Genomic DNA, 49,678 nt, shown 5'->3' on the forward strand with positions numbered 1-49,678 from the left:
CCTTTTCCCACACGCCCTTGTCGCGCCAGCGGGCAAAGCGCACGTACACCCGGTGCCAGTGGCCAAACTGCGCCGGCAGGTCCCGCCAGGGAGCTCCCGTGCGGCCCAGCCAAAGCACCGCTTCGACAAATCCGCGCGTGTCGGCAGCGGTGACCCCGCAACTCCCGGCTTGCCCCGGTAACAAAGGAGATAACTCGGCCCACATCTTGTCCGTCAATAGCGTGCGGTCTGCATTCATAGTCGATCAACAACTCCGTAATTGAGAACAGTTCCTAGCGCGCAACGTGGCCTTTCTGGCCACGCTCATGGAGAGCCACGTGCGCTTCAAAGCCGTCGACCTGCCCGCGGCCGATGAGTTTACGCTCCACATCCTGGCCGCCGTGGCCCAGAAAGAGGCTACGGCTATTTCCACCCGGACCCGCGATGCGCTGGCGGCCAAGAAGGCGCGAGGCTTCCAGCTCGGCACGCCCGCCAATCTAACTCAGGTGTCACGTGATAAGGCGTTGGATTCCCTACAGCGCAATGCCCAGCAAAGCCTAGCCAACCGGCAGGCCGCACAGTTGGCGGGGCTGCTGCGGGCCAATGGAATGAGTTTGCGGGCTATTGCCGCCCGGCTTAATGAGTCGGGATATCGGACTAGAAGAGGCAAAACCTTTCATCCCATGGGCGTCCAGCGACTATTACCGGAGGCGGGTAGAGCCTTTTTCTGAGGGGCAGGTGTTGAGGCAGGCAGGCAGGTGCATTCACAACTAGCAGCTTCTGCTGCCACTCCGTCTTGAACTACCGTTGGTCCTATCTACTTGAACAGAACCTCAAAACTAGCCTAGCTTAGCGTACTGCCCGTTTTTATTGGACCACCCCAGTAGATGCGTTTAGGATCAATATTGAGGGCGCGAGCAGCGGCCTGCGTCGAGCGGCTTTGCTCGTCCAGGCGCAAGGCTTCGGCACGGAAGGCGGCATCGTAGCGCCGACGTTTGCTAGGTTGGGGGTTGTCTTTCATGACGTTGGAAAGATAAGACCCTATTCTGTCCAGATTTATCCGACCACCTCAGAGCTCCTTTCACAGACCTAGTTAGCTAGGGCAGGAGTTTCGTAAACAATGTCCTCACAGCGACTCCTTGAACGCGCTGAACTAGTAAATTGCCTCTTATATTCTTACCTACTGCCTCAAATATCTTCATTTCATGCCTAAACCATTGGTAGCATCTCCATTACAACAAGATTACGCTACTTTGACTGCTACGGGGAACATAGCTTTTTATGAGAGCTGCGAAGTGACGCAACTGTTTCTGTGTGACAAAGAGAAGAGAGTATACAATCTTTTTACGCTGGCCAGTTTCGAAGAGAAGCCATTCGTAGCTACAGACAAACAGTTTCTTACAGAAGGGATGCTGAGGGTGACTAACACGCTTAGCATTGGTATTCAGCGCTACTGGCTCACGTTGCCGGAAGCTTTAATTACGTTCGACACTTTATTGCATACAAACAAATGGGATTGCCAGGGAAACACTTCCCTAATACTCCCAACGCTTACGCCGCTGCCAAAGCAATTCATTCCTGCCAGTGATAGCAGCAGTGTCAGGGCCAATGCGGTACTTAAGAATAATTTCGATAATGGCGCCTATCTACTAGAGTTCTTTGATGAAAGTAAGGAGTACGTAGATTCCCTATTTGCTGTAGAAAATGTTGATACGCTTAATAAACTTGCCGCCCAAGTAAAGGCTATCTTGCCGATTGACTTGGCAGTAGCTAGGGACCGATTAGGAAATATCCTGTTCGAGTTCCCTATCCACCTGTTGGCTAGCACTTCTCAGGCTTTGAAGCAGTGGAACGGCGTCAATGTGCAGTTAGGCTGGCATTCTAAATTAACGTCGCTTCCCGATTGCTTACTTCAAGTAGAAGCTAAGCTAGACCACGTATACACTGGTAGTACCATCGACGTGTATGGGGGGCAAGCCAGTCAGCCTGTGATTATTGGAAATATCACGGGGCTGACAAACATCAAAATATGGCGAAAGAACCCCCTGCTGCTTCTGTCCGTGTTTGACGGAACCTACGTACGAGATATTGGTTTTGATATAGGAATTATAAATCATGAACCGCGGACTTTTCTCTCGCAAGGACAGAAGTACGAGGTGCAAGTGCAAAGTGCCGAGCGCGAGCGCTCCCTTCAAAGTCGTACCTATAACCAGCACGTTCAGAATGCACTTTATACGGCAGAGCGTGAAGCCCTAGCGCAGCAGTTAGCCTTTAAGCAATACTTTGTTGGGTCGAGAACAGAGGCGCTCACAGATTTGCGCACGCTGCTAAATCGGCATGGCAAGCGGGGAGCCTACCTATGGGACCCTTTTTTGACGGCGGCCGATATTTTAGCTACCTTATTTTTCTGCAGGTATGACGGCGTACCACTCCGAGCAATTGGTTCGGACAATAAGGCAACGAAAACAGTAAATAGCAACAAAGGAAAATCGCCCGCGGCTGTTATTCAAGGCGAGGCCGCAGTTTTTGCCAGTAATGTGCTCAGTAAAGTGAATCTGCTGCTTGAGTTTCGGTTGCAGCACGGTTCGTACGGGTATGCTTTTCATGACCGGTTTCTCATTTTTCCTGCGGGCAACGACGAGCGTCCGTTGGCTTATTCACTGGGTACGTCAGTAAATTCGGCAGGGACTAGTCATCATATCTTACAAGAAGTGAGCCATCCCCAACGCATCGTGGATGCCTTCACGCAGCTTTGGGACGCACTCGCTGACCCAGCCTGTTTAGTATGGAAAGCCTAATGAATCAGCCACGACCATTACGAGCGCAGTCCTGGCCCGCTCGGCCGAACCAACTAGAGAAGCTATTTGGCCAGTTGAAAAGCGTGCCAGTAGACCAGTTGCTGCAAGACCCAGAAGCTGGCTGGCATACCTGCAACTGCATCCGGGAAATGATAGTAAATTGGCGTTATTTTCGTACTGCGCCACCACGGCAGCTCTACTACCAGCAACTCACTTCGCAGGTAGCCTACATCTTTTGGCGCAAAGCCTTGGCTGCAGGGAGTCTTCGGTACACGATTTACCTATTACTATTAACCGCGTATTTAGAAATAAAGCCCGAAGAAATTCCTCGCTATCTCAAGGTGCCCCGGCAGAAAGCTTATAAGTTGGTGCATGTGGTGAGTAAAGTACTGTTAGCAACTAAATTCGACCTCAACGCGGCCTTCGATGCACCAGGCCACGAGCTGAGGCTGCTGCAAACGGGGCAGCAAGCAGTTGCGCGGTTGCAAGTAAAACAAGCTTACCAGCTACTTGATGCAATGGACAGGGGGGGACGGGGAGTGCGTATCCACTTTCCCATGAGTGCATTCATTCGGTTGCTATCTGTGCTTGACTATCAGCAATTTGTCAAGGTACTGCAGCAGCAACAGGATCCTTTTGCCCTGGCCATTTACCTGCGTGAACTGCCGACGGATATTCGGTACCGACTTGGAGCGGATGCGCGTGTTGACAACCCATGGGCTCTGTTTGAACTGCTACATAAATTGGTAGCTACAGAGATGCGAGCAGGACACTCGACTGTTGAGCAAGCTAGCGCCTTAGCCCTCCTGACGCGCCTGCGCAAACTGCACCCCGATTTCTTTCGGCAGGCGGTGAACTACTTCTATACCAGTCGACTAGTCAATATAGCCTTAGGCTACTTGCTAGCTACCTGGCCGATTACTGACGCAGTAGCATTGTTAAAGGCTAGTCTGCCCATTGACCGTTATAAAGTGATGATGCCGGCACGTACCGAATTGCTACTAGCCTATGACCAGCAAGCAGGAGCGCCGCAGGTATTACATTTTTTGACGGAGGTCTTTACTGCATGGGAAGCCTTTTTAGACCAGTTTCAACAAGATAAGACTATGCACCTGTCCGATGTGTTAGAGACAGACTATTGGATATATATTATTAATTATTACCGACTTAGTTATGACCAAAAGGCGTTAGCAAGGGAGTTGACGGCTGTTTTTACGCGCATCCAGTGGCTAAAGTCAGAGTGGCACGCAAGTAAGACAGCGTTTATCAAAACATTTTATTTGCACTATACTAAGCTCTACGCACTCTCGTTCGCTTACCAGCAACAGCAGAATACCGTTCCAGCAGTGCAGCAACTAGCAAACGATATTGAATCAGATATCGTGTTTGTTACAAGGAATATGCATGGCATAGACCACTTTGCAGAACTACTTTCTAACTTGCGCTAGGAGAGTTTGTGCTGAAACTGGGTAGTTAGGGTGGTCTATTAAAAAGGGACAGCGAATTCAAGATAAGCTGGTTTAGAAGTCGCTTTCATTGGTGAGGCGGGCAGTATCCAAGAGCGGAGCGGCTAAGGTTGACTTGGAAATAGGTGTTCAGGAGTAGGCTATCTCCAGACGGGCCTCTTCTAGGGTAATAAGCGCGGCTCCTTTTACGCACTCAGCAACTATCCTAGACTGCTGCTGAATTATTTAGGGATTTCAGCAACCACCCATGGGCATTCATTGGATGGGTTTAAAGAGGCTATTTTTAGCGCGTGGAGGCCCTGTTTTCGCGGCTTTTTGGACGGCCCTTACTGGCGTAATTACTCTGCTGTGATTTTATGCTTGGAACTCATGGCCCCCCTGGACAAGGCCGTGAGTGCAACATGAGGTGGTGGTCTAGCTGAAACGAACAGTATGAAGTCTTACCTTCCACTGCCCATGACTGAAAAACTAAATCCTGGCGGATTGCCCGCCACCCGCAAGAAATACACGCCCGCTTTTAAGGCCGAATGCGTGCGCCAAGCAGCAGCCGGGACCCGGTGAGGTGGTCTAATTCAGCTGGACAGGATAGGTCGGTATCGAGCGCGGAACCCGACAAGCGGAATTGTCTTGCCTTATTGCACGTCTGAGCTGCGCAATTCTACCTGGCGGCGGTAGCGCTTGACGCTGGACTCACTCACACCCGTGGCAGCCACGGTCTGGTGCACCGACATACCGGCAGTCAGGCAGGCCTGCACCTTGGCCAGCTTGCCCGCGTCCACGCCCGGGCGACGGCCCAGATGCTTGCCCTGTGCTTTGGCTAGGGCGATGCCTGCCGTAGCCCGCTCGCGGATGCTCTCGCGGTCGTACTCGGCCAGGGCGGCGAAGATGCCCAGCACCAGCCGGCCGGCCGGCCGGCGTAGCCGTATCGATGCCCAGGTCTAGGGCGACGAAGCGTACCTGGCGCTCGTGCAGCTCGGCTACCAGCTGCATGATGTGGGCACTGCTACGGCCCAACCGGTTCAGGCGAGCCACGGTCACCGTATCGCCGGCCCGCAAGGTGGCCAGCAGTTCGGTGAGCACGGGCCGCTGAATGGTGGCGCCGCTGATCTTTTCCTGAAACACCCGGTCGCCGCCGGCGGCCGTGAGCTGGTCGAGTTGGGTATCGAGGTGCTGGTCTTTGGCCGAGACGCGGGCGCAACCGAAGTTCATGGCAAATGCGTCAACAAGGTGGGGCCACGAAGATAGATGGCTGGCCCCACTTTCTGGCCCCTCATTCTCGGGAATAGCTGCTACTGATTGGTGGGGACCAGGAAGGTGTATCTTCTTGAATCCGCAGTTGCTAGGCGTTGGCACAGTCGTGTTCAGGTAGTGGGACCGGCCAGCTTGAAGCCGATTAGATCGGCAACAATCACTGCGCCGAAAAATACCTCGGTGTAGGACCAGTCGGCTTTAAGAGCGTGTTTGGGAATTGAGCAGGGCAAATGAAAACGAGTCAGTTAAGGGTTGGTAGCCATCAACCATAATGCCTGTGGAAGCCTAGGAGCTCCCCGCGCAACTTACTGACTGGTTTCTAATTATGCACTAGTGAAATTCCCAAACACGCTCTAAGAGTATATACTATTTCTAATGCTCCGGGTGTGGGTTCGGAAAAGCAGTCGGCATAAGTTTGGACGTCACCCGAAAAATCACTCTGGAAAAAGCGTTCGAAAACCCCCGCCCAAACCTGACTGCTAAAACGCCGTTTTCGGGGCCGGAAAGGCTGGTGCTAGAGATGTTTGAGAAATAGTAGCTTTTCTTATCTATGTGCTTAGCCCAATGGGAGTCGAGTGGGTTAGTAAGTGTAGAAGTTTATTCTGTAGTCGAAATACTGCCCGCTTCTTCTGACAGTAAATCTTCATCTGCTCGGGACGCGAAAGAATCCACTGACATGGCTGTTGCTCGCGCCATTTCATTTATTGTAAGCAGGTTATATCGCTGATTGGGAGCCACTCGAATAGCCCCTAGGCTTTCAATGGTTCCGTCAGCCTCTGGACTGATATGGATACGGCCGTTCATTGCCATCTCCCTTAGAATATTAAAGCGCCGCTCGAAGACTGCTCGGGTGTAGGGCGCTGGACGAGGGGTTATGTGCATGGGTGGAGCATTAATCTGGGCGAAGGATGTCTACAAGTTCATTCCAGCCCCGCTGATCGGCCCGGCGCATTACAGCCTGATTTAGAGCGTAGGTTAACCGGGCTTGGAAAGGCAACAAAAAGGGCTTATTAGGCATAAAGCTCCGTTGCACGTAGTGATCAGCTTCCCACACTTCCGATATGGTAAGAGGATGGCACAGACTAGCTAATGTTGACAAAAGCTCTTGACAAAACTCCTTGTTAAGCCAACGCCTGTCATTAAGCTCTTCCAGTTCATACTGGATAAAGGACAAGTATTCTTCATCCAGAGCCACTTCGGCTGTTGAAATTCGTCCGGATAACAATCCGCTGGCAGGTACGGTGTTCTGAATTTGTTGTAGCAATGACCGGGCCTCAGGCACAACTTTTAGAACTGTTTCCAGTGTCTGCTGTACATCGTGCTGAATCAGTAAGTGACGAATGTGTTTTACTCGTCCGGTCAAATCGATTTCCTGCGCAACAACATTCCACAGTGTCAGTGGATGAACTCGGGCAATGTGAGGCAGCAGAGAAGCCGCTGCTTCATGCCAAGCACCCGTATAGTGTGGAGCAAGGGATACGTCCAGCAAACCACTTATAACCAGTGATGGTAGTTGAGCTGCCAAGCGAATCAAGGTAATCGCAGAAACTTGCCTCCATTCAGCGTTTGGGTGGACCAAATGCCAAATTAGCAGCTTTACCATCTGCTCCTCGGTGCTAAGCTTCTGCTCGGCAGGCTTTGCCAACCACGCGTATTTGTGCAAAGCGGCCGCGGCTGGTTGCGTTACAGCTTGCAGATGGTCGGTTACTGCTTCTGCTAGTTGCTGCTGCTCCACTTCGCCGAGCCGGGGTGCGGACCATTCCAACAGCTTTTGCGCAACGTTCCATTCAGTTGAATGGGCAATAGGCTGGCGCAGGGCGCGAAGCAGGCCGGGGGTGGTCTCGGTGTATTCCACTGTTTTAGCCATCAATTGCCCCATCTCCCGACTCAGGTTCTCCGCCCACCAGATGCTCCATCCTTCCTGCCACAGCGTCGTAGCGTACTCTCCAAGCATCTGGCCAGCTCGCTGCTGGTCGCCCATCTCGGCTTCTTCAGCCGCGACCCTCAGCTGTCCTTCAATATCACGATAACGGTCGGGACGCCCCATGCCAGGCCATCCAGTTATTTGCTCTTCGTCCGCCAGCCGTTGTTGAGGCTGTGGAGCAGGGGTGCGTTTTATCATGTTCTGCCAACCGGGGTTTACAGCCAAGGCGGTTTCTATCCGTTGGTGCGCTTCGTTGTTAAGGACCTTACCGAAAGCCGGAAGATATTCCTTTAACTCTCGTTCCGTAAAGCGGCCTGCCCGCAGGCCAGCTACCCATTCGCATTGTAGCGCTACTGTATCAGTTGGATGCTCCGCTAATAGGTGGTTAAACGCCTCTCCTTGCAACTTTCCATATTCCCGAGCGAAACGCCACGTATCCTCACTACGACTAAATACTTGAGCGCAAGCCCAGCTTATGCGAGGGTCCACCTTGGGCAGGTTGCCAAGCAGTTCAGCCAGCGCGGATGCTTCAACCAGACTGCGTGCTCCCAACGTATATCCATCTCCAGGCTGCACGGCATCCGTAACCAGCGACAAGACGTTGGCGCGCACAGTGTCTGGGGCTGGAAGGGTTTCAAATTGATAATAGCCAATAGCCAGGTCAATCCGCCCCTGCTGCGCCAATGCTCCCACCAGTTGAGCTTTGGTGTCGCGCACGTAACGCTGAAAGGTCATTTCACCCGCTGCTGCATCTACCAGCGCGGCGAGGGTAGGCACAACCTGGGAAGCTGCGGGCAGGTGGCGTACGACTGCTGGTGCCAATGCAAACTGATCTTCTTTGTACCAGGCTGGGCCCATCGACGTGGCCAGTAATTCATCGTAGCTGGCCAAGCTTCGAGCCTGATTACCATTATCGGCATAATGCTCAATCAGCTCCAGCAACGCTCCCGTGCGTTCCCAACGATTGTGCACCCCAGCCAGCACGTGCAGCCGCAAAGATTCAAGCACTTGGTAGCGAGCCCGCCGAAAACTAATATCACGCCGCAGTACCTGTGCTACTCGGAAATAACTCTCGCGGAATCCTTCTGTGTATAAACCGGCCTGATCACCCGCTCGGCGCGTCAGCGTACCTACCCACCGGGACACTTCTGCCGGATAAAAAGTTATGTAGATGCCAGCGAGTAGTTCATATGCAACCGGAAATATTGCTTCTGGCAGGGCATAGCTCCGCTCCCATTGACTGCGATTCGCCAGAGTCAGATTGAGTGATGCATCAGCGGCCTGTACTTGTGACAATAGTTCTCCGTACCGGGTGGCCTGGTTTTCAGCCCGCAACTGTAGTAATTGGCCGCGCAAGTAACCTAAGTGTGTGATCAAGCTGGCGACAAATTCCTCCCATGCTTCAGCTCCGGGAAAGGGTCGAGGCAACGATTTATATCCCTCCCCAATTGAACTGGTATAGCCGATCAAGAGCGCCCGCTGCACAATTAAACTTAAGTAGTTCGGCTGAAGGTCCACGCCGTTGGCAGCTCGCAAGGCCGGTATTGCCAACAGCTCAAGACAATCGGGGGCTAGTTCCTGTACTACTTGTGGATCGCCATCTTGCTCCATCAGCAAGAACAGAATACGTGATAAATCCTGCTCTAAATAGCCGTGTTTTTTGGTCAGAAGCGTCACGTCCTGCACGACGTCACGGAGCTTCGAGGGCAAAGGCTGTCTGGAGTTACCCGTTTGAAAATCTAACGCGGTCTGGGCAATAGCAGCCCATTTTCCGGCATCGGCCGGTCGCAAAACGCGGCCAAATTCGGGGTGCTCTTCGTAAAAACGAATAGGCAAAGCGTAATAATCAAAAGCCCAGAGAATAAAGCCGCCGTGGTAGCTCATGATCCGGTCCTTCATCACCTGGATAGCTTGATAACCCTGGCTGTCGTCGGGAAAGTCTTCTTGTATTTGGGTGAGCATGTGAATGCCCCCCGTAAAGACATCAATTGAAGCTTTGGTATCCTCATAAGCGAACAAGGTGTTGCTGCTATAGAAAAGCTTCAATACTTCCCAAGATAAGCTGCCTTCGCGCATTTCCTCGTCTAGCAGGCGTGAGGCCCGGCGTCGCAAATAGCTCAATAAATAAGCTCCTTCTCGCTCAGCCTCCACTTCATAAAATCGCTGAACCAGCAGCAATGCGTCATTTTCCGTCACTTGGAGAATGTCGCCTCGCAACAGGTAATTAAGCGCGGCGTCGGGTTGACCAAGCGCTAGCAGCGCAGTCGCCAATACGGCGGCATAGGACCCCATCAGGTCATTGTATCTGAACGCCATCCGCACATGCAGCAGATGCAATCGCACTACCTGCGTTAAATCGCTGGCCTCAATGGCTATTTGTTTGGCTAAACGTACATCGTCGAGCAAGGTGTCGGGAGCCACGTGCTGACGGGCGCAGTCGTCGGCCCACCCTTGCGTGCATGATTGTGTGGCTCGTGCGGGAGTGGAAGAATAAACCCAATGGTACACTTGGTTAACGATGGCGTACGGCCAGGCTGGGTTCGCCTCAATGTACCTGCAGATGGTGTCCTGCACTTGCCGCAGTCGCTGGGTAGCGTTCTCACGCACGAATTGAGCGAAGGAAGCGTGGTAGAGGGATACCTGAACGGTATTTTTTAGCAAGTATGCCACTTTAGGCAATGCTGCTTCAAACTCTTGCTGGGCAAACTCTGGCAGCAGGTAGTAGAGCTCGCTACGCGACACTGGCCCACGCAGCGCTGCTATAGTCAACACTAATTGAAGTTGGGCTGGATTCGCTGCCAGCACAGGCCAGATGCGTTCATAGTAATGCTGAATTTCGCCACCTATTGGGGGAATGTCAGCTAACCAGTCTGCATTATCTTCCCCTTTGGCATGACGTAGTTCTACCTGCCGGATTAGGTATTGCAGATACAGAGGATGGCCTTCTGAGCGTTCGGCCAGCAAGGCGGTTTGGCTGGCTGGCAACTGTGGCAAGCGCTTGTGCAAATACTCCTCACAGTGCTGCGCTGGCAGCGGAGTAACGTTTACAATTCGGGTAGGGAATAACTGCGTGCGAATAGGCGCGGAGAGTACTTCCAGGCCTGTCGCCGACAACACAATGGCCAGCCCCGAGGGCAACGTGAGGGGCAATACCCCCAAAAACTCATGCCGTTGTGGCTCTGGAACGGTTTCGTCCAACCCATCAATGACGAGCACGACTGTCTTTTGCTGTTGCTGGAAGTGCCACCCTAGCTGAGCAAGTCGACCATGACACCTGCGCAGCTGTTCTTCGAATGACTGGTCTGGTTCTGGAGCTGGCGCACGTTCGCCCGTCATCAAGATGCTGGTCGTATCATTGAGCCATTGCAACAACCGTTCCCGCCCTGCCGCCAGGCTCGGGAGCAACGCGCTGCCGGCACGGCTTAGGTAGTAACGGCCACCAACAACAAACGCCTGTCGCTCGGCCGGCTCCAGTGTGGCGACGAGCGTGGTTTTGCCCGAGCCAGGTGAACCGATCAGTGCGTGCCAGCCGGTGCTCGCTTCAGTTAGCGTAGCGCGTAGTTCATTTACAACCGCCTGGTTAGGCAGCAAGTCTTCCTCCTCTGGCAGAGGTTGATCCGTTGCGGTATCTTCGTGCACAGACAACCCCAGTTCACGTAGCATATCTGCCACTGGGGCTAATAGCATGGCCCCAATGTCTTGTTCGAGCTGCACGCGAATGAGTCCGCATACCTGATCGTCAACAACTAGTGGGCTGCCCGACAGGCCCGTCAGGTTGTCTCCAGCATTGCCGCCTTCTACCGCCAGTGTCAGGGGCCAGTCGACTTGAAGATTCTTTTGCAGCACCCGCCCACGGTATGGCCGTCCCGTAAGCGCGTGTGGTTGCGGGAAACCGCTGGTTTCCCATCGTGCCCCTACCCGTGGCTCTACCGTTGAAAGCGGCAATGGCTCAACATTGCTTGGCGCGCTCTCTAGTTCAACAATGGCCAAGTCATAAGCTGCCAGTTCAGGCGATGCGATGACCCGCCCAGCCGTGCTATACGCTTTCTCGGCGTAGCGAAACTCTACTTGGATGCTGGTGGCCTGCTCTACTACGTGATTGGCTGTTAGCAAGCGAGTGGAGGTAATCAAAAAGCCGGTACCCTGTCGTTCATCGTCAGGGGTGCTGACTACAAGACAAGCCAAAGCACGCTGAAGCTGAGCTGGATAGAGAATAGATTCCATTAAGCAGTAAGGATTAGGGGTTGGTCTGGATCAAGCACGGTGATTGTGTAATGATATGTCTGCTGCCAATCTATTCGGTTAAATTGAGCAATGGAAGGAGTAAGATAATTGCAGCAAAGCTTCCTTATTTGTCCTGGTCGGGTTAGGGGCCTAGTAACTATCCAAGCCAAGGTTGCCAAGTCGGGATGATGGTGGCGTCCCCCATCGGTAGAGATTAGGTAGCAATCCGAATCAGTTGCCTGTAACAGGGTGGGACTGTTGTTTGAGAAGCTGCCATGGTGCGAGAGTTTGATTGCCGCAAACCACCAGGGCTTGTCTTGATGTCCACCGTAAGCCTGGGTTAGCTCTGCTAACACAACCGACGGATGAGCATCGCCAAGTAGCAGTAGACGCAATTCTTGCATTTCCAGCACGAAAGCCAGGGAACTGCCATTGATGGGGGACTTATCCTCCGTAAAAGCCGCTCGTAGGTATGCCTGCGGAGAAGCAGGTGCTACAGCTGCAATGGGTCGGGGGCCCGTGGAGGGTAGCCAGCGTTCTGTTTGTTGCCAGAATTCATATGCTTGCTCCATGAGTGGACTACTCTCCTGACGCTCTCTTACTCCCATTTTGGCTAGTTCAGTCTCCCAACGGCTAGCCAGCTTGGCCAATCCAGCAACTGTAGGAGAGACCAGCCGGCAGGACAGACCAGGAGCGAGTTGGGCGGCAAACGGTACCACGAGCGGCCCTTCATTAACCGACGTATTCCACGCGTACCCATACTTGACTAGTTGAGCGCTCAAGCTAGTGCCCTGCTGAGCATTGAGCAATCGTGGACCGGTATCAGCAGCACCTATCCTACCTACAAGCTGGCGGTTAATTAGACTCCGCAAAATGGTTTCATCTGTCCGAGTACTAGGTATAGTTTGACCATTGGACGGACGTAGATGCCGGTAGCCGTTATGCCAGACCTGGTTAATGTAAATCACTTGGGGAGATCCGGCCGACTGATTTTCTGGAAACAACCCTTTGTAAGCCCCTTCTATATGGTCAGCATCTATATGAGTAATAATACAATAATCAAGCGTTCGTCCTTGGCGCGCCCATTGCAGCAACCGTGGTTTTAGATATTCGGTGTAGGTAGACTTATACCCGGTGTCCACCAGCAGCCTAACTCCAGTGCTGTATTGCAAAAGCAGGCAATCTCCGTTGCGAGCGGGTAGCAAGTAAATTTCAATAAATGTAGACATTCAATGGTCTCATGTAAGGTACCTGTCATTGATCCTAGTAAACTGTTTTGCGGGCTGCAGGTGATTGATACCCCCCGGGTTCGCCTGGAGGGCGGCCTGATTCTAATGGCCCGTTGTCACGACCGAGATGTTTACTACATACCCGGCGGTAAGCGCAAAGCAGGTGAAACGATACGCTGGCGCTGATGCGTGAGATAGGGGAGAAGCTCAATGTGGCGCTCCTGCCGTAAACGGCCCAGTTTATTAGCGAGTTTACGGCCTCAGCTGACCAGAAGCCCGCCGATGTATTGGTGCGATTGCGCTGCTATTAGGGCTAACACCAAAGGCAGCTGGCACCCGCCGCGGAAATAGCCGATATGGCGTGGGTCCAATATGTGGACCGAGCGAAAGCATCGGCCGTGGCGCAACTTGTTTTCGACCATCTCTACCGGAACAGCAGCTTGAGGTGATGATCAATCCCCCATTATATTTCTGTCGCCTGGGTAGGGGCAGTATTCAGAAGTGACTCCAGCAAGGTGACCAGTTGTTCTTCCTCGACGCTGCTGTCATGGTTCAGACAGCGAGTTACGCACTGAGTTAGGGAAGTATAGTTCTCGGCATTTACCCTTGGCTGCAGCCAACGTAAATCTGTTTCCACCCGAAGCCAGGTTACTGTTTCTACCTGGCTTAGCCATGCTCGTTCTGAGGAAGAGGCATCTGCCAACCGCCGCCGGTACTCTAAGAGCTTCCACAAGGCCTGTAGCGTGCCGATCAGGCGTTCATTTTCTTCCGGTTCTACCATCACCTGGGCCTCAATTCCAAGTAAGGGTTGCACGTCCGCTGGAGTTGCTGCCTTTGGCTGCGGTAGTTGCCAATCTGCCGGGGTAGCTGCTTCCTCCCCCTCGTTGAGGGCCTTGAGCCACCTGAAGACCTCCTTGTTGCAGCGAAGACCTCTGCCTGCCTCTCGGTTAACTACGGGCACTAGCAGAAAATAATCCGCCCGGGTTTCGCTCAGCTCGACCAGTGAAACCAGCAGCGGCAACAGGTGCTCTTGATTCGTAAAATCAACACCCTCTACACCTATAACGGCAGTTTTCAATGTTCCCTCCTGGCTCAAATAGGTTGGCAGATGCATCTGGACGGGCAGGACCTGCTCGCTGGCTCGCAGGATGGCGTGCACCTCAGCCAAACTGGTTTGCTTGTCGGCCTCATTCCACTGAAGGATGCGTTCGCGCACGCCGTATACTTTAGCGCCGGCCAGTACCTCTTGGCAATGCACGTAAAACCGTACACTGTCCAGCAAGCGCGGATACCAACTCGTTTCCTCTTGCTCCAACGCGGCCAGTTCGAAGTAATCGTGCCGGGCACTTATGGTTCGTTGCGCGGCCTGCATGGCCGGCAGTTGCTGAACGGTGTTGGTTAAGTTGTAGGTGGCTAAGTTCCGGCTGTTGCTATTACTAGGAACCACCAAGCCACTGAACTGACCCACAAAATTGCGCAACGAAGCCAGCCATTCCTCCACAGCCCGTTCCACCGTGGCATAATCACCGACCAACGAACCGAACTTATTTGCCGGCAGCTTAGGCCGGCGCTGCCGGTGCGCCTCCAGTTGCTCGCTTTGTGTGACGATGGCTTCGATGGCGGCCTTATCCCGGCCGCTTTGCTGCTCAAGTCTAATTTCGAGAAACCGAACGAAGCGCTTGGCGAGTTCCAGCGCAAGTTGTCGCAAGGACAGCAGGTGTTTCTGCCATTCGTAAACCGATTTGGCCCGATACAGGTGCAGAATGGTGTCGGCCCACAGCCGGTTGATGCGCGCGGCCCGGGGTATGAGCAGAATGTCGGCCGTCATCCGTTTTTTGGCATTCATCAGGGCCACGGTGTAGAGATAAGCCGGGCGGATTGGAAAGAGAACGGCGTTGCTGCGGTAATGTGCGTAACCCGGCAGAAAAGTCGCCAGCACCTGCAGGCGTTCCACGCTTAGGTCATTCCCGCGGTCACCCTCACTGAATTCCAGCAGGTATTCCGCCACTAGGTCCTGGTCTTCCTCCCGCAACGTGGGCGTGTCGGTCTGTTGTTTGAGGTAAGCCAGCAGCACCGCTTTGTGCTGCGTTGTAAAATCCTGGGCCGTTGCTGGGTCAGCCATCCATAGGTAGGTGAACAGTTCTTGGGTTTCGGCCAGCGGTTTGGTACGCAGTGCGAGCAGCAGGGCCGGCTCCTCACAACCCGATAGTAGGGGCAAGGGCAAATTCAGGCGGTGCAGCCAGTCGCTCAGCCGGCCCAGTCCCAGATAGCTCGGTTTACTAACGGCCAAAGGCGCTTGAGCGTGTAGCAGGGAGGCAAACAGCAGGAGTTCGGATTCTGCCCACACCAGCGGGGCCAGTTTATGAGAGCGTTCCAGCAAATGGCGCAGGCCTTCCCCAAGTCCGTCTATGCTGCTTAGACTGCTCAAGACATCGGGTTTGGCAAAGGGAATCGTTTCGTACACGAACAATTCCAGGCCTCCGCCCGCAACCACCTCAGCTATTACGGCCTGGTTTTGCTGCCAGTAGTGCAGGGCCTCCCCGCACAGCAAGCCGTCCAGGGCGGCCGTCATATCCAAGAACGTTCGCGGGGCCAGAAGCGGGGCCAGTTGTTCATACAATTGGCGCCGGTCAGGAGCCACCAGCAAACCTGGCAGGCCGGCGAAAAACTCGTGGGTTTGCTCCGGAGTAAGCAGCCGGCATACCCCGGCCAGCGTGTCGGCCAGGGGCAGTACCTGGTGCAGCAAGTCCGCCAGATGCCGCGACCTTACTGGATGCAACCCTTCCACGCGGCTCGTACCGAAGCGCAAAAAGTACTCCCGCTCCAGTTGATTAAGTACTTCGCCTCGATCGGAGTCGAAGCCCACGGTATCGGCCACGTAGCGCACCAGCCAGCCCGTATCAAGCCGAATGGCCAAGCAGTCGGCCACGGCCACTAGCCGTAGGATTTCCAGCTTGGCCGCGGCGTTGCGCGATTCCCGGTTCAGCTCTCGTAGCTGCCCGGCCAACCTTTCGCGCAGCAGCTCCCCCTGGGTGAGCAGGTACACGTACTCAATCAGCAGTTGGCGCTCGGCCACGGCCTCCCAGGCGGGTTGCCAGGGGTTAGTGTGGTCGGCCAGCAGGTTGCGCCGGCTTAGTTCATGGTGAATGCGCTCGGCCTCGTCCCGCCCCAGCGTCACTTCGACGACGTGCACCGGCACCATGGCACCATTCGAGCCGAAGCGGTACCAGTCTTCTTCGCGGGAGGTAATAAGAAATCGGACGGGCAAATCCGCTACCCGCTCCACCACCGCGGCCCACTCGCTCACGTGGGAACCCAATCCGTCAATCACGACCAAGGGCTGCTCGCCCACCCGCACCCAGGCCCGTATGTGTTCCACGATGGCGTTGGCCATTTCAGGTCGGCCGCAGTGCCGGACTTCATACACTTGGCCGCCGCGCTGCTGCTGCGCGTAGCCGGCTTGCCAGGCCAGGGTGGATTTTCCCTGCCCGCTGGACGATCGAACGACCACGACGGCGTGAGCCGCTAGCCCCGCTTCGATGCGCGCCTCCCAGTCCGTTCGCCGCACCGGCAAATGGTCGGCAATGTGGTGAGGCCGGGCTGCCTGGCCTGCAAAGTAGGCGGTGGCCGACCGTTGCGCTTCAACCCCGTAGCCCACGCGCTCCAGCCAGTTGTGCCGCAGGGCCTCGTTGAGAGGGGCGGCAGAATAGCTGTCTTTCACGCCTTGAATGCTTTCGGCCAGGTGGCGGTAGGTGACCGTTACCCGCTGCCGCGACCAGTCGAAGGCGTGGTAGAAAACGGCCTTCAGGTACTGTTCCTCACTGCGGGCATGTATGTCAAAGTTGGCCAGTAAGGCTTGCACGCACCGCTCGTGCAGCTGCGCCTCAGTGACGTACTCCCAGCGCAGCCGCCGCAAAAAGTCAGCGGACTGCTCGCGGCTGAGGGTCTTATCAAACGCTTGCAGCTTGGCGCCCCAATGCGCTAGGGCCGCGGGTTCGCCCTGCACCAGCGGCTGCAAGGCGGGGGCCAAGCGCATGTTATGCACCAGGGTAAACGTGGCCGTTGGTGCCCCTTTGTATACTTCCAGAAAGTTCTGCAGAACTCCCATATCCCAGAAGCGAGCGGGGGCCAGATCGTTCACGGACGTTTTCAGTTGCACGTACTCCGTTTGCCCAATAACGAGCACGTTGTGCAAGTCCACGTCCTCTAGGCCCTCCAACTGAATGGCAACTGGGCTGCCGGGTTGCAGCAGGCTGAGCATTCGTTCGCAGGCGTAGAGTAACTGGAAGCTGATGCCCCGCAGGTTCACAACGCCACCCACCCGGCGAGCCGCCAGGTCCTCAATATAGCTGCTTAAGTTGCTTGGTAGGGTTGCCGCTACTTCCGGTTGCGCCTGAGTTAGTTTGGTAGCAGGACAACGCGATTTTTCACTTTTGGGCATGGCAGCTAGAAATGGGGCAGCTAGTATAGCGGTTTCGCGAACGGTGTATCCAGCCGGGTGTAGAGACGCATCTTTGCGTCTCAGCGTTGAACGACGACGTTGCAGCGGCGCGGACGAGTAGACGCAAAGATGCGTCTCTACATCCTAGGTCTACGGTTCGCGAAACTGCTATAGTTAGTGCGAAATGATAGAAAGCAAATAATATTTACTGATATAACTAAGACTTATCACACCTTATCCATATGAAATAGCCTGTTAGGATTTAAAAGACATTGTTAAATGCCAAAGAGTGTGAGTTACGACTCAAAGAGGAGAATTAATTGCTCAAACAGTATGCACACATGTCACAATAAGCAACCGTAATCATTACTAGCGGCGAGGAAACTTGTATGTTGCCTGCTATAACCAACTATGATGAATCAATACCAGTTGACTGCCCAGGTACGTCACTTGCGCTACGTATGCTTTGTTAGCAGCAATTACTCCTACGAAGGTTTATTCTTGCTGCTGCTGAACTGTCAACAATACTGGGGAGGGAGGTATACACCCATCATCCCGGTTCAAGATAATGTTATTCCGGCTGGCTACGCGGCGCTGCTATCTCATTACGACCCTGACTACGTGCTGTATTCGGCTGGCGTAGATGTAGAACTTATAAAGCAACTGCGCTGCTTTAACCCGGTTGGTTATTTTGAGCTAGACGATCAAGGCCAAAGCCGGGAATGGCATGGCGTTTACGCTTTTCACTTACTCTCGGAAGTCGATCCAGCTACCCCAGTACTGGTGGCCGCGGGAATCAGCAACTTTGAGAACCCGTTGCTTGATTTCTATAAACTCAACTATGGTCTAGTGACGTCGAGTTATGTCGGTGATAACGAGATAACTCGACATCGACCTACTCTGGAGGTAACAGCCGAAAACTTCGCCGCCCTTAACCAACTTATTCATCACCAAAAACCCGTACTGCGTTCACAGCTGGCCCGCCGAAACCTGCATAATGTTATTCTGCGGACCCTCACTTCTCATGCGAGCAATCTTACGGAATTGGTCGTGGCTAGGGATAAGCAATCCCTCGAGGACTTGCTTTACTTTTGGAACCGACAGCTTTTTGAGTGCCGGAACGTGCTGTACTGCACCTTGGAGGAGTTGACCAGCTTGGGTCAGGATCAATTCTTCGGCGGCGTACTCCACGACTTGAGCAGTTGGGACCTTCCCATTGAGGTAGTATCCTTTTCCCTCAGTGAAGAGGAAGTAAATGACCTGTTGGTGAGTGTGCTCCGGCCCATTGCCTTTCAGCGTCAATTTCGTTATTGTGCCATCCCGGAGTTTCCGTTTGCCGTTCAGGATGCCGCGGGCCACCGGATGCACAAGAGCAACGAGCAGCCTCTTACACAGACGCTAATTACAGAAAGTGGCTTACTAAGGCTTCCTACACCCAGCTTTTCGAACAAACTCAGCTTTTATTCGCAGTATTGGACCGTAGATTTGGAAATAACCCAGCGTACAGCCGAGCACCGGAACCGGCTCATGTTTCCCCTCACCACTGAAATAGGCTTCGTTGTCAAGAGCTTTACCGGTCGGGTACGCCTAGGACGCGAGATATCCATTGTTGTACCGAGCCAGGGCAGCGAGTCGGTCGATGCCACCATTGAACTACCCACGTTCCCGCAGCTGCTGCGCCAACTTGTTGCCCTGCCGGTGCGGCATGGCCAATTGACGCATTCCAGATTCCCGGACCAGGGGCCACATGACAGTAGCAACCGGCTAGCCGCTTTCATCAGCATTTTCAATCAGGATTTTACGTTGGTTGAAGATTTCTTTGATGATAAATTCTGGGTCGATACATTCGAAAAGCTCTGCATCAGTGAGGCGCTGGCCGGCGATGCCGTCCTCTTTGAAGACCTTGTTGCTGCATGCCGAACCGTGCTACCGCAGCGGGGAGTTGTATTAGGAGACCGTGACGCTACATTTCAGAACGAGGAAAATCTAAGACTAGGTCTTAAGCGAACGGTGCAGGAGTTGTGCGGTTACGGCGCACTATTACCCGGATTCAAATTGAAGTGCACACATTGTTCCTCCATTTTTTGGTATCCGCTTAAAGGTGCGGCAGAGGCAGTACAGTGCAATGGCTGCCTCCGCGAATTTGCCTTTCCAGTAGAGCAGCCGTTTGCCTACAAGCTCAACAACGTGATCAAAAACAACATGTTCCAGTCACGTAGTATGCGCGATGGAAACCTAACCGTCATACGCACGCTGGCCAGCCTGCACAGGCGTGCCCGCAAGTCTTTCGGCTACAGCCCGCAAGTCAATTTATTCGACGACCTTCACTCGAACAGGCCCAGCTCGGAGCTGGATATTGCCGCAATTGTAGATGGCCAGTTTATCATTGGCGAGGCGAAGCACAACAGTGCGGCCTTCTCTGCTGATAACAATAAGTCATTACGTGGCTTAGTTGATGTCGCCAAAGAAATTTACCCGGACCAAATCATTCTGGCTTGCTATGAAGATCAGCACGGCAAACTAGCTAGGGCCGAACGGGCACTGATACACTTATTTAACCGGTGGGAGTACCAGCCCACCATCTCCACCTTGTTGATACACGAGCCCAGCTACTTTAACTTAACGGGATACCGGTACTTTTTGCACTAACTCCAAGTAGTTATACCTCCGAAGTGTTGGTGTCTGGTGCTACTTCTTTAGCCGCTACTTCCATGAAATAATTAAGTAGCAAAGTCATCCCGGAATCCATCTGAGTTTCATCAATTCCATGGTCGGCATCAAATTCGCCACTGATAGACATCTCGATTTCCAAAATCCACCATTTGCCTATTTTCTTCAGTAGGTGATGGTCCTTTCTCAATAACTCTAGGTTCGCGTCGATGGCGTCGTCAATCAGCAGAAGGACCGGGTTATGGACAATTAGATTCCTCTGCTGCCGTATGTCCTGGAGGTCTTTTACGTCATCCTCGAAGTAAACCTCATGTCAAAGGACCACGTGGCTAGGTCCCGTATAGACTAGTTGGACATTTTCTAAACGGAGGGTTATAAAGGGTTCACAAAGGGTTCATTACAACAGGAAAGAGCCGGGCAACAGCTTGCGTAAAATGCCTTTGCAGCGTTCCAGGAGCGTTGTTTAAGAAATTCCCGTTGGTTTCAAAGGGTTCAACAAGGGTTCAGGAGTGAAGCACGCTTGCTACCGCCACTGTGCAGATGGGGCGTTATTGTGTGCCCTTACGGAGGGTATCTTCACCCATAGCAGATCCGCAGGGGTACCAGAACTATAGTCCCAACGCTTGAGCGGCGTTGTAAGAAACCACATTGTTGAGTTGCGTATAGCGCTCAATCATCGCATCCGTCTTCTGCTTGGTCTGGTTCTTAATGGCTTTGTGAGATTGCCCATTGAGCACGGCTGTTGTCACGAAGGACACGCGCAGTGAGTGGGCCGAGTAACCTGGCCCCAGCCTCTTTTGCACCAGCTTGTTGATGGAGATGTCGGAAAGCCGCTTGTCCGAGGCAGCAGCCATCTGTCCCGGTGCGGCCCGCGGAATCTTTACAAACAACGGCCCCGTGGTCCGGCCCAGCAGATTGAGCCAGGCCCGCAAGCAGCGCACGGGACAGAAGTCCATGGTAGGGGCGTAGAAAATGGCTTTATCCTCCACCGCACCATACTGATTGGTCTTGCTTTTGGCCAAATGCACCAGCAAAGCCCGCTCGGCGAATTCGAGCTGCTCGATGTTGAGTTCCACCAATTCCGAGCGCCGGAAGGCCCCCGCGAAGCCGAGTAGTAGCAGCGCCCGGTCCCGTATCCCGGCTGATGTCTCTAGGTCAATGCGACGGATAGCCTGCTTTAGCTCCTCCACGGTAAAAGCCTGTGCCTGGTCCTGCCGCTTGCCCAGGGTCCGGGCAATGCCTTCCATGACGATGTTGAGCGCGTCGAGCGTGGCCGGCAGCCGGTGGCCGGCAAGCTGGTGGGCTTTGCGGATGGCCGCCAGGTGCCGCTTAATGGTGGCCAGCGAATGGGGCCGGGTGAGGGGCTGCTGGCCTTTACGCTTCTTCTTTTCCCCATGGCCCCCGTCGCTGGGTTCCGGGGTTGGCTTCTCCGTCGCCAGGTACGCCACGTACTCCGTCAGCGTTTCCACGTCGGCCGGCAGCGCCCGCAGCCCGTGCCGCTCGCAGAAGCCGACGTAGCTTTTCAGGTCCGAAGTATAGGCGCGCTCCGTATTGGCCGCGCCCTGCAGGCCGACCTCCAAGAAGCCGGCGACTTTGGCCGAGGCGCGGGCCAGCTGGGTGCTGACCGTGGGGGGAACAGTGGACGCCGGAACAATCGAAAGGTCTTCGCGCATGGAGTACGTACAGGGAGCGTTGGAGCTACTGGATTCGGGAGTTCAAGTTGTGCTTTGGGGCACACCTTATATATAGGTGTCAAAAACGACTGAAAAGCCATCGGTTTATTCCTCCAAATATAAGTTGTGATAAGTAAATGTTATCATAACTTAAAATCGATTATCGTGAAAAGCGAGTCAGCGACGATAAGCACCTATTATCGGTACTAAGATGGCTTGCGTAAGAGCCCGAGAACTGGGAACAACTTAGTCGCCGCCCTATCCGGGCGACGGCCACTGTAGGCGGTAGCTGGTGCTGCGACCACCGGCGCTGTCCTGGCGCAGGATTCCTTTGGCCACCAAGTCGGCGATATCGCGACCGGCCGTATCCTGGGAGCACTTGGCCATGCGGGCCCACTTTGAGGAAGTCAACTTGCCCTCGAAGCCGTCGAGCAGTCTGGTTAGCAACCGCTGCTGGCGCTCCGTCAGCGCAGTCGACCGGTGCAATTCCCAGAAACGGGCCTTTGCCAGCACCTGGGCCAGCGTCTGCTCGGCCGCCGTCACGGCCCGTCCCAGGCAAGCCAGAAACCACGTGAGCCAAGCCGTCACATCCAAGGAGCCGCGCTGGCTGGTTTCCAGCAAGTCGTAATACTGCTGGCGTTCGGCTTGGATTTGCGCCGACATACTATAGCACCGCTGCCCGCTCCCATCAGCCCGGGCCAGCTGCAGGTCGGCAATGGCGCGGGCGATGCGCCCGTTGCCATCGTCGAAGGGGTGAATGGTCACGAACCAGAAGTGCGCCAAGCCCGCCTTGAGTACCGGATCCAGCTCCGTGGGACTATTAAACCAGTCCAGAAACTCCTGCATCTGCTCCTCCAGCTGCTCCGCAGCCGGGGCTTCATAATGCACGCGCTCCCGCCCCATCGGCCCGGATACGACCTGCATCGGCCCCATGCGCCAAGCCCCTACTTGCAACGGGTAAAGGCCACTGTAGCCAGTTGGAAACAGCGCGTGGTGCCAATCGAAGAGGCGTTGCGCGGTTAGCGGCTGATCCGCTTGCTGGGTCGCATCGAGTAGCATGGCTACCACCCCTTCGACCCGGCGGTCAGCGGCCGGCAGCCCGCCGCGCTCTAGGCCCAGCCAGTGGGCGAGGGAGGAGCGCACCGAGGCCGGGGGCAGAATTTCGCCCTCTATCTCGCTGGACTTGAGTACATCCAACGTCAGTGTGCGCAGGGTAGCTTCACTACGCAGCTCCACTCCCAGAGATTCCACGCGCCCCAAAAGCCGGCCTTGCTGGTAACGCACTTCCCCCAGGAGCCTTTCCAGCACATCTGGCTGCCAGCTAAACTTCGGCCAAGCTGGGAGTTGATGGACGTATGAGTTTATTCTCCGCATACTATGCGGTAAATATGCGCATTATTCTCCGCATCAACTGTTGCGGCCTGCTGCACGCAACGATGCCCTTGAGCATGGTTACCGCACCCAGTTTGTTGGATCACTAAATCTTTATTCAACTCATCCTTCCATCGCTCGCCGCAGGCAGTCCACGTCCACAGCGGCCAGGGGAAGGGGATACTCCAAGCCGGATACATAGATTACCTGATAGGCCCAGGCGGCCAAATCATGGGCATAAATGGTGGGCTGGCCAGCCGCATCAGCGTACATCGTTTTGCCTTGCATAAATTGCTCCACACTGGCCCGAAATAGGAGTGGCACTTCTGACAGCGCTTTATCCCGTGGGTTGGCCAATAGGTATGTTAGGTAGGCGCGAAGCGCTCCATAGGCTTGCTGGTTATGTGGGCTCATAGCTGGCCAAATCTCAAGGTGTAGTCCAAAGCTAAATGGGTATCCAGTAGGTTCGCCTAGTCGGACCGAACCAATGCCTAGCAACTGCACATACAGGGATTCAACAAGGTGAGGCGGTCTACCTAAGTTGGACGGAGTTGAGTCTCAAGATTCTGGTCGCGGGTCGAGACGCGGGCGTAGCCGATTTTCATGCGGCAAAGTTCAGCTTTCTTATTGGCAAGGCCACCTTGGCTGAACTTTGCTCGCTGTACAGGTTTACTGAACCGTTTCCACGCTGCTCAGCAGGGCTTTTGCTCCCCCACTGCCCTTGGTTGGATTGTACAGGTAAAGGAGCAATACACTTCAGGGCAGGACCGTTGTAGAATCCGCAGAAAATGTTTAGGATATTGCTGCTACTTTACTCATTCCAGCTTGCGACCCAATGCGAATTTTTCTACCCGGATTATTACTACAGCTTGCCTTACCACTTTATGGCCGGGCTCAAACGTCCACCTTCGTCAGCAGTATTCCAGCCCGGCAGGCACTGACCGGTAGCCTCACCGGCCCGATCCGCCTCACCTTTTCCGGCCCCGTAACCGATCCGGCGGCTATCCGCGTTAACACCGATTTGTTGCGCGGGCAACGGGCCGGAATGCTGAGCGGGGCGGGTGCCAACCAAGTGGAATTTCGGCCCACCCAACCGTTCGCGCCGGGCGAGCGGGTAAGCGTGAGTGTTCCGGCCAGCGTGAGCCGTCCGGCCCAAGTGCTGGAGTTCCGGGCTGCGGCCGGCCGTGGGCGGGCCGTGTTTGGGCCGCCTCAGACGGCCAGCCCGGATATAAATTCCTATCCGGCGGCTGTGGTGGCCGGCGACGTGGACAATGATGGAGACGTCGATTTGATAATTGGTGAGGGAAGTAGGGGCCGGGTTTGCTTCAACGATGGGCAGGGAAACTTTCGGGCGACGACCCGTCAGATTCCCCTGCTCGACGAAGCAGGCGATTTGCGCGTGGCCGATTTCAACGGTGATGGGAAGCTCGATATTCTGGTCAGTTCCTCGCGCATTGCGAGTATCAGGCTGAATCTGGGGGATGGTCAGGGTGGGTTTGACAACTACGCCACTGTCTACGGGGGTAGTTTTCTGGACGTACAGACTGCTGCCGGCGACTTCAATGCCGATGGGCTGACGGACGCGATATTCGCCGAGGCTATAGAAACGGGCACGGCCCTTTACCTGATGCCAGGTACCAGGAATGGTGCTTTTGCACGGGGGGAAGCACAGTTGTTACGGCTTTCGGCCCGCGATGTCGGGGTGGCCGATATGGACGAGGATGGCGATCTGGACCTGTTGTTTATTTCCGATACCACGCTGGGCATTTGCCTTAACGATGGCAATGGGAAATTCACGGTGGGCGCGACAATTGCCGTGAACGACTTTTCGGGCAAGTTGTCAGTCGGCGACTTTACCGGCGACGGCCACGCCGACGTGGCGTGTACCAGCTACAATACGCCCAGTGTGAGCTTGGTACCCGGCACCGGCACGGGCGGCCTGCGCGCCGTGCGCAACGTATCGGCATTGAGCCGGACGCGACAGGTCAGCTCAGGTGACATGGACGGCGACGGTGACCTGGATTTGCTCGTCACCAACGACCGGGGCATCACTCAGGTGCTGCTAAACGATGGCACTGGTCAGTTCAGCGCGGCCTCGGCCATCCTCATTGGCTTCGATTCGTTCTATATGGCTGACGCGGCCGACCTAAACGGCGACGGTATTTTGGACGTGTACACGGCCAAACAAGTATTCAACCCCAACAATCCGCGCGGCATCGACGTTTTTTTCAACCAGCCCCCGCTCATTACCAGCGCAGTTGCCGCTTCCCGGCCGAGCGGCTTGGTGTTATATCCCAACCCGGCCCACGGCCAAGTTACACTGGAGCTGCCGGGCAGCCTCGAACCAGCCCAAGTGGAGCTACGTGACGCGCTCGGCCGCCTCATACGAGTGATGACAGTGGTTGCTGGCAGCTCTGGCCAAACAGTTCCCGTATCGCTGACGGGCTTGGCGCCTGGGCTGTATGTGGTGCAAGTCCACACCAGCACTTGGCGGGGGGTACAACGGCTGCTGGTAGAATAGGGGCTAACGATGATTTCGCTCCGATAAGTAACGGCGGCGGAAAACAGCAGATAACTAAAAGACGCTTCAATCTGCCCTGCAAAGGACTGTGGGCCGGCTGAAAAACCTTGTGAATAACGTACAATGAGAAAAGGCTCCTGATTTCAGAAGCCTTTTCTCATATTTTAGCAGTCCTTCGTCAGAAACCGCAATCGTGCTGCCGTGGTGCCGTCGCCCAGGCTTGCCGCTGCTCAGGGATACTGGAATCCACCTGTATTGGAGCCAATGTTATCGGATTTTGTTGCCGGATAAATCTCCTTCCCACTGACTGGGTCAATGTAAGAGTCGGCGGCAGGGTTCTCCGGGAATATGGCATAGGATATTGCTTTACTTACTGGCAAGCCAGCAGCCACTAATTTATCATACGCAATGCTGTCCTGCCAGAAGAACTCGTGCCGATCGGTCAGGCGCACAGTGTAGTCGTAAGTGGATGGGGTAGGTAACGCCAGCCCAGCCCGCATATATAATCTGCCGCTGCGCGGCTCGGCCTGGGTAGAAGGCACAGAGGTGCTACCCGCGAATACGACGTCGACATAGCTGCCATACGTGTAGCCACTTATCGTCCAGGAAGGCAATTGGCCTAAGCGAACAGGTGGGCCTAAGGGCGTGGTTGACCCACTTACAGCCAGCTCGGCCGACTGATACGTACCATAGCCAGGTTTGCCCAATATAAACCGATGCTTGCCAGCCGGTACGTTGGCAATACTGAACGTGCCATCCGCTGCTGATGTCGCAGCTACATTTGGGGCATCTGTTACCGTGACCCGGACCCCACTACGGTCGGTTTGCTCCTGGCCGAATTCATTGAAAAGGCGTACCTGACCCGTAACCGTGGCTTGGGGTTTTCCACCGTCATTATCTTTACCACAGGAGGTACACAGCAGAAAAACAACGAAAACGGGAATAAGAGAGGATACAAGTCTGCTTTTCATTTTCAAATGAGGCTAAAGAATTTAGAGCGCACAGGGGTAGTTTTCTTCCACTACATCAGTAAAGGAATAGCCATCGGAGTAAGTATACCGGTACGTATTCTGATACTTAATTGTGCCACTACGATAAATTTCAGCACTTCCTTCACAAGATTTAACGGGCGTCTCGCATGAGGAGCCATTCCATCGGCTATAGAGTACTGTACAAGTAGGGCACACTCCCGTGTAGCCAATAGATAACCAGCGGGTTTGATTGTAGGTTAAACTTAAAGGATTCACATCTTTCTCCTGCTTCTCCTGCTCACCAGTATTGGAATTGTCACTCGGTTTCTTAACGCAACGGGTTACACCATTTTCCACCCAGTTAGGCTCTTTCATGCGAGCATAGTTGTAAGTAGCCTCCCGAACCAGTTTTCCACCACCAACGCTACCATCTGACTTATCCAATACCTCTTTGTAAACGGCCACTACTTTGCCGGCGGCATCGTACTGGTAGCGAGTAAATAAGTTGTTATTGTCTAAGGCGAAGGTAGCTTGGCGGGTATGGGGATCATATACGTAAGCTGCCATGCCCGAATTCAGCGGCTGAAAGCGGAAATCATCCATATACACATTTCCACTGCCTACATTTTTACAGCCTACTTGGAGCGTTTGGCCAGAAGCAGAAGCAGGTACATTGAACACTAAGGTCAGTAGATGCCAATCCCCGGCTTTGCGGGTACTGGACGCGGCTGCATGAGTTTCCCCCACCGATGTTCCGTTCAACGTGGCGTAGAGCCGACCGCTCGCAGAATTGGCGGCGTAGATCCAGACGCTGGCCCGGTATTTACGGTCCGGTCGCAGGTCATATGCCGTGCCCACCTTCGCTTTGTACATAAAGCCTTGTGGGCTACCAGCGGTTAGCAGGACGCTGTAATTGCCGGTATGCGCTTTGTCGCCGCTTCTACGGTTTCCTTCGCGTACCTCACCGCCGAAATGAACGCCGTTGGAAGCTATTTCCTGATCTTCGGCTCCAGAGTAAGCAATTTCAGTGTATCGGGCATTGGAGGCCGCTGCGATGCCCTGAGTTTGCTCATAGCCCAACTTTTGAGATGAGTATTGGCCGTTCAGATCCTGACCTTCCAACTGATTGGAGAAATGATCATAGCGATTAATGACAGCTACCCGCTGCCAGCTTTTATTTTGGGCTGCTGGATCTAAATTACTCCAGTCGAAGTCCGTGAACGTGGCGTACGTTCCATCCGGCTTGAGTCGCTCATCCTGCCAAACGTAGCTTTCGTATTTACGCCACACCGGATTGGCAGCATCGGTCCGGTTAACATAGGCATCGGAACTGCCGTCGAATTCCCGATACGTGCTCCAATCGCGTTTCCAGGTAGATGTGGAGGCACTAACTAGGGAACGAGTGCTTCCCTTCTCTTTAAAAACGTGTTCCGCCGCCGTTTGCGAGAGCATGTTACGGTTACCTGGTTCGGTGCCTTTTGCGCCCATGCTCTGAAAAGGGGAAAGCGTATAAGCCGGAATAATTTTCGTTCGGAATACGTCCCCAAGGGCGTTGCGGGAAGTCGATTCCAGAACCTGACCGGTGAAAAAGTCATACACCTCATTGCTAACCTCCGACCGCATTCCATTAGCTACAGTCGCGGTCGTGGTCATCACGGTGGGCAGGTACTGCTTGGTTGTCCGGTTAACGTGATAATATAGGCGGTCCAGTAATTCGTTCTTCATTACTCCTTCCGTAAACCGGCCCTGCCCGGCAATACCGTCGGCATTGTTGATTTGATTTGCATAAGCAAACGTAGTTGAGAATTCCTGTTCTCCCCTGCCATTAAACTTACTGACGGATAATGGCTGCCCAATCTTACCCACATCTACGAGCGTACGATTGTCTTGAAGAGTTGCGACTTTTCCGTTGGCAAGATTTTGGGACTTATGATTAGTATGCTCGGATATCATGGTAGAAACAGGCGTGAAAAACGCATATTCTTCCCGCTGATCATGATCAGTATCCTGATTATTCTTAAAAGTACCGCGTAGCACCGTTACGTTGCCGTAAAGCACCGGAGTTGCCGGATAGTCGTAGAACGCTTCGAAGTCGTGCGCGACTTTGCCAGCAATGAACTCTGGCTCTTTAGACATAACGCCGGTAGAGTTTCGCCCGGATAAACCGGCGTTCATGTAGCGGTAACGGACCTGATACTCCGTGTTGTTTTCGTCCAGCGTACTGACCTGCGCTACCCGTATTTCGCCACCGTTGCGGTTAGCCGTGATAAGGGTCGTTAAGTTAAAGGCTTGAGGTGTAATCGTCTCATTCGTCACCTGCTGACCATAATTATTTTCTATGGGAGGGCAGGTTGCCTCTGGTTGGTACTCGTTGTTCAAGGTAATCGTAGTAAGGGCCACACTTTTAATCGTGACCCACTGGTCTGTATAGTAGGTATCGCACTGCTCCCGGGGCTGAATGACCCCATCCAGATAATAAGTTCTTCTAAATTTAGCGGATCCGTTTACCTGAATACGGTCCCCAGCTTTAAAATAATTACGCAAATCACCGCTAAAGCCAGGAGAACCAGTGGTGGAAAGAGTGAGTGTGGTGGAGCAATTTGTGTTACTTAAAGCAATTTTTTGCGTGCCAAATTCGGATACTTGATTATACTGATCCCGCTCATACTTAAAACGAGTGCGCCCGCCCAGCGGATTTACAATTTCAGTCAGCGACCAAGCGGCCCCATCCTGAGAGGCTTGGGTGAAATCATTGGCCACCTGATGGTTGAAATTAGTACTAGTGGCCCACCCGCCGCTGGCGTACATGCCGTAGTAATCCCATTTTTCCCGCCCGTAAGCAGGATTGTTGTCGTATTTAAACTTGGTATCGGGAATGAGTTTGGTATTGAGCGGACCATAGATGGAAACACTCTCCAGCGTGAGTTTTCCACTCCGGGCCTGGCTACCATGCTCTGCATCCATCGGAGGCAATGAGGCCAGAGAGGCAAAGGAGTTAGGCGTGCCCGGGCAGAGGCGGTAGCTGTAGTTGAATAGAATTCGTTTTAGGGCACGACGATTAATAAATTCCCGAATTCGGGGGTGGGCATCCATATCGTGACTGTCGTATATCTGCTGGTATGAGTCGCCGTTTCGCAACTCTGTAGGGTTGAAGGTGTTAGCATTGTTATTCGTGTTGGTGCTAAATGCTGGAATCGTAGCGGATCCATCACTGGGTTCCCGAATGGCATTCTGCGTGCGGAGCTTTAGCAGGTCTTCGTTGGTGAGCAGGATAATTTCATCTAACCGCAGACTCGATGAAGGATTTTGTTCATAAAATCCGAGGTTGGAGGCGCCATTAGGCGTAAAATGGCCCCGGCCATCAGTGCGCGTACTCTTTACAAACAAAGCGGTGTGCGTACGGGTGCTGATAGAGTTGAGGTAGTAAGTTTCTTTGAAACCTTCGCTCAAGCTCACGGTATTCATGAATCCAGGTTTGCCGTATTCACTAGGATCAGGCAGGTAATTTTCGCCCACGTAGGGTTGCCGCCATTTGTAATTACTTGAGAACTTCCCGTAGTTGAATTTCACCCAGCCGCCCCAATCCAGCGAATCGACTGTGCCGACCAACCCCCGGTCAACGTAATCCGGCGAAGTAATCGCCGTCAGTAGCCAGGTAGTAGCGTAACCGTGGTTCTTATTCGGCTCGCCCATCATCGTGGTGGACAGTCCCGGCGTGTCGCCTTCAATAGCTTTCAGTTCGCGGGACTGGCTGTAGGAGGTGTAATGGTAAACCGGCAGCGAGTAGTGATAGGTGGAACCGTCTTCGGCCGTCACGGCGAAGGCCCCGATGCCCTTGCCGGGAAGCGTAACCCGGAAGGGATTGGCCGCGCCTGTTACAGTTTGGGTTCCGTAGATAGGCTCCCGGTAACATTCGGTCCGGTCGCTGTTTGGGCAAATCCAGGGGCCGTAGCCAGTAATGACCTGGGTAGATGTATTGCGCTGGACGGGTTTGTAGAACTCCAGAAGTTTACTGCCGTCACCGGCCGGCTTAGCTTGGTACTGACGGATGATTTCGCTATTGGAATACCACTGCACGTGCTTGCCCTGAACCAGAGCCCGGCGACCATCCCCATTGACAATGCCCTTGCGAGTTGTTTCAGTACGGTTTGGGGGAGTAGAAGGGAATAACCTTTTATCAGTAATGCTCAGACTACTGCTACTGCTTTCTATTTCGTAACCCGTGAAATCTGCTACCGTGTTACCCGCACTATTGGTAGGTTGCTGGTAGTCGTAGCCATTGCTCATACTGTTGTCGTAGCGAAAGCCGACTTTGTAGTCGTCTAGGTAATCAACGACACTGTATTTATCATGCTTTTCGGCACCTACCCGCGGATAGGCCACGCTACCCACTTCCAGCCGCTGCGGGCGGATGGAACCGGACACGCTTTCGCCCATTACGGAAAAATCGTCGTGGGCAATACTGATGGGGCGCAATGCTTGGTCGTAGTAGCTGGCATCTGTTTTACGGGAATGCAACGAAATATCGGCTCCTACCTCTCTCTCGACTGTCCCGTTATCATCATACTTACGGTAAGATTTATAGACGTTTGCTTTAAACGGGGTGGAGGAGTTTGAAAAACGTATGTTAGGCCCTGCCAGTAAGCCAGCGTCCGTTTGGGTTGATACTACGTCTCGGCTCATGTCCTGAAAATACAGGGAGCCATACATGTTCTCCGACTTGCTGTCGTTATAGAAGTTCCAATAATCGTCGTACCAGAAGTAGTCATGTATTTTGGTGGTAGGCCGGTTGAAGCCGCCCCCACTCTCGGCTTTCTTGCCGAACATGTTAGCTCCGATTCCGACCCCAACCGCCGAGCCACCCTGAATAGCCAAATTGGCACCAACTGAAAGTGATGAACCGGCTCCGGCCGTTACGATAGTAACAGCTGCCATCGCCACGCGAACCGCATCAATAGTTATGCCTTTGCCTTTGGAATATTTGACACCTATTAGATCACCAGAATTTACTTTGCCGTTTTCCCAGCCCACGCTGGCCAGCCCAATTAAATCGGCCGAGCCGGAATGGCCGGTTTGGGAGTTCCAGCCTAAATCCAGCACTCCAGGCACTCCGCCCTTCCAGCCTTTGTTAAGGTCCTTCTTGTACGTATTCCGGTAGGGATAGCTCGAAGCGTCGTCGGGGTAGTTATTGAGGTTGCGAGCGATAGCACCGGGGTTGAGCGTCCAGCCCAACCCCACCCAGGAGGCCTCCTGCTCCAACTTGATTCCGGCGCGGTAAGTTAGCGGCAGCGAGAAGCTGCGCTCGGGTCCGGGCACCTCCAGCAGAGGGAGTTGGTAAGTCAGGTCCCCGGTTGTTAGGTTGACGATATCGGTGGCTCCCGGAGCTTCATAGCTGATGAACTCGGGCTGGCCAGGGCCCATCAGAGCCCAACTGACGGTAGGGCTCAGCAGGCTACCTACGGTTTCGAGAAGCAGGAAGCAGGAGACGGCACGGACCAACCGACGATTACGAAACAACATGGGACGCTGGGGTAGAGAAAAGGAATTACTTGGGAGCGGCTAAAAGCGAAGAACAGGAAGGGCGGACAGGGCGGCGGCTGTGAAGGTGAAGCTGACAGGGGCTAATTGAAATTGTGTGTCGCGGTAGCTTACCCGGAATCCCTTAGTTAAGTCGATGCGCGAAGTATCGAACACCAGCAGCACCGTGGAGCGGCCTGTGCCACCATAGAGGCGAGGGTAAATTGCCGCATAGGCAGTCATCGAATCAGTAGGGGTACTGAGGGGGGCTAGAAATACATCCTGAACAATGCCATTATTGAGGTAGGAAACGGCCTGAGCCAGCGCATTCTGGTTAGTAATGAACTGGTTTTCTATCTCTTGTCCTTGTTGCGCTAATGACAGGGCAATATAGGTTTTGCCGGCATAGGTCTGGCGTAGGGAGTCAATGATAACAGGAGTAGCTACTTGCTCGGCCGTATTCAGTTCTTGAGCTACTAATAGGTCGGGCGGACGGTAAGCACATATAGTAGTAGTCTCCTCCAGCTCACGCGTCAGAGTGAGACCATTCTTAGTGTCTTGCAAATAGGACCGATAAGATGTTTCAGCTATAGATTGTCTGCATCCCATGAGCAGGCTACCCATCACTATTGTTATTAAGACAATCAGATTGCTTTTTGAGTGGATATTACTCATCATATTTTCGTCAGCATTTTTAATTGCCTATCTGTTTTATTAATTTTTTTGGCAGCAGTATAAAACGTGGTGATATCCGCTGGCTTATTCGCTCGGGAAGTAGGCTTTACGCTCATATAATCATGTTTTTGCAATGTGAACCGAATTACTATCACCGCGTTTACACTACCGCCGTTCTTTCTACAACATATGAAAATTTGCTATTGGCGATGTGCCTAAAAAGGAAATATTTTTATTTATTACAATAAAATTAATATATACATAAACATAAAGTAATTAAAATATATTTTTATGAAAATTTTAATTTATTTTAGAGTTACTAAATGCATTTATATTTGCAACTATTTGCCAATATGACAATTTATAATTTTAACTAAATATATTAGTTTAAATTTTATTTATTTAATTCTTAAATTTTATTTTCATAATTTCCGGATTATATAATAAATCAGTGTGATGAATAATGGTATCGCCATTAGGTTGGACAACTTCTGTTTCTTCATTAACATCTAATAAGTAATTATTGATCTCACCATTGATTTCGAGATGATTATTACATTTATCACATTTAATTAGAATATATTGTCCGTGCAATTTAGTTATGTGACAAGGTTCCAAATCCTCAACCTGTGATCTGAATACCATTGAAGACATTTCTATTTCACTCGAATCATTCAATTTTTTAAATAATATGTAATAAATACCCAATTTTGATTTATTGTTTTTGAGAATATAATTATTTATTTTATTTCTAATGTAACTATTTTTTAAAAAGTCACAATCATTACTTTGATTTTGCGTACACGTGCTGATCAGCAAAGTCAATAGGAGTAAAACGACGTTCTTCATCTATTATTTCAATTTATCTATTTGTGTAGAAAGTAATATGTCGGTACTTAAATCTAGTAAATCAGAAGTACGTCCTGCCTCTCCATCTTTATAGCCACCAGGATCGCCCGTTCCGTTAGAGCCAATAAAAATATTTCCCCATTGTAAATCATTTACATTAGGTCCTCCTCCGATCGAAAAAAGAGGTACAGGAAGGTTTAATAATTTTTCTTTATCGCCATCAGAAAACCTGGTTCCGCTTCCATTCGGATGAGTATGAGCATATGCTCTGATATGTAATCTCATAACTTTTCCTTTTATTAATACGTCGATAAATATCTTATTACTTTCTCCTTTTATATTAGAGCGTTTCAAATAAGAATAAATATCAGTGTTGCCTATGTTTGGAAAAACAAAAACTCCTTTATCAGTCAACGCAGCTGCATTCTCTCTTCTTTGGCCTTCGTTACCAAAACTATTTCTCCACATATTTCTATAAGCATATTTTTCATAACTATATGAATATAATCGTCCTTGTGTAGTTTCTTTAGAATATTTTCCATCTCCTACTCCTTTGATTCGCGCAACTGCCCCCCCTATTCCCACTGCTCCATTTCTAAATGCTGTTCCCAGTGTTGAAGAAGCATTCGCAAAATACTGCAATGTGCCTACACCTGTTTTGGTAATGCCACCAAATCCGCCAATAGCCTTTATAACTTGCCCCAGCGTTAATTGCCCGCCAGCAAATCCCCCATCCGGGTCCACACTCGACACAGGGTTGTTGCCCATACCTACATAGGGCGAATTAAATTGTCCCTCAGGATCATACGACATCCACCGGCCAATGCGGCTGTTGTAGAGCCGTAGTTCGAAACTATCGTATCCAGTTTCCTCATCCATTTCGGCAAATTTGCCTTGGTAACCGTGGCGGTAGCGTTTGTTGCCAACGGCATAGCTAAGCCCCGTAATAGGCGCCCCAAAGGCGTACTGGTGTTGCTCCTGCACGATGGCACTGCTTGTATGCTCGACTTCAATGTGGTCGAAATAGGTAGCGTAATCGAATGACTGGTTGAGCGTGGTTAGCTCCAGTGTGCCGCTGTCGGGGACCCGGAAGCCGAGTTGGAGTTGTTGCCAGGCTTCAGGGCTGCCACTTACGTAGCGGATGCCTTCGGCTTTCAGCTCATTGTTTTCATTGTAGAAACGGTAGCGGATAAGCTGAGCAGGCAACGCTGTCGTAACGGTGGTTCGCTCCTGCAGCTTGCCGGCCAAGCCTGTGATGCTAACGCCCAGCGCCACCCGCCCTAGCAGGTTAGGTTTAGTGCGGAAGCCGTCGGGGCCGTTAGTGCCGATGCCGGGCGAGCCGGGTAGTGGAACCAGCACCGCCGCCGTCGTGGCCAGGGGAGCTATGCGCAACAGCGAGGGCCGGGCGATGGGCGCGCCGAAGTATAACGCCTGCGCCGAGAAAGTAACGGTGTCGCCCTTCTGCACCGCCAGACGCTTTTTTGGCCCCTCGCCAATGCCGCTGATAGCTGCCACATAGGTGTCGTCATAGGCCCTGGCGGCGTCCTGGCGGCGAGTAGCGGGCAAATTCTGGAACTGCTGCTCCTCGCTGCCTGCCTGGCCAGGATTCATGGTAGCCAGGTAGCGGGTTGTCACGGGCTTGTGAAAGATGACTCGAGCGTTGCCCAACTGGTCGTTCAACTCGTAGCGTGTATCGAGCGTATCAGGAGTGCCCGCCCGCTTGTTGAGGCGAGTGATAGTGCCGAGGCGGCTGGAACCGTAGATGGGCCTTTCCGTCAGGGCCAGGGCCTGGCCGGCGGCCTGTTCGTAAGTACCCAGCACATTGCCCTGGGCATCAGTAACGTAATGAGTGGTACTCTGGGCTGCGCCCTGGGGTGAGTACACTACCTTGCTGCTACGATAGCCCCGGTCGTTGTAGGTATAAGCAGCCAGTTGATTGACAAAGCTGGCGTCGCGGTAAACCCCGACTACTTTGCCCGTTACGTCGTAGCGCAAATACTTATCGCCCTTGCCGGCTTCCGATTCGCGAGTCATCTGTCCGATTACATCATACTCGTAGCTGAGTACCGGTTGGCTGCTCTGGTTTTTGACGGTAGCCAGTTTGTTAGTATTGGCCGTGTATTCGTAGTTAAAATCGTCCACGGCGGTACCAGCCTTATCGTGACGACGTAAGCTCAGAATGTTGCCGTGCGTATCGTAGCTTAGGTTACCTTCTCCATAAGCACTCTCACTGCTGAAGTAGCTGCCACCGTATAGCTGACCATACACTGATTCCAGTAACTGCCCTTTTGGGTCGTAGCGGTAGGCATATGCATGAATTTTGTCGGCGGCAGCCGTTTGCCAACTATTTGCCCGTATAGCACCACTGTATCGGGGCTCGTTCTGGTTAATCGAAATGTAAGGACTGTTACTGGCTAGCTGGCGGCTGTTATAGTCGTTGGAGAAATAATCTAGCTTCATGCCGAACAAGTCCTTTAGGGTGCCGTTGGCAGTCGGGCTATCCTGGCCGGGGTCCAGACTTTTCTGCGAATTATTGATACTCTTGAGCCAGCCTTGCACGGTGTAGGCGTAATCAATTCCCTGTAGGCGGTCGGCCACTTCCACTCGTTTGAGAGGGCCGTGCAGGTAGTAAAAGTAACGCGCCTGAAGCGTTTGGTTGGCAGTAGCGCCGTCGAGACTGGTGTGCACCGTGCGCAAATGGCGGTCGGCGTCGTAGGCGTAATGATGGTAAAGCGCATCAGCCTGACCCTTTTGATAGGCCACTTGTAACACGTTACCCGTTAAATCATATGTGTAATCCACCGACTTTATTCCAGTGCCGAATGCTTTCTGGACCAGCCATGTCAAACGGCCCAGTTCGTCATAACTGTACCATGTAGTATTGGTGCCGTTGGATGTCTTGGCTACGGCTCCGAGCACGTAATCCTGCGTACGGCCATTAATTTCCGTATCTGATAGTGGCTCATCGTACCAGACCTGGTTGCGTTGTGAGCAGCGGGCGGAAGCCAGGCTGTTAACGGGCATCCGCTCTTCAAGTAGCGTCAGAACGCTGGTGCCCGTGGGGGTCTTGTTTTCGGTTATTTCAATGTAGTCGAGGTTGATCCAGCCGTCGTTGGTCCCGCCGTCGTGCTGAAACCGGATGGTATTGTTGCCCCCCTGTAATTGCACGTCGATTACTTGACTCGCCCAGGTATTCCAGGAGTTAGTTACCGGAAAAGTAGCGACAACCTTATTGCCGTTTACGTAGACTGGCATGGTCCGGTCGGCCCCACCCAAGCCTGAAGCGTAGCGAATCAGGACTGGATAGCGACCAGCGGTGGGTACTGTAATGGAGAAGTTCACGTACCGGTTTTGCACGGTAAGATCCCCAATAAAGCCAGTGCCACGGTAACCAGTCCAATTCGTTGCAGTCGGCCTATCGCTCGCCGCGCTTTCGGCTTCGTAGGCCACTACTTTCGGCAATTGATTCTCGAACACGTGGCCCTGCCCGCTGGCCATCTGGTATTCGCCCGACTCTACTACCCGGCCCACTTCATCGTAATTGGAGTAGGAAAAACGACTCTGTTGCTTTTGCAGAGCACTTTGCGAGAAGCGAATGCGGCCGTCGCGAGCGTACACATATTCAGTACGTCCTTCATCGGTGCTCTCGGTCGCCAGCATCGTGCCGGCCCCACTATAGGTGTTGCGCGTAACGAAGGGGACGCTTCCTTCCGTAACGGCCCCTAGGCTAGGTGGGCGAGCGGTATTCCACATCCGCACTTCATCAATGGCTCCCTTAAAGAATTGGCTGCAGCATTGCCGGCCACCAATCCAGAATTGGGTGTTGTTAAACAAATAGGGTAAAACCTCCGAGTCCGTGGCCAAATGGCCCTGTCGCTCGTGATAAGGTGCAAAATCGGCGTAAGCGCATCGGAAACCCGATAGTATTACACGCACCTTAACGCAATCAAAAGTGGCTAGCGAAAACGAACGTTAAGGCTATCATTCCGGCCACATGCCAGATAACATATTGTCCAACAGGTCGCTAATTAGGAAATCCAGGCAGTGGTATGCCCGAGTCGGAGGTTTTACCCTATTTGTTTAACAACACCCCGTATAGCTCCATCGCGGCGCGGGTAAACTCCTGCAGCTTCTGGGGGTCGTTACCCAGCAATGCCAGCTGCTCCTGGTCGGGACTGAGCACCAGCGAGTGAAACTTCACGGCGTCTTTGCCCAGCCCTTTGTGGTTGTTGTCGAGTAGCTGCACCACGTCGTCGGCGCTGAGTCTGCCCGCCGCTTCGGTGCCAAAGAACTCAGCGCCTGACTGGCCGGCCTGCTTGGCTTCCTGCTCCAGGTAGTTGGTAGCCCGGCGTACCGAGCCGTTGTTGGCGTACACCTTTTTCCCGTGGGTGGCCGGGTTCAGAACCTTGGCGTAAAGCATGGGTTAGTGGAAGGAAAAAAGAATAAATCAAGCGGCAGTTGGAGCGAAAATAATTACCCAACTCGGCAAAAAATCTGCTGCCCCAGCGATAGAATCTGGCCAGTGCTGGGCGGTAATTTGTCCAGCACTGGCCAGGAAATTACGGCTGGGCCGGTGGCGAATCCGGCGCCGGCTTTGGCTTGGGCGGCGGCAGAGCCGAGGCCGGCGCGACCGTAACAACTGGCCGCTTTGTTCTGGCCCTTTCCGTCAGCTTTAGTCCGTCCAACAGTTCTCTGGATTGTTGCACAACTTTCCTGTCCAACATCTCCGTCAGCTCCTGATTAAATTCATTGCGAACGGAAAGTGGCACCTTAGAATCTGGTACCAACTCTCCCATAAGTTTTAATAACTCAGCCGTCATTCTGCGAGCCATCAACCCATTTGCTGAGCCACCAAGCACGCGCTCCATGAGCGGCCAAAGCAGCTGCGACTCGGTGGCGGCCAGCTTGCCCAGCAGGTTTTCCTCAATGGCTTCCAGGTACAAATTCGTAGCCGACTGCTGCGTGGCCAGGTGCGTGTACAGGTTCTTTTCCAGCGTGCGCCACATACCCACTACCCGGTTGCCAATGTCAGCACTTTGCTTGCGGGCCGTCTCCTGCATCTCTCCCACTTTCGTCGTAAGCATTGCCAGCTTTTCCGTTACCTCCGCAAGCCCTGACCCAGCTGTTTCTACTGTAGGGTCAACGCCTAATTCTGAAAAATACAGGATTGCTGCGCTGGCAAAAGCTCCCTTACTGACATTGTGTTTAGTAGCTGCAGTTCCTAGCTGGGCATAGGCTACGTCATCTAAACCAACGGCCCTGCCCTGTCCACGGGTAACCTTGCGACCGATTTTCGTTTCTGGCTTTCGCCGTGCTGCTTTAGCGGGCTGTGTTGGCTGTTTCATGGGGCCATATTAATGGTTTATATATTGACAATCACTTATTTAACTTCAAAAATTAAACTATCTTGTAACTAATTGATAAATGCGCCAATAGAACGGCAATAAAACAAGCTACATTAATGCTTTACACCTTAACAATCAGACACTTATTTCATATAATTAAACACTAACTATGTTAGTGTCTGGTAATCAGCGCGATAGCGCGGGCGGTAGCCCCTCCTCCTGCTAACTACGACTACTGCTTCGTGAATCCGGTACTAGGCTGCTACCCACCCTTAATCGTAAGGTATGGGATGGACTCGGAATCGTTGCTATGTTGCCCGTTGTTTTGCTTCTGGGACTCTTGGGCTACTCTTGGCTACTTCAGCTACCCTCGGCCCCCTCCGCTGCTCTCCTACCACTTCGTTTGCCGGCTCTCCTATCGCTGGCTATCCTCCGCACCTGTATGCCAGCCTTACCTCCTTCCAGCTACCTCTATTCGCCTTGCCTATCCTTCTCCTGACCTTGCCCTCACTGCCCCCGTCTTGGGCTTCTGCTGCTCCTGTTTTATGGCTGCTCACGCTGACCTGACCTGCTACCCAAACCAGTCATCATTACCGACTCTCTCGCACGGTTTCCAATCAGCAAAACGCCGGCCTGCTTTCAACTTTCCCCTACTGAACTCCGCTCATTTTCCAGTTGCACAACTCGTCTCTAGTCGACAACCACGCGCCTTGTTTTCAGCCCGCGTTTAAGCTCTGCCCCTCACGTTGGTTCGGGAAAATCAAATAGCCAGTGGGATAAGAAAGCATCCGATTTTCAGGCTTCGGTTGCATTGAGGATGCCCTTGCCGCCCTAGCTTCTATCGCACCCTCGGGTCCAGCCCACTCCTTTCTTCGGGCAAAAGAACTACCTCGCCCACCGTTCGTTTTTCCACTCACGAACGGACGTACCCAACTCTAAGACTAGCGCCGAAAATCCTGACGCCGAATTCGTGATTCCGCAAAAAGTGAATCATCAAAAGCGGCTGATGTTGCTTACGCTTTACCCGAGCATACAAAGCATTTACTCAGTTGGGTTGAAGTAGCAGAAGCGCCTAAAGTCAATTGATTTCGCCCCACCAGTTCGTTCGTCCAGCCATCAGCACACTACTCGCTCACCCTAAGGAAAGTTATCAGTAAACGATGCACCCGCCCCTCAGCTGGCCGCCTCGACCAAAGCAGGAAAATCAAGTGAGCATGAGGTAAACAAGCAACAGCTCCCTGCCTCCTTTCTTGCGCCCCTCAGCCACCCCAGCTACCTTCCCGACGCTGCGTAACCCCTGCTCCAACGGCGGCTGGTTATTGTCTGCTTGCCCTTCCGTGGGGAAGCACGAAGCATTGTCCACTGTCCTTTCTTTTCCCGCTTACATAGACACACCTGACTTCTACCTTAACGTCGAACAGGTCGGTGTAGCCAGCCATCGGCTCGATTGGAGCGAGGGCGATGTTCGGCCCCGCTGACGCTCCTCCGTCTGCCCAGGTCGGGTAGCTACACGACGTTGCTCAGGCACTTCAGTTTTGATAAGCGGGTTCAGCACCGGAGTCGGGTAAGTGACCAAAGGCGCTGCTCCTTTTCACAAACCCGGGCACTTCTCCCCGCTCGTTCTTGCCGTGCTGAAATGGCTCGCGGCCTTCTGCCAGCCGCTACGCAAGGTGCCCAAGCTTTCGCACGGCTTACCCCTCCCACGCCGGTCGCAATGGTCACGCCGCGTAGGCTACTCCGCGCTCGGCCAAGCACCTGCTTGACGACCTGGCGTTTGGCCTCCCCCGCCCGCTCGGCGACGCGTTCAATCAGCAGAATGGCTCCCGGTTCGAGCCTACAGACCACCGCTTTCTTTGGGTTATGCTCTTTGCATGGCGTCGTGCTATGCGCACAGCGCGCTTTTCTTTTTGTGCGTCGCAGCTCAACCTGAGTACAGGTTATTGCACCAGTTGCTGGTTCATTGCTTGGCTTTCTGCGTGGCTACTGGCGGTCTTTTATCCCATCCGTTCTGCTAAACGCCACGTGGGCTGCACGAGACGACGGACGATGGGAAGTGCCTGGTCATCTCATCGGCTGCCCCACCCTTTCGTCAGGTGGATGCTTCTCAAGCAGGGGCAGGCGGGCACTACCTAGAACAGGACTGCGAGCAACTCCAGCAGCGGCACCAGGCGGCCTGATGCCATGGCTCTCACCCAGGCCAGGACCAGGGCCCGCACGGTATCAGGCAGGCGGATAGCGGCGTAGGTCAGGTACGCCCCGAGGCTACCCACCACGCGGGCTATCACCAACTAAGTAGCGGTTCGCGCTCCCGCCTCTACCAGGCCCTCGAACAGGCCCGTTAACCTGGCAAAATGAGGCGTCGGTATGGCGGCAGGTTCAGTAATAGGAATTGCGCTACTCGCTGACGGGCTTCTCCCCGACCGACCAGTTCCTACTGCCCTGGCAATGGCTAATGGCCGGCTGCTTTGCCTGCCCTGCTGGCGGCTCATCAGATGGGGGGCATGGCAACGGTGACGCAACCTGTTAACCCGCCCTGAAAAGTGTTTTTTCGGCTGACTACCGGTGGGCTCCTGCTTCCCTGGTACGGATTGTTGCCTTCCTGCTGCTCCTCACTGTCAGGGTGTGAGCGCAGCAGTAGTAGCCTTAGCTGAAAGGGCGGTCCAAACGGCGCTTGGAGCCCATATGCGCGCTTCCAAACTGGGCAATGAGAGCCAAAAACGGCCCTTTTGGCTTATCAGCGAGCGTATCGTTCGCTCAGCCGCTGATGTAGCCAGTAAGCAGTACCCGGAATGGCTTCACCCACTCACCGGACCGTTTAGACTCTTCTACTGGCTTTCCGGTACGCAAGGGGAACCAACCAACTGCTACAATGCGCCGGTTGGACCGCCCTGTTAACTACCACCCGTAAGCGAGCGCCCGGCTTATCGGCGCTTGGTTTTGAGCAGGCCCAGTTCGTTGCGAAGGCTGACCTGATGAAAGATATCGGCGATGAGTTGATCGGGCGTTATGCCCAGCTCGCTGGCCAGCCCGAAAATGCTGGCCAGCGAGAGCAGTTCCGGCTTCGCCCTGGCCACCTTGATGGTTTCAGCAGCCATGCCCATGCTGCGCGCCAGTTCGCGCACGCGTACGCCCTGGCTGCCATCGGCCCGATCGAAGGAAGAAATCCATTCTTCTACCGTCCGGCCCGAAGGCTTTGGCGGGCGCTTCTTGGGGGTGACTTTGGCCGGCTGTGGGCGGTTGTCTGGGGGGATGGAATCGGAACTCATGTGGCTGGAGTGGGGTAAGTTGGCTGGTGGGTTTCGGCTATTTGAATGGCCGTCAGGCAGTGTATGGCCCATGGGGCGACTAGGGGGCAGCTGCGGAAGCGGGCTGGGTAGCCGGGCATTGGCTATGGCCTGGCGGGCTGAGTTGGGGTAGGTGTCCGGGCAAAACTGCCCGGCCCGCCAGGGGCCCCGCGTAGCCGGCAGATGCGGTCCATCACGGCGGGGGAGCCTGGTAGCAGCTCGACCGGCCGGGGCTCGGCTCCGCTGTTCAGGGTCGCTATATTCTCCCCGAAGGCGGCCAACACATCCTCCTCGGTCGGATGGCCGCTGGCCAGCCGGAAAATGAGCTCGCGCACCCGGCCACCGTAGGCCGCAGGCTGTTGCTCCAGCTCAGCCAGTGCCAGCACGGCCCAGCACGCATACTTAGCCAGGCGGCGGGCCATCAACCCTGATGCCGCCGTGTGGATGGTCATTTCCAGGGGGGCCAGCTCTTCGGTGCAGGCCAGGCGCTGGAGCAGTTGCTGCAGGGCCAATTGATCCAGCGTCACCTGTGGCTCGTCTTCACCTTCCACCCACAGCGGCGGCTGCAGGGCATCCAGTGCCTTGGCCCAGCGCAACCACGGCAGGGTCGGAAAATAGGCGCTTAACTCCTGCTGCACGCTGACCAGGGCGCGTGAGCGTTGTGGGAACGTGGCGTCGGCATAGGCGACTGCACGAACCGGGCGGGCGGCAAAACTGGTGGCGGACGGGTCCGGCTGGGGCTCATTACCCAGCGCGGGTGAGCCAGCAACCACTTCTGCCTCCTCGATCAAGGCCGGAGGGAGGGCTGTTTGCGGCGCCATGGCCTCGCTTGCTGCCTTGTCCGGGGACGGCCAAGGGGTAGCTGGGCGGGCACGCTGCTTGCGCGGTTCAGGGGCCGCGGGTGGGTGGGTGCTCTGGCGTTGCTGGCCGACCTGGTGAAAGACGTCGGCCACGAGTTGGCCGGGTGGTATGCCCATGCGTTTGGCCAGCCCAAACAAGCTCGCCAGCGTGAGGCAATCAGGCTGGATTCGGGCCACCTTGAGCTTTTCAGTGCCGATGTGTAGGGCGGCGGTGAGCTCGCGTACGGGCAGTCCTGGTTCACCATCAGGGCGGATATGACTGGCGATTATCGCCTGTAGCGTGCGGCCCGTAGGCCTAGGCAGGCAGTGCAAAGGGACCTTTTTGCCCTCGTTCCCGTCGCTGTCTGGAGTCAAATTTGAACGCATATTCAAGTGTATAATCAGGGCTCATGGCCACGTTTTAGAGATTTTTTCTTCTAAAGAGTGGATGCTTAGGCAAGGGGATTTATAATCTCAAGGCTAAGATAATGACAAATATGTAATTGACAAGCAGACACAAGCCCCTGACCTTGCGGAAAGCATGCAGGAGGCCTCAAGTGATAGTGTTATTCGCACCTTAGTGCAACGCTTACAGCAAGTAAGGTTGTCTCGTAACTTATCTCAACAAGAGGTTTACGATGCCACCGGAATACACATTGGTCGATTAGAAGCAAAGCCAGTAAACGTAACCATGCGGACACTCATCATTTTGTGCCGTTATTACGACGTACAATTGGCTCCATTATTTGCAGGTTTATAGTTCCTGCGTCAGATAATTGGCTTTTTTAACATCCAACTATCTGATACAAGTTTGTAGCTGTGTGTAGCCCCTCACTGTCATTTAATTTCTTCGATAGAAAGGAGAGGCGCGGTATCATGTACATACATGATTCCGCGCCTCGGTGCCAACTATCCCAGAACGAGCAGTTTGGTAGGATCCAAACTAAGCTTGACACTCATTTGGTCTTTAATTACGGCTTGGATGTCCAATACTTGTCAAGGATACTCCTCGTCTTGCTGATGCGCTTGATAGCAATCTTTAAAAAAACTCAATTCTAAAAAAAATGAACCCTATTCAATTATTAAACAATTGATCTATTAACAATTAAGATCACTTTAACTATTTGATTTTCAAATGTTTACAAGCTCGAAACAGGCACGAAGTACCTTTGAGATAGGCACGAAGTACCTTTGAGATAGGCACGAAGTACCTTTGAGATAGGCACAAAGTACCTTTGAGATAGGAACGAAGTACCTTTGAGATAATAATAAATAATATCTCGCTTACTATCTCAAAATATCATACATTAGCGTCTGCTAAAACAGCTTGCTATGTCTGAAAAACAGCTACCTGGTACCACCTTTGATAAGCGCCGTGGTAAATGGAAGGGACAATACCGGAAAAACGGTAAGACCAAGAGCCTCGGATACTTTGAGTCACAGCTTGATGCCTATGAGGCTGTGCGCAAGGCGAAAGCAGAGTCACAGATGTCTAGTGAGGATAGTGAGATACTTTTAGAGGTACTTCCCTCCTATCTCAATAAACCCGCCTCCCTGCGCCATGCTACTGATACTATTGCCCAAAGCAATGTGCTCATAGATAGCCCATGGGCGATGACACTGATGGAGGCCCGTCTCTTCGTACTCATGTTGCGTGGACTACGCCGTGATGATCCTGGTACCAACCGTATCGTAGTACCGCTGGCCGATCTTGTTGGGGAACAACCCATCGGTGGCCGGGGCTACAAACTGTTGCATGCGGCTTTGAATGGGTTAGATGCCATTCGTATTGATTTGCCCATGCCCAACCGTCAGCAGGACTATCATAAGGTGCCGTTGGCGCACTCCTTGCAGTTGGATAGTGGTGCCGGTACAGTATCAGGATACTTCTCGGCCGATGTAATGCCTTACCTGACCAGTTTGGTTGATAACTTTACACTAGGCCAGGTGGCCGACTTGCTGAGTATCCGAAGCGTGAATACGCATCGCTACTACTGGCTTATGCAGATGTGGAAGTTCAAGAGTCCACATACGGTGGCAGTGGAAGAGTTGCGTCGGCTGACAACAGGCGGTTCCGCCTACCCGCAATACTCAGAGTACCGCAAAAATGTACTCAAACCTTCGTTGGCCGAACTCAACGAGTTGAACTTCGAAATATCCGTCGTGGAGAATAAGGTCGGCCGTAGCGTCGACTCTGTGGAGTTTCATATTAGCTATGTGGCTGCTAAGCTACAGTCGCGTCAGCTGCAGTTGCCGCTTGGCGAGCCTGCCCAGCAGTGTGAGCAACCTTCAATCACTCCGCAACACGAGCGTGTAGCCCAGCGACTACGCAAGCTTAAACTTACTGAGGCTCAGATCAAGCAAGTTATTCAAGTGTTGCCTACAGAAGCTGAGTATCATAAGCTGTTGAAAGCTACTCACCCTTTGTTGGTGGAGTACGAAACTAAAAGTAAACCCTTCGATAATATTGGCGCTACAGCTGTTAATTTACTAAAAACGGTATTCCCCGAATATTATAAAGCAGTAAAATAGATGATTTTCAAGTGCCAGGCTTCTTAGTGTAGCATATTACCAAATAGGTATAAAAATAGGAAAGTGATTAAATCCCAGGATTTAATCAGATTATAGGTATGTTATAGTAATAAAATTTATTTGTTTTTGTGCTTTTTTATACGGATTAAACCCTCAGGAAGCAGATATTTCCTGAGGGCCAGACGACTCGCTGTTATGTCATCTATCCCCGACGACGTCGAGCGGCTTGCTTTGCTGGTAGCGCGCGGTCTGCTTCTGGTTTACCCTCTAAGTAAGCAGTAATAGCTGCATCTAATACGTCACCAATAGTCTCATGTGACCAAAAGGAGAATTGCTGCAGGCGTTGTAGCGTTTCGGCAGGGAGTTGGTTAGAAAACTTAATAAGCACTGATTCCTTTGCTTCTTGAGCTACAGTTGACGCCACGGATGCTACTGTTGCTTTGGGCTTTAACAGGAGTTCGTCGGGCGAAGGAATAAGCTGGTCGAGGTCGAATTTAGCTTTAGCCATGTCTATACTGACTTTACAATCTTGTTTGTCTTTATTGTCTTTATCATCTTTATTGCCTTTACAGTCTTGACAATATTTCCTTAGTCAATGCTGTATAATCTGTCAAGGCATTAGACCCAGGAGCTGTTTGCTGTAAAGATTGCCGTTGCACCTGAGCCTCAGGGATTGCCACATTTTCGCGGATGGTGGTCGTCATCACCAGTGACCCAAACCGTTCACGCATTTTCTTGACAAAAGCATGGTGTAGCCCACGGCGGTATGTCGGCGAATACTTGGTTAAGAAAACACCGCCTACTTCCAATTCCGGATTATAACTATCCTGAATTTTGGTTACCAATTCCAGAAGGCTAGTCACACCGTCAAAGCTAAATACCTCTGGTGACGTAGGCACAAACACTTTAGTTGAAGCGGTTAAGGCTGCTACAGTTAAAGGAGAACTAGGTGCAGGTGGGGTGTCAATAAGTATGTAATCTATCTGCTTGTTGAGGCCCTTAAAAGCCTTCTTAAAGAACAACGGATATGCTAGGTCTGCGCCCAAAACTTTCTCGGCTACTACCAGCTCTTCTGTGGCTGCTACTAACCAAAGATTATCTCCTACCTGCTGCATGACGTCAAGCAATTGTGCTTTCGAGTCCATGACGGCAGCTAAGCTTTTCATCGAATCTACCACTGGCAGACACCTAGTCAGGCTAGCTTGAGCATCCGCATCTACTAGTAACACTCTGTGTCCGGCTTGGGCAAGTAATTGACCAACCGCCCACACGCTACTGGTCTTGGAGACTCCCCCTTTTCTGTTTGCGAAACTATATACTTCCATATGTTCTTGATTATCTTCCCTATAAAGAAAGTATATATCAACCAGAAAAGCAAGTTAATCTTGCTTTTCAACACGATAAAGGCTGTCAAGATCATCTTTATTATATTGAACGGCAAGATTAACTTGCTGTAAATCAGAGTGAATGTCTGGACATACGTTATGCCGGTTTTGTCTCATTCCCCACCATCACTACCAGCCATTATCAGCACCTGTTAGCGTTCCATTAGACGCCGCTGATGTTCAGCCATTTATTAATGTGCTTGGCTCTCACATTCATGAGTTTCTCGACCTGCTCGACACTCCAGCCCTCGGAGAGATGCAGAGGACCGAAGCGACCGGATTGAGGGAGTTAGCATTTCTCCATAGCGTACCAGCACCCCTTACCGGCTTAATCGGCTCGATGCTGCGGCCACCGCTCCGAATTGTGCGGGATTGGTTGCTACGTCCGCGTATGTCAGCAGCTCAACCACCGGAAAGTATTGTGCCTGTTGGCGGATGCGCTGGTTAATGGAGTTTGACGTGGGAAGAGAGACTCCTATTAGAGTAGAAGCAGGAAGTCATGTCAAGTTTTTACGTGCAAAAACTTGACATGACTTCCTCTGATAGTTCTCGTCAAATAGTAACTTCAGGAATACCATGCTTCGACCGTGCTCAACAATACAGGTTCTTTGCACTAACTGAGTTTTCACCGTTCCATCACCCGGGTGATGAATGCGCTTGGTTTACTGCTTTCATAAGTCTAGTATAAAAAGCAGCCGGCGAATAGTAAAAAAATCACTTTATAACGTTTTCTAAACGGACGTTTGTAAAACGTTATAAAGCGTACTTTGCACAAGCTTTCTTAAATCAGCTCGCTTTATAAGTGAAATACTATATTCCTTACTACCGCGTCTCTACTTTGAAGCAGGGGCAGTCCGGGCTCGGCCTCGATGCCCAACGCGCTGCCGTGATGTCCTTTGCCGGGGCAGTGGGGGAGGGGAGGCTGGGGCCGGAGTTTGTGGAGGTAGAGAGCGGCAAGCGCAATCAGCGGCCTCAGCTCGCGGCTGCCATGGCGGAGGCCCGTCGGGTCGGGGCCACGCTGCTCATTGCCAAGCTCGATCGACTCTCCCGTAACGCGGGCTTCATCTTCGCGCTGCGCGACTCGGGCGTCGACTTCGTCTGCTGCGACATGCCCGACGCCAATACGCTCACCGTGGGCTTGTTTGCCGTCATCGCTCAGCACGAGCGCGAAACCATCAGCAAGCGCACCCGCGAGGCGCTGACGGCCAAGAAGGCGCGGGGCTTTCAACTGGGTACACCCGCTAACCTTACTTCCGAAGCCGTGGATAAGGGCAAGCAAGTGCGACAGGCCAATGCCCGCACCCACCAGGGCAACCGGCAGGCCGCCCGCCTAGCCGCTTTGCTGCAGGGGCAGGGGCACACACTCCAGCAGATTGCATATGAGCTAAACGAGTCGGGTTACCGCACCAGAAGGGGAGGGAAGTTCTTTCCGATGACTGTCCAGCGGCTTCTTAAGCGGATGGATGCATAGCAGCAAGCACTAACTTTGGGTTATGGGACACTATACCGACGCGCCGGAAGACAACCTACTCGGACTGACCAGCAAAGACGAACTCAACGAGCAGGAGGCGCTGGGCGTCGCGCAGGTGGAGCGCTATCTGCTGGAGGAAATAGAGTACCCCGTGGAGTTGTCGGTCAGCTTATTGCAGGACTTACACCGACGGGCTTTCCAACACCTCTACGACTGGGCCGGCCAGTGGCGAAAGCAAATACCCAATGTGGGTGCCTACCTACCACCGCCTGCCCATCAAGTCCCGTTGCTACTCTATGAATTCATCGACGAACTACGGCACCGGCAAGTCTTACTGCCGACAGAACCAACCGCGGAGCAGGTGGCAGCCGTGTTAGCCTACGCCCATCACCGACTGGTAGCGATTCACCCGTTTGTTAACGGCAATGGCCGTACGGCACGCCTCTTCACCAATCTGCTGGCCTACGGTTACGGCTTTCAGGAGGTCATTCTTTATCGGCGGGAACAAGGCGAAGGGCGCACCCGGTATCTGCAGGCAATCCGGCAGGCAGACGACTATAATCTCGCCCCGCTACAAGCCCTCATCCACGAACAGTTACAGCCGCTGTAGAAGTAGGAGAATTGGTTTGATCATAGAGCGCCTCTAATCGCTCGACGGACACCAGTTGATTCTCCAAGGCCATGGACGCATACACAGAACGCACTACCATCGCTTTCACCACGGCGGGATTTTGCAACTGAGGGTATCGATCACGCAGTTTCATAGATTGAAAGGCAGGGTGTTATAGTAGATTCTGTACTACAAAGATGGCCTAAAAGTTTCTCTGCATCCACTGGCGACCAATATACAGGTGTATTAGCCGGTAGTAGATGGACTTTAAGTCCTTGGGCTGTGAATTCTAGGTTCTGAAGAACAGCACTACCGAAATTACCTAGTTAGCTCAGCTATAAGTTCAGAAAAAGGACCCTTTTCGTGAACCGTGTATATTTTGACCCGTCCTGAAAAGCGTTGACCGTTTTTGTTGTTAGTCCGGATTTCTATTGACCAACCGAAGTTAGTCCGTTTTTTCGTTGACCACGCTATCGTCCACGACCTGCTGGCGGTAGTAGTTGCGCCATCGCCGTTTCAGCTTCCCCTCTTTCTGATGCGCCTGATCCGGCACCAGCATGTCACAGCTCAGGTGGGGACGCTGGTAGTTGTAGAGGTGCACGGCCTGTTGCAGTACCGTTTGTGCCTGCGCCAGCGAGTACACGCGCTGATGC

28 protein-coding genes and 1 pseudogene are annotated in these 49,678 nt (G+C 53.1%); 9 read left to right on the top strand and 20 right to left on the bottom strand.

Annotated elements, in window-relative coordinates; all coding sequences use genetic code 11:
- Nucleotides 1-238: transposase (locus H145_RS25060; protein ID WP_026351559.1), on the bottom strand; the 238-nt coding region annotated here is incomplete at its 3' end.
- A gap of 46 nt (nucleotides 239-284) precedes the next feature.
- Between H145_RS25060 and H145_RS21630 the strand changes: the two genes are divergently transcribed.
- Entirely contained in the window at nucleotides 285-710 is a 426-nt protein-coding gene (locus H145_RS21630; protein WP_019949100.1) for a recombinase family protein, read from the top strand.
- Nucleotides 711-823: 113 nt separating this feature from the next.
- Here H145_RS21630 and H145_RS24245 read toward each other — a convergent pair whose 3' ends face one another.
- Nucleotides 824-1,000: a transposase gene (locus H145_RS24245; RefSeq protein WP_157541659.1), complete on the bottom strand. Its 177-nt coding sequence runs from the start codon at nucleotides 998-1,000 to the stop codon at nucleotides 824-826.
- Nucleotides 1,001-1,184: 184 nt separating this feature from the next.
- On the opposite strand from H145_RS24245, the gene H145_RS0115650 reads away from it, so the two are divergent.
- Both H145_RS0115650 and H145_RS0115655 read left to right on the top strand, forming a co-directional pair.
- Nucleotides 1,185-2,777, top strand: coding sequence for a VPA1262 family N-terminal domain-containing protein (locus tag H145_RS0115650; RefSeq protein WP_157541661.1), 1,593 nt, complete (start codon nucleotides 1,185-1,187; stop codon nucleotides 2,775-2,777).
- Nucleotides 2,765-4,225, top strand: coding sequence for a hypothetical protein (locus tag H145_RS0115655; protein WP_157541663.1), 1,461 nt, complete (start codon nucleotides 2,765-2,767; stop codon nucleotides 4,223-4,225). The genes H145_RS0115650 and H145_RS0115655 overlap by 13 nt, the downstream gene beginning before the upstream one ends.
- Nucleotides 4,226-4,875: 650 nt before the next feature.
- Here H145_RS0115655 and H145_RS24795 read toward each other — a convergent pair.
- From H145_RS24795 to H145_RS0115670, 5 genes and pseudogenes are all read right to left on the bottom strand, one after another.
- A complete protein-coding gene (locus H145_RS24795; RefSeq protein WP_240471712.1) occupies nucleotides 4,876-5,139 on the bottom strand; it encodes a recombinase family protein in 264 nt (87 codons plus the stop codon).
- 67 nt (nucleotides 5,140-5,206) lie between these two features.
- Nucleotides 5,207-5,452, bottom strand: a pseudogene (locus H145_RS24800) (recombinase family protein); the annotation flags it as partial.
- Between the two features lie 934 nt (nucleotides 5,453-6,386).
- On the bottom strand, nucleotides 6,387-11,642 hold the full coding sequence (locus H145_RS0115665) for a trypsin-like peptidase domain-containing protein (RefSeq protein WP_019949103.1): 5,256 nt from the start codon (nucleotides 11,640-11,642) through the stop codon (nucleotides 6,387-6,389).
- Nucleotides 11,642-12,871, bottom strand: coding sequence for an MBL fold metallo-hydrolase (locus H145_RS23445; RefSeq protein WP_083937811.1), 1,230 nt, complete (start codon nucleotides 12,869-12,871; stop codon nucleotides 11,642-11,644). The genes H145_RS0115665 and H145_RS23445 overlap by 1 nt, the downstream gene beginning before the upstream one ends.
- A gap of 463 nt (nucleotides 12,872-13,334) precedes the next feature.
- Nucleotides 13,335-17,312, bottom strand: a complete 3,978-nt coding sequence (locus tag H145_RS0115670) for a hypothetical protein (RefSeq protein WP_019949104.1) — start codon at nucleotides 17,310-17,312, stop codon at nucleotides 13,335-13,337.
- A gap of 411 nt (nucleotides 17,313-17,723) precedes the next feature.
- Between H145_RS0115670 and H145_RS0115675 the strand changes: the two genes are divergently transcribed.
- Nucleotides 17,724-19,961 (top strand): hypothetical protein, encoded by a 2,238-nt coding sequence (locus tag H145_RS0115675; protein WP_019949105.1) that lies wholly within the window; start codon nucleotides 17,724-17,726, stop codon nucleotides 19,959-19,961.
- A 629-nt stretch (nucleotides 19,962-20,590) separates the two neighbouring features.
- Here H145_RS0115675 and H145_RS0115685 read toward each other — a convergent pair.
- Together H145_RS0115685 and H145_RS0115690 are read right to left on the bottom strand one after the other, a co-directional pair.
- On the bottom strand, nucleotides 20,591-21,655 hold the full coding sequence (locus tag H145_RS0115685) for a tyrosine-type recombinase/integrase (protein ID WP_019949107.1): 1,065 nt from the start codon (nucleotides 21,653-21,655) through the stop codon (nucleotides 20,591-20,593).
- 258 nt (nucleotides 21,656-21,913) lie between these two features.
- Entirely contained in the window at nucleotides 21,914-23,029 is a 1,116-nt protein-coding gene (locus H145_RS0115690) for a Fic family protein (RefSeq protein ID WP_019949108.1), read from the bottom strand.
- Nucleotides 23,030-23,861: 832 nt separating this feature from the next.
- Here H145_RS0115690 and H145_RS0115700 point away from each other — a divergent pair.
- The gene (locus tag H145_RS0115700; RefSeq protein WP_019949110.1) at nucleotides 23,862-25,547 is read left to right on the top strand and encodes a T9SS type A sorting domain-containing protein; all 1,686 of its coding nucleotides are present in this window, start codon (nucleotides 23,862-23,864) and stop codon (nucleotides 25,545-25,547) included.
- A 230-nt stretch (nucleotides 25,548-25,777) separates the two neighbouring features.
- On the opposite strand, the gene H145_RS24250 is transcribed toward H145_RS0115700, so the two are convergent.
- The 8 genes from H145_RS24250 to H145_RS24255 form a co-directional block, all read right to left on the bottom strand.
- Nucleotides 25,778-26,518: a carboxypeptidase-like regulatory domain-containing protein gene (locus H145_RS24250; protein WP_071595216.1), complete on the bottom strand. Its 741-nt coding sequence runs from the start codon at nucleotides 26,516-26,518 to the stop codon at nucleotides 25,778-25,780.
- Nucleotides 26,519-26,539: 21 nt separating this feature from the next.
- Nucleotides 26,540-32,038 carry a hypothetical protein gene (locus H145_RS0115705; protein ID WP_019949111.1) on the bottom strand — a complete coding sequence of 1,833 codons (5,499 nt, stop codon included), beginning with the start codon at nucleotides 32,036-32,038 and terminating at the stop codon, nucleotides 26,540-26,542.
- A gap of 39 nt (nucleotides 32,039-32,077) precedes the next feature.
- Nucleotides 32,078-32,599 carry a hypothetical protein gene (locus tag H145_RS0115710; RefSeq protein ID WP_157541665.1) on the bottom strand — a complete coding sequence of 174 codons (522 nt, stop codon included), beginning with the start codon at nucleotides 32,597-32,599 and terminating at the stop codon, nucleotides 32,078-32,080.
- A 963-nt stretch (nucleotides 32,600-33,562) separates the two neighbouring features.
- Entirely contained in the window at nucleotides 33,563-37,393 is a 3,831-nt protein-coding gene (locus tag H145_RS0115715; RefSeq protein ID WP_157541668.1) for a CBM35 domain-containing protein, read from the bottom strand.
- A 238-nt stretch (nucleotides 37,394-37,631) separates the two neighbouring features.
- Nucleotides 37,632-37,979, bottom strand: a complete 348-nt coding sequence (locus tag H145_RS0115720; protein ID WP_019949114.1) for a DUF5712 family protein — start codon at nucleotides 37,977-37,979, stop codon at nucleotides 37,632-37,634.
- A gap of 139 nt (nucleotides 37,980-38,118) precedes the next feature.
- Nucleotides 38,119-38,904 (bottom strand): hypothetical protein, encoded by a 786-nt coding sequence (locus H145_RS0115725; protein ID WP_157541670.1) that lies wholly within the window; start codon nucleotides 38,902-38,904, stop codon nucleotides 38,119-38,121.
- A 2,921-nt stretch (nucleotides 38,905-41,825) separates the two neighbouring features.
- Nucleotides 41,826-42,170 carry a hypothetical protein gene (locus H145_RS0115735; protein WP_019949117.1) on the bottom strand — a complete coding sequence of 115 codons (345 nt, stop codon included), beginning with the start codon at nucleotides 42,168-42,170 and terminating at the stop codon, nucleotides 41,826-41,828.
- A 122-nt stretch (nucleotides 42,171-42,292) separates the two neighbouring features.
- On the bottom strand, nucleotides 42,293-42,826 hold the full coding sequence (locus H145_RS24255) for a hypothetical protein (RefSeq protein WP_157541672.1): 534 nt from the start codon (nucleotides 42,824-42,826) through the stop codon (nucleotides 42,293-42,295).
- Between the two features lie 742 nt (nucleotides 42,827-43,568).
- On the opposite strand from H145_RS24255, the gene H145_RS25065 reads away from it, so the two are divergent.
- Together H145_RS25065 and H145_RS0115750 are read left to right on the top strand one after the other, a co-directional pair.
- Complete coding sequence (locus H145_RS25065; RefSeq protein ID WP_071595217.1) at nucleotides 43,569-43,787, top strand: helix-turn-helix domain-containing protein; 219 nt, start codon at nucleotides 43,569-43,571, stop codon at nucleotides 43,785-43,787.
- Nucleotides 43,788-44,359: 572 nt separating this feature from the next.
- A complete protein-coding gene (locus H145_RS0115750) occupies nucleotides 44,360-45,559 on the top strand; it encodes a replication initiation protein (RefSeq protein ID WP_019949120.1) in 1,200 nt (399 codons plus the stop codon).
- Between the two features lie 202 nt (nucleotides 45,560-45,761).
- On the opposite strand, the gene H145_RS24260 is transcribed toward H145_RS0115750, so the two are convergent.
- Both H145_RS24260 and H145_RS0115755 read right to left on the bottom strand, forming a co-directional pair.
- A complete protein-coding gene (locus tag H145_RS24260; protein WP_157541674.1) occupies nucleotides 45,762-46,067 on the bottom strand; it encodes a hypothetical protein in 306 nt (101 codons plus the stop codon).
- A 58-nt stretch (nucleotides 46,068-46,125) separates the two neighbouring features.
- Complete coding sequence (locus H145_RS0115755; protein WP_071595218.1) at nucleotides 46,126-46,884, bottom strand: ParA family protein; 759 nt, start codon at nucleotides 46,882-46,884, stop codon at nucleotides 46,126-46,128.
- An 862-nt stretch (nucleotides 46,885-47,746) separates the two neighbouring features.
- Between H145_RS0115755 and H145_RS0115765 the strand changes: the two genes are divergently transcribed.
- A complete protein-coding gene (locus H145_RS0115765; RefSeq protein WP_033426343.1) occupies nucleotides 47,747-48,415 on the top strand; it encodes a recombinase family protein in 669 nt (222 codons plus the stop codon).
- A 22-nt stretch (nucleotides 48,416-48,437) separates the two neighbouring features.
- On the top strand, nucleotides 48,438-49,025 hold the full coding sequence (locus H145_RS0115770) for a Fic/DOC family protein (protein WP_019949124.1): 588 nt from the start codon (nucleotides 48,438-48,440) through the stop codon (nucleotides 49,023-49,025).
- Nucleotides 49,026-49,470: 445 nt separating this feature from the next.
- Here the strand turns inward: H145_RS0115770 and H145_RS0115775 are convergent.
- Nucleotides 49,471-49,678: integrase core domain-containing protein (locus H145_RS0115775; protein ID WP_026351484.1), on the bottom strand; the 208-nt coding region annotated here is incomplete at its 5' end.

Source organism: Hymenobacter aerophilus DSM 13606 (assembly GCF_000382225.1).
Lineage (GTDB): Bacteria > Bacteroidota > Bacteroidia > Cytophagales > Hymenobacteraceae > Hymenobacter > Hymenobacter aerophilus.

Coding starts and splice junctions, on each gene's coding strand:
- H145_RS24245 (WP_157541659.1), bottom strand. CDS start 1,000: ATGAAAGACAACCCCCAACCTAGCAAACGTCGGCGCTACGATGCCGCC.
- H145_RS0115650 (WP_157541661.1), top strand. CDS start 1,185: ATGCCTAAACCATTGGTAGCATCTCCATTACAACAAGATTACGCTACT.
- H145_RS0115655 (WP_157541663.1), top strand. CDS start 2,765: ATGGAAAGCCTAATGAATCAGCCACGACCATTACGAGCGCAGTCCTGG.
- H145_RS0115665 (WP_019949103.1), bottom strand. CDS start 11,642: ATGGAATCTATTCTCTATCCAGCTCAGCTTCAGCGTGCTTTGGCTTGT.
- H145_RS23445 (WP_083937811.1), bottom strand. CDS start 12,871: ATGTCTACATTTATTGAAATTTACTTGCTACCCGCTCGCAACGGAGAT.
- H145_RS0115670 (WP_019949104.1), bottom strand. CDS start 17,312: ATGCCCAAAAGTGAAAAATCGCGTTGTCCTGCTACCAAACTAACTCAG.
- H145_RS0115675 (WP_019949105.1), top strand. CDS start 17,724: ATGATGAATCAATACCAGTTGACTGCCCAGGTACGTCACTTGCGCTAC.
- H145_RS0115685 (WP_019949107.1), bottom strand. CDS start 21,655: ATGCGCGAAGACCTTTCGATTGTTCCGGCGTCCACTGTTCCCCCCACG.
- H145_RS0115690 (WP_019949108.1), bottom strand. CDS start 23,029: ATGCGGAGAATAAACTCATACGTCCATCAACTCCCAGCTTGGCCGAAG.
- H145_RS0115700 (WP_019949110.1), top strand. CDS start 23,862: ATGCGAATTTTTCTACCCGGATTATTACTACAGCTTGCCTTACCACTT.
- H145_RS24250 (WP_071595216.1), bottom strand. CDS start 26,518: ATGAAAAGCAGACTTGTATCCTCTCTTATTCCCGTTTTCGTTGTTTTT.
- H145_RS0115705 (WP_019949111.1), bottom strand. CDS start 32,038: ATGTTGTTTCGTAATCGTCGGTTGGTCCGTGCCGTCTCCTGCTTCCTG.
- H145_RS0115720 (WP_019949114.1), bottom strand. CDS start 37,979: ATGCTTTACGCCAAGGTTCTGAACCCGGCCACCCACGGGAAAAAGGTG.
- H145_RS0115725 (WP_157541670.1), bottom strand. CDS start 38,904: ATGAAACAGCCAACACAGCCCGCTAAAGCAGCACGGCGAAAGCCAGAA.
- H145_RS0115735 (WP_019949117.1), bottom strand. CDS start 42,170: ATGAGTTCCGATTCCATCCCCCCAGACAACCGCCCACAGCCGGCCAAA.
- H145_RS25065 (WP_071595217.1), top strand. CDS start 43,569: ATGCAGGAGGCCTCAAGTGATAGTGTTATTCGCACCTTAGTGCAACGC.
- H145_RS0115750 (WP_019949120.1), top strand. CDS start 44,360: ATGTCTGAAAAACAGCTACCTGGTACCACCTTTGATAAGCGCCGTGGT.
- H145_RS24260 (WP_157541674.1), bottom strand. CDS start 46,067: ATGGCTAAAGCTAAATTCGACCTCGACCAGCTTATTCCTTCGCCCGAC.
- H145_RS0115755 (WP_071595218.1), bottom strand. CDS start 46,884: ATGGAAGTATATAGTTTCGCAAACAGAAAAGGGGGAGTCTCCAAGACC.
- H145_RS0115770 (WP_019949124.1), top strand. CDS start 48,438: ATGGGACACTATACCGACGCGCCGGAAGACAACCTACTCGGACTGACC.